Raw genomic sequence first — 55,455 nt, 5'->3', positions numbered from 1 at the left:
AGGACGCGCTGGCCGCCTGGTGCGCGGACCTCGTCAGGGACGGGGAGACCGTGCTGCTCGACATCGGCACCACGGCCCACCGGGTGGCCCGCCACCTGCACGGCCGGTCGCTGACCGTGATCACCAGCAACCTCGCCGTCTACGAGGAGCTCCAGGACGACAAGGACGTCCAGCTGATCCTGCTGGGCGGCGTGGTCCGGCGCGACTACCGCTCACTGGTCGGCTTCCTCACCGAGGACAACCTGCGGCAGGTCCACGCCGACCGGTTGTTCCTCGGCACCAGCGGGGTCCGCCCCGACGGCCAGGTGCTGGACACCACCGCCGTCGAGGTGCCCGTCAAGCGGGCGATGATCGCCGCCAGCGCCCAGGTGGTCCTGGTGGCGGACACCGGCAAGTTTCCCGGCACCGGAATGGCCCGGGTGTGCGGTCCTGAGGAACTCGACGTCGTGGTGACCAACGCCCCGGTGGACGAGAAGACCGGTAGCCGTCTGCGTGAGGCGGGAGTCGAGGTGGTCGAGGTATGAGACTGACGATCCTGGGGGGCGGCGGCTTCCGCGTCCCGCTGGTCTACCGGGCACTGCTCGGCGACCACGGCGACGGACGCGTCACCGACGTGACCCTGTACGACCTGGACGCCTCCCGGCTGACGACCATCGGCAAGGTCCTCGCCGACCAGGCGGCCGGGCACCCGGACGCACCCAGGGTCACCGTCACCACCGACCTGGACGAGGCGGTCACCGGAGCCGACTTCGTGTTCTCCGCCATCCGGGTCGGCGGGCTCGCCGGCCGCGCGGCGGACGAGCGGATCGCGCTGGAGGAAGGTGTGCTCGGCCAGGAGACCGTCGGCGCGGGCGGCATCTCCTACGGGCTGCGCACCATCCCGGTGGCTCTCGAGATCGCCCGGCGTATCGCCGCCCTGGCCCCCGATGCCTGGGTCATCAACTTCACCAACCCCGCCGGCATGGTCACCGAGGCCATGACCGCCCTCCTCGGCGACCGCGTGATCGGGATCTGCGACTCCCCGGTGGGTCTGGGCCGCCGCGTGGCGGGGGCGCTCGGCGTCGACCCGGCGCGCACCAGCCTGGACTACGTGGGTCTGAACCACCTGGGCTGGCTGTGCGGCCTGTACGCCGACGGCCGTGACCTGCTGCCGTCCCTGTTCGAGGACGAGGCCGCCCTGACCTCCTTCGAGGAGGGCAAGCTCTTCGGCGCAGACCTGCTGCGCACGCTCGGCGCACTGCCCAACGAGTACCTGCACTACTACTACTTCCACCGCGAGTCGGTCGGCACCACGCGGGCCGCCGAGCACACCCGGGGCGCCTTCCTCCACACGCAGCAGCAGCGCTTCTACGACTTGCTGGACACCGCGGGCGACGGCCCGACCGCACCCCGTGCCGCGTGGAACGCCTGGGACGCCACCCGGCTGGAGCGCGAGACCACGTACATGGCGGAGAACCGCGACGCCGTCGGCATGGGCGAACGGGACTCCTGCGACCTGGAATCCGGCGGGTACGAGCAGGTGGCCCTCGCTCTCATGCGGGCCATCGCCCGGGACGAGCGGACCACGCTCATCCTCAACGTCCGGGGCCGCGGCCGTATCCCCGCCCTGGACGACGACGCCGTCATCGAGGTCCCCTGCCATGTGGACGCCAACGGCGCCCGCCCCATCGCCGGCGCCCCGTTGCCCGACCACGGCCAGGGCCTGGTGTGCGCCGTCAAGGCGGTCGAACGCGCGGTGATCCACGCCGCCACGAGCGCGGAGCGGGCCCACGCGGTCAAGGCGCTGACCATCCACCCGCTGATCGACTCGTACACCGTCGCGAAGCGCCTGCTGGACGCGTACCAGCGGCACTTCCCCGAGCTCGCCTACCTGGGCCGCTAGGGCCCTTCTGATGGATCTCCGTGGGAGAAGGAGCGGCGTTCGGTGCGTGCGATCGCCGTGCGGCGTGGAGGGTCATGTGGCGGAGCCACCTGGCCCTTCGCGCCGTGCGGTGAGCGTGCGTGCCGGGCGTCGCGACGCCGCGGAGATCCATCAGAAGGGCCCTAGTCAGCGGATCCGGCCGGCGACGGTGTGCGCACACTCCAGGGACTCGGTGTGCGGGGTGCCGACCTCCAGGCCGTAGCTCACGTGGTCCGGTCCCGCGATGCCCCCGCGGCCGCGGGCCGCTGATGGACGCTGTCCGGCGCGAGCCGGCCATGTGGGTACAGCCGGCCGCGGGACAGCAGCGGGTCGTCCTTCGCGTTCAGGCGCCGGACGTCCCCGGTTCACGGCCCTCGAAGGTCTTGAGCGGCGGCACCGGACGCGGGCCGGTCCCCGGGACCCAGCCCGCGTCCAGCTTGCGCAGGCCCACGCCGTTCGGTGCCCAGATGTGGCAGCTGTTCAGCACGCCCGCCGTGGAACGCGGGTCGTGGGACTGCTCGCCGGCGTAACGCAGGCCCGCGTTCGCCGAGATGGCCGCCTGCACCACCGCGGGACCCAGGGCGCGGGCCAGCTCGTGGAGGTGCGAGCAGCCCAGCACCCCGCGGAACCGGTCCTGGATCGCCCGGTTGTACCCGGCGGCGACACTGAGGCCGACCAGGCCGTCGAAGACCGGCGTGATCAGCGGGCACTCGGCGTGCGGGAAGGTCCGCATGTCCGCGTCGGCGTGCACGACCACCATGTCGGCCAGACGTACCCGGACCGCGAGCACCATCCGGTGGACGACGTCGGCCGGCGGCTGGGCCCAGGGGCGCACGTCGCTCAGTTCCGCCTCGACCGAGATCCCGTCGCCGCCCTCCGCGTACGCGGTGACGGTGATCGTGCGGCGGTGCAGCGGAAGTTCGGAGCGCGTCATGATGAGGCCTCCTGCCCGAGCGCGGGGGCCACGGCCGGAGTCTCCCCCAGCCCCGCGAACCGCGGCGGCCGGCGCTCGATGAAGCTGAGCACGCCCTCCCGGTAGTCCGGGGCGCGTTTCGCGGTGGCCAGCAGCGCGGCCGCGTCGTCGCGGCTGTCGGTGAAGGACTTGGCCTGATCGTCGGCGAGCTGCCGTTTGATGAGGGACATCGCGTACGGGCTGGCGGAGCGGGCCAGTTCGGTCGCGTACGCGAGCGCCGCCGGGAGCAGCTCCGCCGGCTCCACCAGGCGGTTGACCAGCCCCATCGCCATCGCCTCGGTCCCGGTGATCCGGCGCGAGGACAGCAGCAGGTCGGCGGCGTTGCCGTAGCCGACCAGCCGGGGCAGGAGCCAGGACACGCCGTCCTCGGCCACCAGCCCGCGGGCGCTGAAGGCGGCGGCGAACTTGGCGTGCGGCACGGCGAACCGGACGTCGCACATCAGCGCCTGGTTGAACCCGATGCCCGCGCAGGCGCCGTTGACGGCCGCCACCACGGGCTTCGGGAAGGACATGGGGCGGGTGCGCGGGGGCAGCTGGTCCGTGGGCCACGGGCGGGCTCCGGACGACGCCGCGTCCAGCACGCTCATGTCCATACCCGGACAGAAGCTGCGGCCCGCCCCGGTGAGGACCACGGCCCGGACCCGCGGATCGGCCTCCGCGCGGTCGAACAGCTCGTTGTAGAGCAGCTCCATCTCCAGCGTCCACGCGTTGTGCCGCTCGGGCCGGTTCAGGGTGAGGAGCATGACCCCGTCGTCGGTGAGCTCGGTGAGGATCACCGGGGTCGGGTTCTCGGTCATCGAGGTCACTCCCACGGGCCCGTTGGCTGCGACAGCCACGTTTATAGCTAGATGAATCATCTATATACCAATGACGGCCCGGACACCAGATCAGGTTCCCCCGAAGGCAAGATCACCCACCCCTTGACCTGGTACCCTCGATGCACTAAGACGATTCATTTGGCTATATGAGGAGACCCCACCGTGGCCGAGGCAGCCCGCGCAGCAGAAACGGCGATCGTGCCCGCCCCCTCCCGCAATCGCGTCGGACGCCAGGTGCGGGTACCGAAGACCGCCGAGCTGGTCGCCGGGCACCTGCGCCGCCAGATCGTACGGGGTGAACTGAAGCCGGGCGACGCGCTGCCGCCGGAGTCGGGCCTGATGGAGCAGTTCGGCATCTCGCGCCCGACCCTGCGCGAGGCGTTCCGGGTCCTGGAGTCGGAGTCCCTGATCACGGTGCGCCGCGGCGCCCACGGCGGCGCCCGGGTGAGCGCGCCCGACGCCGATGTCGCCGCCCGCTTCGCCGGACTGATCCTCGAGTACCGCGGCGCCACCCTGGGCGACATCTACCGCGCGGCGGCCCTAATCGAGCCGCCCTGCGCCCGCCAGCTCGCCCTCAAGCACACGACGGACGACATCAAGCGGCTGCGTAACGCGGTGGCGGCCGAGAAGGCCGTCCTGGACGACCCGCTCTCCCTCGTCGACGCGCAGGACGCCTTCCACGCCCTGCTGGTCGAGCTCACCGGCAACCAGACGCTGATCCTGCTGTGCGGCATGCTGCGCAGCATCATCGACCGCGCCAACGCGTCGTACACCGCGGGCGCCACCGACGCCGAGACCCAGAAGGCGCAGGCCCTCAAGGGACACCGGGCGCACGTGCGGATGGTCGGCCTGATCGAGTCCGGCAAGGCGGAGGAGGCCGAGAAGCTGTGGCAGCGGCACATCTCCAGCGCCGACGACGTCGTGAACGCGGCCGGGCCCAAGACGGTACTCGAACTCCTCGACTGACCGGACTTCCCCGCGGCGGGCCACCTCCCCGCCGCGGCGGACCGCCCCCGCACCGCCACGAGCCGACCTCCACCCACCCCTTGCGCTCGATAAACAGTTAGATAATTATAGAAGGCGTACTGAATAGCTAGCTCCTGGGGTCCGGAGGCGACGGGCATGGCCGAACAGCGCAAGCGAATCTTCGACTGCGACCAGCACATGTACGAGGAGCGGGACTCCTTCACCCGCTACCTCCCGAAGGAGTTCCTCGGTGCGGCGGTCGCACCGGTGACCCTGCCGGACGGGCGGGAGGTGATCCTCGCCGGCGACCGGATCGTCGTATGTCTGGAGCCGGAGTTCGGGCAGGTCTACCGTCCCGGTTCACTGAAGGAGATGCTCAAGGCGATGGCCTCGGGCAATCCCGAGGAGACGTACCAGTTCGAGCCGATGCACGAGTCCTACCAGAACCGCGACGCCCGGCTGCGGGTCATGGACGAGCAGGGACTGGACCAGACGATCATCTACCCGGGCGGCTGGGCCCTGGTCGCCGAGGAGTACGTGAAGGGCGTCGAGCCGCTCTACGCCAACTATCACTCCTTCAACCGGTACATGAACGAGGTCTGGGGCTTCAACCACCAGAACCGCATCTACGCCCCCGCGCTGCTGTCGCTGCGCGACCTGCCCAGCGCGGTCAAGGAGCTGGAGTACGTCCTGGAGCAGGGCGCCCGCTTCATCCTGCTGCCCACCGGGCCGGTCTACGGCCGCTCGCCGGGCGACCCGTACTTCGACCCGTTCTGGAAACTGGTCAACGAAGCCAAGGCCAGCGTCTGCTACCACATCAGCGAGTTCTACTACAACTCGCAGGTGGCGCCCTCCTGGGGTTACGACCCCAACCCCATCCACTTCCGGATGTCGGCCTGGCAGTGGCAGAACACCTACGGCCAGCGCCCGATCGAGGAGACGCTGTCGGCGCTGATCTTCGACAACCTCTTCGGCCGGTTCCCCGACATCAATGTCCTGGTGTCCGAGTTCGGCTCCGAGTGGGTGCCGCACTTCGTGCGCCACATGGACAAGAGCCGGGGCATGGGCCGCAACGGCCCCTGGGTCGGCGGCCAGTTGGACGAGCGTCCCAGCCAGGTCTTCCGCAAGCACGTCCGCGTGGTGCCGTATCCCGAGGACGACATCGTGAACGTCGTCAAGCGGCTGGGCTACCACGAGTCCATCGTGATGGGCTCCGACTTCCCGCACGCGGAGGGCCTGGCCAACCCGGCCGACTTCCGCAAGCTCATCGCGGAGCTCGGCGAGTCCGCGCAGGACGACATCATGTACAACAACGCCCAGCAGCTGATCGTCCGCTGAGCGTCGCGGGACCGACGGGGCTGAGCCCGGTACCGGATTCCGGTACCGGGCTCAGGCCTGTCCGGCTCGTTCTAGTCCGTGAGGTCCGCGGCGAGGTTCGCGATGTTGGTCAGCAGGGCGGTGCCGCGCCGGGAGTGGTCGTAGCCGGCAAGGGGGTAGCCGTTGCTCAGGCAGACGAAGGAGAGGCCGGACTCCGGGTCCAGGAAGCCGAGTTGGTAGGCGGCTCCGGCGCTGCCGAAGAGGGCGGGTGAACCGGTGGACGGCAGGTTGCTGCCGGCGTCGGGTCCGGCCACGGTGACGAACAGGCCCATGCTGGTGCGGCGGTTGCCGCCGCCCCCGTAGATCTGCTCCCCGTACGGGTGCTCCGTCAGCCGGATCCGGGTCCCCTCCGCCACCGCCTCCGGCTTCCACAGGCCCGAGTGCTCCAGCGCCTGGAAGTACAGGGCGACGTCGGCGGCCGTGGCGACCAGCGCGTGGCTGGGCTCCCCGGCGGCGAGCACCCGCGGATCGGACAGGTACCAGGGGCCCCAGGGATCGGGCTCCTGCTCGTCGCTCGTGCGGTCGGTGGCGATCATCGGGGCGACGGTGCCGGGCTGCCGGTCCACCGGGACACCGAGTTCGAGCGAGGACAGGCCGAGCGGTCCGGCGATCCGCTCGCGCAGGTAGTCGGCGAAGGCCAGGCCGGTACGCCGTTCGACGATCTCGGCGACCAGCCAGGCGGCCGAGGTGAGGTGGAACTGGAAGCGGCTGCCCGGCGGGTAGTCGAGCCGCCAGCGGCCGAAGGCGGCGAGGCGCTGCTCGCGGTCGAGCATCTTCGGGTACCCGAGCGGTGCGAAGGGGAAGCCGGCGGTGTGTGTGAGCACCTGCTCGACCGTCACCTCCTCCTTCCCGTTGGGCGCGAACTCCGGGATGATCGCGGCGACTTGCTCGCCGACGTCCAGCAGGCCCTCGCCGATCAGCTTCCACACCGCGCCCGCGACGATCGACCGCCCGACGGACTGCAGGACGTATCGCGTGTCCGGTTCGGCCTCCCCCCAGGTCTCGAAGGCCACCAGTCGCCCGCCCCGCGCCACGGCGACCTGGGCGGACGGCAACGGTCCGTGCTCGACCTCCAGGCGGATCCTGCGCAGCAGTACGTCCAGGCGGTGCGGGTCGACGCCGGCGGTTTCCGGGGCGACGACCGAGTGGTCAAGCGTCACGTGTCTCTCCTTCGAACGCGGTGGGTTCCCGGAGAGTCCGGCGTACGACCTTGCCGTTGGCGTTGCGGGGCAGGTCGTCCACGAACCACCAGCGGACGGGGACCTTGAACCCGGACAGCCGGGCGCGGGTGTGGCTGTGGAGCGCCGCCGGCTGTGGCGGGGCGTCGGGATCGGCGGGGACGACGAAGGCGACGACGGTCTGTCCGAGCCGCTCGTCCGGAACGCCGGTGACCGCCACGTCCGCCACGCCGGGGTGCGCGGACAGGACCGTCTCCACCTCCAGCGGGTGGACGTTCTCGCCACCTCGGATGATCATGTCGGTGCTTCGGCCGAGCAGGTAGAGATAGCCGTCCCCGGCCACGCGGCCCAGGTCGCCGCTGTGCAGCCAGCCTTCGGCGTCGATCCGGAACAGGTGGTCGGCGCGGGCGTGGATCTCGCCGACGCCGTCCGGCCCGGGGGCGTGGACCCTGAGCTCGACGCCGGGGGCGGGCCGCCCCACCGAGCGCAGCAGTTCGCTCCGTCCGGCGACCGCCTCCCGGTGGTCCTCGGGGGTGAGCACGCTGATCGGCGAGCCCTCGGTCTGGCCGAACATGTTGAGCATGCGGACCCCGGGCATCGCCTCGTACGTTCTCCGCAGAGTGCCGGGACGGACGGGTGCGCCGCCGTACTGGAGGGTGCGCAGGGTCTCGTGACGGGCCTGGCCGGCCGCGAGCAGCGTCTCCAGCATCGCCGGGACCATGCTGGTGTGCGTGGTGCCGAGGTCCCGCAGCAGGGTCCAGCCCTCGACGGTGAAGCGGGGCAGGCCGGTGATCAGCGCGCCGGCGGCGAGGGCGACGGCGATGTTGCCGAGGCCCGCGATGTGGTGGAAGGGGGCGCTGCCGCCGTAGAAGCTGTCGGGGTCGAGTGCGCACAGGTGCCCGTTGACGCGGGCCCGGGCGGCCAGGCGTCGCTGGGTCATGGGGACGGGCTTGGGCCGGCCTGTGGTGCCGGAGGTGTGCAGGACGGCGGCGAGTTCGCCGGGGTCCGCTGTCAACTCCCTTGAGCTGGGGTGCAGTTCGGGCACGACGGCGATCCGCAGGCCGGAGAGCTCGGCGACCTGTCTGCCGAGGTCGGCGAACTCGGGCTGGGCCAGCAGGACGGGAGAGTCCGTGGCCCGCACCACGTCCGCGAGCTCGTACGCGGTCATACGCACGCCGAGCGGTGCCAGCGGGTGGCCGGAGCCGGCGCCGCCGATGACCAGGGCCAGGGCGTCGGCGGAGGTGGCGACCAGGGCGGGCACCGGCGTACCGGGCTCCGGGCCGAGCGTGTCCAGCCAGTCGGCCGCGCCGGCCGCCCGGTCGAGCAGTTCACGTCCGGACCAGGTCAGGTCGCCGAACCGGACGGCGGGGCGGGCGTGGTCGTAGGCGCGGCTCACCATGGAGGTCCAGGTGGCCGCCTGCACCCCTTCCTGCGCGGCGGCCATCGGCTCAGGGCTCCAGGCGGGCCGCCGCGGTACCGGTGACCACCTCGACGCCGTTCTGGTTGACCGTGCGCAGGGCGAAGTGGGCGACCGGGCCGGCCGGCGTGTCCTCGATCGACTCGACGGTGGCCGTGGCGGTCAGGGTGTCACCGGGCCAGACCTGGGCCTTGAAGCGCACGCCGTAGCGCAGCAGCGCCCCGGGGCCGACCCAGTCGGTGAGGACGCGGCCGGTCATGCCCATCGACAGCATGCCGTGGGCGAAGACACCGGGGTATCCGGCGGCCTCGACGGCGAACTTCTCGTCGGTGTGCAGGGGATTGAAGTCGCCGGAGGCGCCGGCGTACTGCACGATCCGGGTCCGCTTGAGGTCGTCGACGAGGATGCTCTCGCGCGTCTCGCCGACCTTGATGTCGTCCGGGCTCAGGCTCATCGGGCGTCCTTCGGGGTTGCCGGGCCCTCGGGGACGACGGCCACGGTCACGGCGCTGACGACCGGCTCGCCGTCGGCGTCCCGGTACTCGGTGATGCGTTCGCTGAACAGGAGCCGGCCGGTGCGGCCCTGCTTCTCCCAGCTGCGTCCGGTGCTGAGGTGCGCGTAGAGCGTCTCGCCGGCCCGCACCGGACGGTGGTACTCGAAGTGCTGCTCGGCGTGCAGCCCGCCGGCGCCCTCCGCCATGACTCCGGCGTCGCGGCCCGACCCGAACCACTCCTCGTCCGGCTTGGGACGCAGGTGGTAGTCGGGGTCGTAGTGGGCGCTCGCCATGGTGAAGGTGGGCGGCGCCAGCGCCGACTCACCCGCGTACGCCGGGTTCTCGTCGCCGATGGCGCGGGCGAACATCATGATGTGCCCGGCCTCGACGGGGAACGGCTGCCCTGTCATCGTCGTGCTCCTCGGTCGAAACAGCGGATCTGTACGGCAGATCGGTACAGCGGGTCAGTGCGGCAGATCGGTACAGCGGGTCAGTACGGCAGGAACGCGTCCCGGGTGGCCTCGTCCGGGTCGAAGTCCGGCGGGAGTCCCTCGAACTTGGGCTCCCGTTTCTCCACGAAGCTCGCCACGCCCTCGCGGAAGTCGGGTGAGCCCGCGAAGAACTCCATCGCGGAGTAGGAGCGGGCGAGGGCGTCGGTGAAGGGGCGGTCGAGGTCGCCGTACACCTGGTGGCGTACGACGGCCATGGCGCGCGGAGAGCAGTTGCGGGCGATGTCCCGGGCGTAGGCGCGCGCGGCGTCGAGGAGGTCCTCGGGTTCGACGACGCGGCTGACGAGGCCGAGGTCCTTGGCCTCGTCGGCGTCGAAGACGCGGCCGGACAGCAGCAGGTCGAGCGCGTTCTCCAGGCCGATGACGCGCGGCAGCACGTACGGGAGGTTGTACTCGCCGGCCAGGCCGCGGCGGGTGAAGGCGGTGGTGAAGCGGGCCCCGCGGGCGGCGAAGCGGACGTCGCAGATGAGGGCCTGGACCAGGCCGATGCCCGCGCACGCGCCGTTGACGGCGGCGATCATCGGCTTCGGCATGTTCCGCCTGCTGTACATGGGGACGCGCGCCTGGAGGTTGAGGGACTCGCCCGGCTGCGAGTTCTGCTCCAGCCGCTGCATGTCCATCCCGGGGCAGAAGGCCCGGCCCGCCCCGGTGACGACCACCACCCGGACGGCGGGGTCCTGCGCGGCCTCGTCGAGGAGCGCGAAGAAGCGGCGCTCCATGGGAATGCTCCACGCGTTCTTGCGCTCGGGCCGGTTCAGGGTGACGGTGGCCACGCCGTCCTCGTCGACCTCGTACAGCACCAGGTCCAGGTCCTCAGCGGACACCACGGGCTCCTCCGGCATCACGTCACTCCTCGTCCAGCGGTTCGATCGGGTCGCCGACGCCGGGCCGTTCCCCGGAGATGGTCACCACCACCTGACCGCGGGCGCAGATGCGTCCGTCGGCCATCACGTCGACGTCGGCGAAGTGCACCCGGCCGCCCCGCCGTACACAGCGCGCGTAGGCGATCGCTTCACGGCCGCGGGCGGGTGCGAGGTACTGCACCGACATGGACACGGTGCTGAGCCGGCTCCCCTTGGTGAAGTCGTGCCCGGCGATCACGGCTCCGGCGCCGGCGGTGTCGATGAGCGCGGAGATCACCCCGCCGTGGAAGACGTCCTCGTGGGCGGAGAGCGACTCGGCGTAGGGGAGCACGATCTCGACTCCGTCCGGGTCCCAGCGCGTCACCCGGATGCGGCAGCGGCGGTTGAAGGCGACTCCGCGCTCCCAGCGGGCGCGGAACCAGGTCCGGCGTTCACGCTGTTCCTGTTCGCTGAGGGTCCTCGCCGCGACGGTCATCAGCACGCCCTCCGGTTCCGGCCTGTCGGCCGATTCATATAGTTACATGAATTGGATAGTTCAGCAATCACGCGGGGCGTGATCCAGTCGCCTAGATGTATTATTTATATAACTGATTCGCTGTCCGTGAACAGAGGGAGACCACGATGCCGTCGACCGCACTGGCCGGGATCCGCGTCCTGGATCTGTCCCGCATCCTCGCCGCACCCCTGGCCACCCAGATGCTGGCCGACCTGGGCGCCGAGGTGATCAAGGTCGAGCGGCCCGGATCGGGGGACGACTCCCGGACGTACGGCCCGCCCTTCGCGCCCGGGCCCGAGGGCGACCGGACCGACACCGCCGCCTTCTACCTCTCCGCCAACCGCAACAAGCGGTCGGTCACCGTCAACCACGCCACCGCCGAGGGGCAGGAGCTGATTCGCGCCCTCGCCGCGCGCTCGGACGTACTGGTGGAGAACTTCCGGACGGGCACGCTGGCGAAGTACGGCCTCGACCACGAGAGCCTGCGACGGCTCAACCCGGGCCTGGTCTACCTCTCGGTCACCGGCTTCGGCCAGACGGGCCCGTATGCCGACCGCCCCGGCTACGACGGCATCTTCCAGGCCATGTCCGGGATGATGAGCGTCTCCGGGCACCCCCAGGAGCCGATGAAGGTCGGCGTCAGCATGATCGACATCCTCACGGGCCTGTACGCCTCCACCGCCGTGCTGGCGGCCCTGCGTCACCGGGACGCCACCGGAGAGGGCCAGTTCATCGACCTGTCCCTGCTGGACTGCGGGCTGGCCTCGCTGTCCCACTTCGCGATGAACTACCTGGTCTCCGGCGAGGTTCCGCAGCGCCGCGGCAACGGCGGGTACGGCGGGATCCCCTCGCAGGCCTTCCCGTGCCAGGACAAGCCGATCTTCCTGGTCGCGGGCAACGACAAGCAGTTCGCCGCGTTCTGCGCCGCGGCCGACCGCACCGACCTCCTCCAGGACGAACGGTTCGCGACGACCTCCGCCCGGATCACCCACCGCGAGGAGATCCTGCCGGTGCTGGAGTCCATCCTGCGCACCCGGACCCGGGACGAGTGGCTGGCCGTACTCGACGAACACGACGTCCCGGCGGGCCCGTTCAACGAGATGCCCGAGGTCTTCGCCGACCCGCAGATACAACACCGGGGGATGCTGGTCGAGGTCGAGGACCCGGTGTCGGGACGACTGCCCCTGCTCGCCAACCCGATCCGGTTCACGGCCACCCCGGTCGAGGGGTACGCCCCGCCGCCCGCCCTGGGTGAGCACACCGCCGACGTGCTCACCGTCCTCGCCGGGGTGACGGAGGATCAGCTGGCGGGGCTGCGGGCCCGGGGTGTCGTGTGACGGCTGCCGGTGGCCTGCGGCAGCGGGGTACGGGCCGGGCGGCAGCCCACCCCGTCACCCGATCAGGGTCCGGCCGCCCTCCAGCATCAGCGTCGCACCCGTCAGATACACCATGTCGTCGCTGACGAGCGCGGCCACCGCCCGGCCGATGTCGGCCTCCGGGTCGCCCAGCCGGCCCAACGGGATCTGACGCGCGAGTTCCTCCGCTTTCTGCGGGTGCGCGGCGAGATAGTCCTCCGCGGCCGGGCTGAGCGCGGCCGGACAGATGACGTTCACCCGGATCCCGTACGGTCCCCACTCCCGCGCGGCGACCCGGGTCAGGCCTCGGATCGCCTCCTTGGCCATCGCGTACGCCGCGAAGGTCGCCTCGCCCTGTACCGCGGCCGAGGAACCCAGGTTGACGACCGAGCCGTGGCTCTCCTTGAGGTGGGGCAGGGCGGCCTGCATCGCGTGGAACGCGGCCAACGGGCCGCTGCGGTACGTGAGTTCGACATCGTCGTACGACGTGTCCGCCAGCCTGCGCTGCACCGAGGACTGCGCGTTGTTGACGAGCACGTCGAGGCCGCCGAACTCCCGTACCGTCTCGGCCACCATGCGGTCGACGTCGTCCCGCTCCCCCACGTCCCCGACCACGGTGTGCGCCCGGCCGCCGCGTTCGATGATCTCCCCGGCCGTGTCCTTCAGCTTGCCTTCGGTGCGACCGGTGATCACCACGGCCGCCCCCTCGGCGGCCAGCGCGAGCGCGATGCCGCGGCCCACGCCCTGCCCTGCGCCGGTGACCAGAGCCGTTCTCCCGGCCAGCCGTGTGCCTCGTTCCATCACGTCGTCTCCTTCCAGAAGGCGGCCCAGGAGGGGAAAGCCTCGGGCAGCGCCGGCTCTCCGGCTCCCTCCCAGCCCTTGAAGCCCACAGCCTGCGGGCGCTCGGTGACATCGGCCGCGTACCAGTGCTGTTCACGGCGCCGGGAGAAGTACCAGTCACCGGCCACGCGCGCGTAGTCGTCCCAGTAGCAGATCGCCATCACGATCCACCGCTCCCCCACCTCGTGCTCGGCCCGGCAGTAGACCGCGCCGGTCGCCGTGTCGCGGCCGGTGAACTCGACCCGGTGACCGCAGATCTGGTGGACCGACCGATGGAAGCCGCGCACCTGGGGCTCGATGTGCTGCCGCAGGACGGCCCGCCCGCGGCCGTGGCGCCCCATGTCCACGTCGGGCCGGAAGCAGCCGACCCAGGCGTCGAGGTCGCGGCCGTCCACGGCGAGCGCGTAGCGGATGGGCAGTTGCTGGATGGCGAGTTGCGACTCGATGCGGTCGACGCGGTCCTCGAGCGACGTCACGGGCGTGGCTCCTTCGGGAGTCCCAGGACCTGTTCGCCGATGATGTTGCGCTGGATCTCGCTCGACCCGCCGTAGATCGTCTCCGCGAGGGAGAGCAGGAAGGAGCGCTGCCGGGTGTCCAGGCCGTAGTCCTCCCCTACGATCTGTCCGGCGGGGCCCGCCAACTCCGTGGCCAGCTGGCCGAGTTGCTGGTGCCTGGTCGACGCGTACAGCTTCGCGGTGGTGGCCTGGGCGCCCGGCGTGCGGCCGGCGGTCAGTTCGGCGATGGTGCGCAGGTTGGTGGTGCGCATGATGCGTACGGAGATCCAGGCGTCGACGATGCGGCGGCGCAGCATCGGATCGTCGAGCGCGCCCCGCTCCCGGGCCAGGTCGATCAGCGCCTCGGCCTCCCGCTCGAAGGCGAGCTGCTGGGGCAGGAGCGTGGTGCCGCGCTCGATGCCGAGCGTGGCCATCGCGGTGCGCCAGCCCTGGTCGACCTCGCCGACGACCATGTCGGCACCGGTGCGCGCGTCGGAGAGGAAGATCTCGGCGAACTCGTCCTGACCGGCGAGGTTGCGGATGGGGCGGATCTCCACGCCGGGCTGGTCCGTGGGCACCAGCAGCATGCTCAGGCCCTTGTGCCGCGCGGACCGCGGGTCGGTGCGGGTGAGGACGTAGAGCCAGTCGGCGTGGATGCCGAACGACGTCCACACCTTCTGTCCGCTGACCACCCACTGGTCGCCGTCCCGTTCCGCCCGCGTGCGCACGGACGCCAGGTCGGAGCCGGCGCCGGGCTCGCTGAAGCCCTGGCCCCACAGTTCCTCGACGCCGAGGATCGGCGGCAGGAAACGCTTCTTCTGCGCCTCGCTGCCCATCTTGAGAAGCATCGGGCCGAGCAGGTCGAGGGCGTTGACGGTGGCCCGGTACGGGGCGTTCACACGGGCGTACTCGTACTCGAAGACGATCTCCTCCAGCAGTCCGAGCCCGCGTCCGCCGTACTCCTGGGGCCAGCCGACGCCCAGCCAGCCGCCGGCGGACAACTCACGGTCCCAGGCGAGGCGGACCTCCCAGGCCGCGCCGTCGGTGGGACCGCCCACGCCCCGGTGCTCGGCGAACTCCCCCACGAGGTGGTCGGCCAGCCAGTCCCGCACCTCGTCGCGGAAGCCGCGCACCGCGGGCCCGAAGTCCAGCTCCATGTCTGCTTCTCCCTGAGTCTCAGATGCCGAGCCGGGCGGCGAGCAGTTCCCGGTGGTACGACGGTGTGCCGAGCAGAACCTCGGAACTCTTGGCCCGCTTGAAGTACAGGTGCGCGGGGTGTTCCCAGGTGAAGCCGATGCCGCCATGGACCTGGATGTTGTCCGCGGCGACCTTGGTGAACGCCTCCGAGCAGAAGGCCTGCGCGAGGGCGGCGGCGACCGCGATCTCCGTCTCGTCGCCCGCGTCCAGCGCCCACAGCCCGCCGTACGCGGCCGAGCGGGCGGACTCGATCTCCATGAGCATGTCGGCGCACTTGTGCTTGATCCCCTGGAACGAGCCGATGGGCCGGCCGTACTGCTCGCGGATCTTGGCGTACTCCACGGCGGCGTCCAGGGCGGCCGCGGCTCCCCCGACCTGTTCGACGGCCAGGAGTACGGCGGCGGTGGCGAGGGTGCGTTCGAGGGCGGGCCATGCCCCGCCCTCGGGGCCCAGGAGGCGGGCGGGGGTGTCCGTGAACTCGATCCGGGCCTGTTTGCGGGTCTGGTCGAGGGTGGGCAGGGGGGTGCGGGTGAGGCCCGGAGCGCCGGCGGTCTCGACAGCGAGGAGGCTGACACCCGAGGGCGTGCGGGCGACGACCAGGAGCAGGTCGGCGAGGTGCCCGTCGGGGACGTAGGTCTTCACGCCGGTCAGCCGCCAGCCGCCCCTTCCGTCAGGGGCGGCGGTCAGCCCGACGCCCTGCTCGTCCCATCGGCCGCCGTCCTCGGTGAGCGCCAGGGTGGCCACCGTCTCGCCGGACGCGATGCCCGGCAGGAGGTCGCCTCGCGCCTGCTCGTCGCCGCAGCGCAGCAGCGCCTCAGCGGCCAGGGCCACGGTCGCGAAGTACGGCCCGCACAGCAGCGCGCGGCCCGTCTCCTCGAAGACGATGCCGAGATCGACGTAGCCGAAGCCCGAGCCGCCGTACTCCTCCGGGACGGCGAGCCCCTGCAGGCCGAGTTCGCCGGCCATCCGCCGCCAGACGACGGGGTCGTGACCGCGAGGGTCGGCGGCCAGGCGGCGCACGGCCGCCTCGTCGGAGTGCTTGGCGAGGAACGAGCGGACGACCTTGCGCAGTTCGTCCTGTTCCTCGCTGAAGGTGAGATCCATGCCGAGCTTCCCGTCCTCCGTGCAACGTCACGTGCGGCCCGCTTGCCGCCCACCCTTCGATACAGTTAGATAATTATAGTATCCACACTGAATACACCAGGAGCGCGACGTGACCGATCCCTACGCCCCGTTCACGAGCCTGACGTTCGAGCGGCCCGCGCCCGGCGTGCTCCGTATCGTGCTCGACGCCCCGAACCTCAACGCCGTGGATCCGCGGATGCACGGTGAGCTCGCCGACATCTGGTCCGTCGTGGACCGGGACGAGGAGACCCGCGCGGTGGTCGTCCAGGGGGCGGGCCGGGCGTTCTCGGCGGGCGGGACCTTCGACTCCATCGAGGCCATGACCGAGGACTACGCGGTGCGCGCCCGGGTGATGCGGGAGGCGCGGGACATGGTCTACGGAGTGCTCAACTGCTCCAAGCCGGTGGTCTCCGCGATCCACGGCCCGGCGGTCGGGGCGGGGCTGGTCATCGGCATGCTGGCGGACATCTCCGTCGTCGCCCGCACCGCGAAGATCGTCGACGGGCACACCCGGCTCGGCGTCGCGGCCGGCGACCATGCCGCCATCTGCTGGCCGCTGCTGTGCGGCATGGCCAAGGCCAAGTACTACCTCCTGACCTGCGAGACGCTCACCGGCGAGGAGGCGGAGCGGATCGGCCTGGTGTCCAAGTGCGTGGACGACGCGGAGGTGCACACGGAGGCCCTGCGCGTGGCGACCGCGCTGGCCGCCGGGCCGGCCAGCGCCATCAGCTGGACCAAGCGGTCCCTCAACCACTGGTACCGCACCGCCCAGCCGATCTTCGAGGCCTCGCTCGGGCTGGAGTTCTTCGGGTTCGGCGGGCACGAGGTCGTCGAGGGACTCGCCGCCCACCGTGAGAAGCGGCCCGCGGACTTCGAGGGAGTCAGCGGCAAGCACCCGCTCGACCTGTGACCACCGACCGTACGAGAGGAACCGATCATGGCGCCGCAGCAGACCACCACCGAGGCCCCCCTGCTGGTCAAGGGGCTGACCTATGAGGAGATGCCGGTCGGGCAGGTCTTCCGGACCGCCCGCCGCACCGTCACGGAGACCGATCTGGTCAACTTCGTCACCTGGGGCGGCTTCACCGAGCCGCTCTTCTGGGACGCCTCGCACGCCGCGGACGGCGGCTACACCGGGCGACTGGTCCCGGGCGGGCTGACGTACTGCCTCGCCGAAGGGCTCGTCCTGCAGACGAACGTGCTGCACGGCACGGGCCTCGCCTTCCTCCACATGGAACTCGACGTGCTGGGTCCGGTGTACGTCGGCGACACCGTGTACGCCGTCGTGGAGACCACCGGGTCCCGGCCCTCCAGCAAGCCCGGCCGGGGCGTGGTGACCAGCCGGATCACCGTGCGCAACCAGCGGGACGAGGACGTCCTCGTCTACACGCCGGTACGACTGATCCGCGGCAGGGACTACGAGGCTCCGGCCTCCTGAGTCCGCGGCAGGGACTTCGCCAGGTTCCGGCGCCCCGCGTCCGGAGCGGGGACTACAAGGGAGTACGGGACTACGGGACTACGAGGCTCCCGCGCCCCGCTTCCGCGGCGCGGACGGCACCAGACTCAGACCCCTCGCGCGGCCCGCTTCGGGCACGGCGGCGCCGGCGAAGGCTCCGCTGCGCAGCCAGTCGGAGGGGATCGGGGGGCGCGGCGGGGCCTCGTGGTCCGGGACCGCCATCGAGTACAGGCGGGTGTAGCGGAACTTGGCCTCCAGGTTGTCGAGGACCGACCAGTACTCGTAGCCGCACACCTCCACCCCGGCCGCGGTGAGTCCGGCCAGCCAGGAGAGCCTGGCGCGCAGCAGGGCCCGGCGCCGGTCGTCGTCGCTGCGCCCGTTCTCGTCGACCAGGTCCAGATCGCCCATGCCGTTGTCGACGACGGACAGCGGCGGCAGCACCTCGCCGTACAGCTCGTACAGGTCGGCGACGGCGTCGGCGAGTCCTTCGGGGATGATCGGCCAGCCGTAGGCGGTGGTCTCCACGTCGTCGAACGGGACGATCGCGAAGCCGAGTCCCACGAGCAGGCGGTTCACCTCGTTGAGGGCGCTCTGACACGTTCTCGTCGGCAGCACGCGGGGCAGGTTCTCCGGTGCGGTGACCCGGAACGGGGTGTGCCAGGACAGGCCCAGCAGGTCCTGCTCGGTGGCGATGGTCTCCAGGTCGCCGGGGCGTACGCAGCCGGTGGCCTCGACCGGTGAGACGTCCTCCTCGGTCACCATGTGCTCGGCGAGCAGCAGGGGGTCGAGGAAGAGACGGTTGGTCCAGCTCTCCAGGCGCTCCAGGGCGAGCCGGTCGTAGGGGTCCTCGGTGGCCGGGTAGCCGCCGACGAGGGTGACCGTGGTCCCGATCCGGCCGCGTGCGCCGGTGGCCCTGAGGGCCTGGGTGGCGAGACCGTTGGCGAGCAGGATGTGGTGGACCGCGGGCAGCCCGGCCCGGCCCGCGCCCCGGCTCGGGGGATACATTCCGGCCACGTGGTCCGCGAGGGTGGGACCGGCGAGGTCGGTGGAGGTGATCCAGCGTTCCACCCGGTCGCCGAAACGGCGGCCCAGTTCGGCGGCGTAGGCGGCGAAGTGCTCGGCGGTGTCACGGGCGAGCCAGCCGCCGGCCGCGTCCAGCCACGGCGGCAGCGAGCGGTCGAGCAGGGTGAGACAGGGCCGGGTGCCCTGCGCGAGCAGGCCGTCGAGCGCCCGGTCACAGCGGTCCAGGGCATGCCGGTCCCAGTCGCCGGGGCCCTCGGGCTGGAGCAGCGGCCATCCGGCGACCATGCGGTGCGTGTCCGCGACGACGCCGGTCAGCTGCCGGAGGTCGTCGGTCCACTGCCGGAAGTGTCCGCCACGTTCCGGCAGGGGCGGCGGCGGTGCCGCGATGGTGTCCGCCGTGGCGACCCCCCAGTCGGCACAGCGAAGGGATTCATGCAGGAAACCATCGCTCATGGTTTACCGTCCAGGCGGTCAATGGTTTAGCGCATTCAACTGAATGTCCGCCGACCGGACGCTAACACTTCGAGCAAACCACGACAATGTTTCGGCCGGATCTCGGGTTGTGGATCAGCCGGCCTGGAGGATGAGATCCGCGGCGCGCCAGGCCATCGCCATGATCGGCGCGTTCAGATTGCCGGACACCATGGTCGGCATGACCGAGCAGTCCACGACCCGCAGGCCCTCGATCCCGCGCACGCGCAGCCGGCCGTCGACGACGTCGTCCTCGGCCGGGCCCATGGCACAGGTCCCGATGGCGTGGTAGCCGCAGCGGCCGTGCTCGAGACCGGCGTCGATGATCTCCTCATCCTCGCGGACCCCGGGGCCCGGCAGGGTTTCGGTGGTGATCCGGCGGGCGATCGGATCGGTCCCGAAGAGGTCCCGCATGCGCCGGAAGAGGGCGGTCCCCACCTCGCGGTCGTGGTCGGAGCCGTAGTAGTCCGGGGTGATCGTGAGCGGGGCGTCGGGATCGGCCGAGGTGATGTGCAGGCCGCCCTCGGCGGTGGGGCGCAGGATGTAGCCGAGGCCCATCACCCCGGGCTCGCGTTCCACGCCGGTCTCCTTGCCGGGGACGTCCGGCAGCAGGGACACCGGCGCGATGAGCAGCTGCGCGTCGGGGCGGGAGAGCTCGGGGCGGGTCTTGAAGAAGGCGATGACGTCGAAGGCGGGCGCGGCCAGCGGACCTCGGCGGGTGGCCAGGTACTTCGCCCCCGACAGGGCCTGCCGCAGCGGAGTGCTCAGTGCCTTGTTGTAGCCGAGGTCGTCCTTCAGCCGGTACTGGACGACGAAACAGCGGTGCTCGCGCATCCGGCCGCCCACGTGCGGGCTGTCGACCAGGACGTCGACGCCGGCGGATTTCAGCGTCTGCGCCGGGCCGATGCCGGACAGCTGGAGGATCTTGGGCGTGGCGATGCTCCCGGCGGAGAGGATCACCTCGCGCCGGGCCCGGACGTCGGCCTCCCGGCCCTGGCTGCGGGCGCGCACGCCGACGGCTCTGCCGTGCTCGGCGAGGACGCGCGTCACCAGGGTGTCCACCGACACGGTCAGGTTCGGCCGGTCCGCGACGGGGTGCAGGAAGGCGCGGGCGGCGCTGAACCGCTGTCCCTTCTTGATGGTGGCCATGGCGTAGCCGATGCGTTCGTCGTCGCTCGCGTTGAGGTCGTCGGTGCGGCGCCAGCCGAGGCCGGTTCCGGCGTCGATGGCCTCTTCGCAGAGCGGCTCCGGACCCGGCGCGGTGGAGATGTGCAGCGGGCCGCTGGCGCCCCGCGCCTCGGAGGCACCGAGCGCGTTGTCCTCGATCCGCCTGAAGACCGGCAGCATGGTGTCCCAGCCCCAGCCGGGGTTGCCGAGCCGCTCCAGTTCGTCGTAGTCGGCGCGGTCACCGCGGTTGTAGACCATGCCGTTGACCGAGCTGGACCCGCCGAGCGTCCGGCCCCGGACCCAGTGCTCGACCCGCCCGCTGGGACCCACCGGCTCGACCGGGTAGTGCCAGGCGAACCGGGGATCACCCAGCAGCTTGCCGAACCCTTTCGGCATCTTGATCAGCGGTGTGGTGTCCTTGCCGCCCGCCTCGATCAGCAGCACGGACGTCTTCGGGTCCTCGGAGAGACGGTTCGCGAGCACGCAGCCCGCGGAACCGGCGCCCACCACGATGTAGTCGAACGTCGTCATTCCTGGCCCTCCGGTGCCGGTGCCTGCTCGTCGAGGTCGAAGGGGCGGAACTCGTCCTCCTGCCACCAGGGGTACAGGGGTGGCATGTCCTTGCTGACCCGGCCCGGGAACTCGGGCGGCCGTTTGGCGAGGAACGACTGGACGCCCTCGACGGGGTCCGGGCCGCCGCCGATCTGGCTCATGATCCGTGAGTCGAGGCGGTGCGCGGTCATCGGATGGGGCTCGCCCAGCATCCGCCACATCATCTGGCGGGAGAGGGCGACCGAGATCGCGGAGGTGTTCTCGGCGATCTCCCGGGCGAGCGCGTACGCCGCGGGCAGCAGCTCCTCCGGAGGGTGCACGGAGCGGACCAGTCCGGCCGCGAGCGCCTCGTCGGGGCCGAAGACGCGGCCGGTCGCCACCCATTCCATGGCCCTCTGCATACCCACGGCCCGCGGCAGGAACCAGCTCGCCGCCGACTCCGGCACGATGCCCCGGCGCGCGAAGACGAACCCGAACTTCGCCGAGGTGGAAGCCAGTCGGATGTCCATGGGCAGGGTCATGCTGGCTCCGACGCCCGCCGCGGGACCGTTGATCGCCGCGATGACCGGCTTGGTGCTGGAGAAGATCCGCAGGGCGACCCGGCCGCCGGTGTCCCGGTGCCAGGCGCCCGCCTTGCGGTGGTCGAAGGAGGAGCCGCCGGAGCTGACGTCGGCGCCCGCGCAGAAGCCGCGCCCGGCTCCGGTCACCACGATCACGCGTATGTCGTCGTCGGCGTCGGCCGCGTCGAGGACGTCGAGCAGGTCGGTCATCATCTGGGGGTTGAAGGCGTTGAGTTTCTCGGGCCGGTTCAGCGTGACGGTGAGGATCCGGTCCGCCACCTCGGCCCGCACGGTCTCGTACTCCTGCTCCGGCATACGCGTCCTCCGTCACTCCAGCGAGCCGTTTCCAGAAAGCTTAATTAGTTATAGCATTCAACTCTACTGACTCGTTCGATGATGACTGATGGCGGTGGAGATGACGGACCTCTTGGTGACGGCCGTCGGGCCGGTCCGGCTGATCGAGCTGAACCGGCCGGACCAGCTCAACGCGACGAGCGAGGAGCTGCACGCGGGTCTCGCGTCGGTGTGGGACTCGCTCGCCGACGACCCGGAGGCCAGAGTCGTCGTGCTCACCGGGCGCGGCCGGGCGTTCAGCGCCGGGGGCAACTTCGACATCATGACCCGGGTCCAGCGCGACCGCGCCTTCCGGGAGCGGAACGTCGACGAGGCCCGGCGGATCATCACCGGCATGGTGCGCTGTCCGCTGCCGGTGATCGCGGCGGTCAACGGGCCCGCGGTGGGGCTGGGATGCAGCCTGGCGTTGCTGAGTGACCTGGTCCTGATGGCCGACGACGCCTATGTGGCGGACCCCCACGTCCAGGTCGGTCTCGTCGCGGGCGACGGCGGTGCGCTCGTCCTCCCCTTGCTCGTCGGTCTGACCCGCGCGAAGGAACTGCTGTTCCTCGGCGAGCGGGTGAGCGCCGAGGACGCGGTCCGGCTGGGCATCGCCAACCGTGCCGTGCCGAAGGACAAGCTTCTGGACGAGGCCATGGACCTGGCCGGGCGACTGGCCGCCCTGCCCGCGCAGGCGCTGCGCGAGACCAAGCGCGCGGTCAACCTGCACCTGGAGCAGGCACTCGCCACCGTCATGGAACCCGCCCTGCTCGCCGAGCAGGAGACCATGCACTCGCCGGACCACATCGCCGTCGTCCAGAAGATCATCGCGTCGCGCGAGCGCCGCCGGGCCGACGAGTCCCGTGATGGCCGCCCGGCGGGCGGGGAGGGCTGAGGCATGGACTTCGCGTTCAGCGAGGAGCAGGAAGAACTGGGGCGCACGGTGCGGGCGTTCCTCGCGCGCACCTCGCCCGAGACCGAGGTGCGGCGCCTGATGGAGACGCCGGAGGGCTTCGACCGGGCGGTGTGGCGCCGGATGGGTTCGGAGCTCGGGCTGCAGGGGCTGGCCGTACCGGAGGAGTACGGCGGTGCCGGGTGCGGGCCGGTCGAAGTGGGCGTGGTCATGGAGGAGATGGGCCGTGCCCTGCTGTGCGCACCGTTCCTGTCCTCGGCCGTGCTGGCGACGACCACGCTGCTGCGCTGCGCCGACGAGGACGCCCGCAAACGCCTGCTGCCGGGCCTGGCTTCCGGCGAACTCGTCGGGACCCTGGCCCTGACCGAGGACTCGGCACGGTGGGACGCGGCGGGTGTCCGGCTCACCGCCCGTGAGAGCAACGGGAGTTGGCTGCTGGACGGGCACAAGATGTTCGTCCTCGACGGCGCCACCGCCGATGTCGTTCTCACCGTCGCCCGCACCGAAGACGGCACCGACGGCACCGACGGCGGCATCGGGGTCTTCTGGGTGGACGGCGACGCGGCCGGCCTGACCCGTGAACCGCTGCCCACGATGGACCCGACCCGCCGCCAGGCCCGCCTCGACTACCACGACGTACCGGCGACCCGGCTGCGTACGCACGGCGACGGCTGGGACCTGGTGGCTGAGGTGCTCGACCGGGCCGCGGTGGCGCTGGCCGCCGAGCAGGTCGGGGTGGCCTCCCGCGCGCTCGACATGGCGGTGGAGTACGCCAAGGTGCGGCACCAGTTCGGGCGGCCCATCGGCTCCTTCCAGGCGGTCAAGCACCTGCTGGCCGACGTCCTGCTGGAGGTGGAGTCGGCGCGGGCCGCCGCGCACTACGCCCTGCTCGCCGCCGAGAGCGACGAGAAACCCGAGCACACCGACAACACCGACAACACCGGGAACACCGGGAACCTGGAGAACGCCGACCCGCGACTGCCCGCCGTGGCGAGTCTGGCGAAGGCGTTCTGCTCCGACGCCTGTCTGCAGGCGACGGAGCAGAACATCCAGGTCCACGGCGGCATCGGCTTCACCTGGGAGCACCCGGCCCACCTGTACCTGAAGCGGGCCAAGACGGCACAGCTGCTGTTCGGCGATCCGGCGTACCACCGGGAGCTGCTCGCACAACGCATCGGCATGGAAACGGACAAGGGAGCGGCATGAAGGTCGACGGCAAGCTCAACGTGTGGAGCACCACGGAGGTCGTGGAGGAGGCCCGGCACCACGAGAAGGCCGGCTACGACGGCCTGTGGGTGTCGGAGTCCAAGCACGACCCCTTCCTGCCGCTGGTGCTGGCGGCCGAGCACACCGACCGGCTGGAGGTCGGCACGGCCATCGCGGTCGCCTTCGCCCGCTCCCCCATGCAGCTCGCGTACACCGCGCACGACCTGCAGACCTACGCCGGCGGGCGGTTCTCGCTCGGCCTCGGCAGCCAGATCAAGCCGCACATCGAGCGGCGCTTCGGCATGCCGTGGAGCCGGCCCGCGGCCCGCATGCGGGAGTACGTGAGCGCGCTGCGCGCCATCTGGGCCACCTGGAACGAGGGAGAGAAGCTCGACTTCCGCGGCGACTTCTACTCGCACACGCTGATGTCGCCCTTCTTCTCTCCCCCGCCCGCCCCCGGCGGCGCGCCCGACGTGTTCGTGGCCGCGGTCGGCGAGGCGATGACCCGGGTGGCGGGTGAGGTCGCCGACGGACTCCTGGCGCACGGCTTCACCACCGAGCGGTATCTGCGGGAGGTGACGCTGCCGACCGTGGAGGCGGGACTCGCCGCGTCCGGCCGTACCCGGGACGACTTCTCCGTCTCCCACCTGCTGCTGACCGCGACCGGCCGGACCGAGGAGGAGATGACCCGCGCCATCGACGGCACCCGTGGCCAGATCGCCTTCTACGGCAGCACGCCCGCCTATCGCGGGGTGCTGGAACTGCACGGCTGGGGCGAACTCGGCGACGAACTGCACGCGTTGTCGACGTCCCGGCGCGAGGACAAGTGGGTGGCGATGAGCGGGCTCGTCGACGACGAGGTGCTGCACACCTTCGCGGTCGTGGCGGAGCCGGAGCGGGTGGCGGGCGAGATCCGGCGCCGGTACGGGGCGCTGGTCGACCGGGTGTCCTTCTACACCGCGTACGAGATCGACGCCGAGGTGTGGGAGCCCATCGTGCAGGAGCTGCGCACATCCGAGTGACCGTCAGCGGGGCAGGTCCGGGAGGTCAGCCGAGCAGGTCCAGGACGGTGGTCATGGACCTGTTCTGCAGCAGGTAGTCCTCGGCCTCCTGGAGGTGGAGGCGCCACAGCTCCTCGGCGGCCTCGGTCCGGCGCGCGGCGACCAGTTCGACGAGCGCGCCATGGGCGCGGAAGCCCCGGCGGTTGGCCCGTACGTTCTCGGGGGTGCCCGCGTCCAGGTCGACGTGGGACCAGTTCGCCTGGTCGATGATGTGCCGGACCATGCCGTTGAGGACGCTCAGCGTCTCGTTGCCGGCCAGTTCGACGACCAGGGCGTGGAACTCCATGTGAGCGCGGATGAAGGCCGAGGGGTCGTCCATGAGCCGCTCGGCCTCGGCGACGGCGGCCCGCAGCCGCTCCAGGTCACCGTCCGTGCGCCGCTCGGCCAGCAGACCGGCGCACGGCGCCTCGATCACCGTACGGGCGTCGTAGACGTCCTTGAGGGTGGTGCCCCGGTATTCCAGGACCACCCCGGCGTACCGGGCCGCGACCGTGCCTTCCGGGGTCTGCACCCGCGCCCCGCCCCGGGCGCCCCGGCGCACGCTGATGAGCGACTCCGACTCCAGCACCCGGAACGCCTCGCGCAGCGTCGGCCGGGACACGGCGAACTCCGCCATCAACGCCGTCTCGGCCGGCAGCGCCTCTCCCTCCGTCAGCTCCCCGCGCACGATCTTGCGGCGCAGCTGTGCCGCCACCAGCTCGGCCATCTTGGGGACGCGGACCTTGACACCGTTCACGCCCCCACCGCCACCGCCCTGTCGCCCCGCACTCGTCACCGGGCCCACCTCCGTCCGACCCACTGGTGCGGGACACAGCCCGAGCACCGGGTAGACGGCCAACTCTACTAGATAACTGATTGAACTAGGTTACCGAGTTCGCGGCAATGAGATGTTCGGCCAGTGCGACGAGCAGATCGCGGCCGACCGCCCGCTGCCGCATGTCCCCCATCACCATGGGGACATCCGGGCCGAGGTCGAGCGCTTCTCGGATCTCCCACTCGTCGCGTTCCATGCGGCCGTGGAAGCAGTTGACGCCGATGACGAAGGGAATGCGACGGCTCTCGAAGAAGTCGATGGACGCGAAACTGGACTCCAGCCGGCGGGTGTCGGCGATGACCACCGCGCCGAGCGCACCGTGCACCAGGTCGTTCCACATGAACCAGAAGCGCTCCTGGCCGGGCGTCCCGAACAGGTAGACCACCAGCTGTGGGTTGATCATGATGCGGCCGAAGTCCATGGCCACCGTGGTGGTGGACTTCCGCTCGACGCCCTCGACGTCGTCGACGCCCACGCTCGCGACGGTCAGATACTCCTCGGTGCGCAGCGGCGCCACCTCGCTCACCGCCCCGACCAGGGTCGTCTTGCCCACACCGAAACCGCCGGCCACCAGGATCTTGACTGCCGCAGGTGCCGAGCCGTCGTAGGCCCGGCCCGCGGGGTCAGAGTCTGCGAAGGCCATCCCTCACCGCCCGAAGAAGTGTCATGTCCATTGTATTTCCTACCGCTACAGCGATCGGTGGGCGGGTTGTGGCCCGGCCCAGAGCGACCAGGTCGTCGATCAGGATCTTCGTCACCGCCACCGGCAGGTCCAGTTCCGCGGCGATCTCGGCCACCGCGGCGGGTGTCCGGCACTGCTGGAGGATCGAGCGGTGTTCGGGTTGCAGGCCTCGCAGACCGGCCCGGCCGGCCGCCGGTTCGACGGTCGTCACGAGGGTGATCAGAGTGAGGTCGTCGCGTGCGGGTGCCGTCCGGCCCTGGGTGATCGTGTAAGGCCTGACCGACAGCTCGTCAGCGTCCCCGTCTTCCAGGCCGTCCATCCAGTGGTTCACTCACGTACACCGCCCTCGCCGGCGGGCGCCCCGAAGCGCGCCTCGGTGCTCATGCGCTGGCCCACCTGCTGCATCAGGGTGTGCATGGCCACGGCCATCAACTCGGCGTCCACTTCCTGGGATGCCACGACGGCCAGATGCGTGCCGCGGCCCGCGGCGGAGATGAACAGCCACAGGTCGGTCAACTCCACGATCACCTGGTGCACCGAACCGCCGCCGAACAGCTGCCCGACCCCGCGGGCCAGACTCTGCTGGCCGGTGGCGATGGCGGCGAGGCGCTCGGCGTCGCCGCGGGCGATGGTGCGGGACTGGCTGACCACCAGCCCGTCGTCGGACAGCACGATGGCGTGGTGCGTACCGGGAACCTGTTCGACCAGGCCGTCCAGCAACCAGTCGAGGTCCGGGTGGGTGGCGGTCGTTCGCATTGTCATGGTCAGTCTTCCGTCGGGATGCGTCTACGCTGCGGCAGCACGTCGGTGGGTTCGTGGTCGGTCGGGGGAACATCACGCCGGACCATCCGGGACTGGCGCTGGAAAGCACCGATCGTCGCGCCGGAGCGGGTGGGCGCGGACCGCCGGGGTGCCTGTTCGTCGGCCGCCTGCGCCCCCAGGCCGGCGTTCGGGTCCCGCAGTTCGTCGGCGAGACTGGCCAGGCGCACCCGCTTGGGCAGCGGTTGCACGTCCGGCGCGACATCCACGCGCACTGTCCCGTTTCCCCGCGGTGCGCCGGCCATCTGCGGCACCGGGTGGGGACGCGGCGGCCGGGTCCACACATCACTGGCGGGGGCCGGGGCTTCGGGCGGTCCACCGCGGCCGGTCATCAGCGTGTCCGCGTCCGGGGCCGTCCCGTGCTCCATACCGGGCACCTCCGCCACGGCCGCCTCGGGGGGCGGCGGCCAAGCGGCTTCGGCCGCCGCGGACCTGAGCCCATTGCCTCCGGGAGCCTCGACGACGAGTTCGTCGGGGATGAGGACGACCACCCGGGTGCCGCCGAACGAGGAGGGCCGCAGTTCCACCTGGATGTCGAGGGCACGCGCCAGCCGGGCCACCACATAGAGGCCGAGCCTGACGTCGTCCGCCCGGGACATGACGTCCAGGCGGGGCGGCTCGGTCATCAGCCGGTTGGCTTCGTCGTACTGCTCGGGGTCCATGCCCACGCCGCGGTCCTCGATCTCCACCGCGAGACCGCGTCCCACCCGGGCGGCGTACACCTCCACGGGCGTCGGCGGCTTCGAGAAGCCCACCGCGTTCTCCATCAGTTCGGCCAGCACGTGGATCACCAGGCCGACCGCGCGCTCGGCCAGCCACACGCGCTCCTCGACGTCGATCTGGATCCGCCGGTAGTCCTGCACCTCGCTCTGCGCGGAGCGGAGCACGTCCAGCAGCAGGACGGGCTTGCGCCAGCGTCGCTGCGGCTGGCCGCCGCCGAGGATCACCAGGTTCTCCTCGTAGCGCCGCAGCCTGGCGGTCAGGTGGTCGAGGTCGAACAGGCCCTCCAGGACCTCGGGATCCTCGTGCCGCCGCTCCAGCTCACTGAGCTTCTTCATCTGGAGTCCGATGAGCAGCTGGGTGCGCCGGGCGATGCGCTGGAGCAGCTTCTCGAACCCGCGGAACTGCGAGACCTGAGCCATCGTCGTGTCCAGCGCGCTGTGCCGCGCGAGGTTCAGCGCCTGGCCCAGCTGGCCCAGTTCGTCATCGCCGTGCTGGATCGCGGGGAGTTCGGCGTCCAGGTCCACGAAGTCTCCGCTGCGCAGGCGTTCGACCACGTCCGGCATGCGGGTCTGCAGGTCCAGGGCGGCGACGCGCAGCGCGGTGATCCGGCGGCGCAGTGTCCGGGTGAGCATCGCGCTGACCAGGACGACCAGAAGCACCGCCACGGCGCCCACCACGCTGGTGACGACCAGTCGCTGCACCATCGCGTCCAGTTCCTTCTCGGTGGCCGCCGTCAGGGTCACGGAGTAGGCGTTGTTGAGCTGTTGGAGCTGGGTGGCGATGGTCCCGACGCTGTCGCTCCAGGTCTTGCCGAGCCCCTTGGAGAACTTGTCCGCGTCGGTCCCGGAGCCGGCGCCGGCGCCGGCCAGCACGTTCTGCTCGACCGCCGTCTTCTGCTTCCAGGCGATGCCCGCCATCAGCTTGTGATAGAGCGCGACCTGGTCGTCCGGGACGAGGGGCACGACCTTGTTGTCGTAGAGGAACTGCTGCGAACCGATCCATCCGGCCAGCTGCCCGCGTTCGGTGTCGGAGAGCCGTCCGGTGACCGAGCCGCGGGTGAAGAGGGCGTTCTCCCGCGAGATCATCTCCATGCCCCAGACCGAGTCGATGGCCGGCCGGGCGAGGTAGTCGATGTTGGGCAGACCGACATGGCTCAGTACGGTGAACAGGTTCAACTGGCTGGAGATGAGGCTCGTGTAGCGGTCGAACGTCTGCTGCTGCGAGGCGGTCCGCTGGTCCACCCCCGCCCGGTAGTCGGCCAGCTTCCGCAGGTTCCTGCCGACCTGGACGACGTCGTCGCGGATGTCGGCCGGGGCGTTCCATCCGCTCTCGGGCAGTTCCTGGACGCTGGTCACGTCGGCGTCGGTACGGGCGCGCTGCTCGCGCAGCGCCTTCTGATAGCCCGCGGGGGAGGCGAGCTCCGCGCCGCTGAGCCGCCGTTCCTCCTGGAGGTCGAAGAACGCGGCCATGATCGGACGTGCCGCCGCGTTGGACGCCGCGTTGCGGTCCTTCTGCGTCTTCCAGTCGCTGTAGAGCTGCGTGGAAGTCGTCAGCCACAGGCCCACGAGGGTCACGCTGGGCACCAGCGCCAGGATGAGCAGGACGGTGCGGAGCGACGGTTGTCGCCGGGTTCCGCTGCCCGTCGGGCCTTGTCTCTTCGATGCACGCGCGTGCACTGCCACTGCGGTCCCCAGCGATGCTCCAAGTGACAGGCCGCTCCGTTGGGCCCGCACGATGACGCGCCGATGCTATCTCTGGATACCGCTATCTAAATACACTTAGGGCACTAAATTTACACAAGATCCTGGGCGAAACAGGTGTGATCAGAGTGACGGCACGAAATACGGCAGCGTGATCTCGTCCGTGAGGGGCCTGAAGTCGACGCGTACGGGCATGCCGATGACGACGGCATCCGGGTCGCCGGCGTCGACGTGGGAGAGCAGGGTGCCGCCGTCGTCCAGGTCGATCACGGCGAGCGCGAAGGGCGTGTCGAAGCCGGGGCCGGGCGCGCGGTGCACCACGGTCACCGAGTAGACGGTCCCCCGGCCCGAGCTGGGCACGTACCACCATTCCGGCCCCATGCACCCGGGACAGGCGGGCTCGGGAACGAAGAAGCGAAGGTCGCAGGCCGGGCAGTACGGGACGACCAGGTCGCCGCGCCTGGCCGCTTCCCAGAACGGTTCGGACAGTTCGGTGGGAACGGGTACGGGCCGGCTCATCGCATCCTCCCCAGCACGCTCATCTCGTAGTGCTGCGCGCCGGAGCCGGCGTTGCCAACGACAGCCAGTTCCGCGCCTTCGACCTGGTGCACGGCGGTGCCGCGCACCTGCCGTACGGCTTCGACGACTTTGAGCGTCATCTGCTGGGTTCCGTTCCAGGCGTACGAGAGACAGCCGCCGTCGGGATTGACGGGATGCTTGCCGCCCACGGCGATGGCGCCGCTGGCGGCCAGTGGTCCGCCCTCGCCCTCACCGCAGAGGCCGAGTGCCTCCAACTGGCGGATGATCTCGAAGGAGTTGGGGTCGTACAGGGAGAAGACGTCCACGTCGTGCGGGCTGACGCCGGCCATCGCGAACGCGCGGGTGGCGGCGTCCCGGCCGAGCCCGCCGACCTCCCGGTGCAGGGCCGGGTTGGCGTACGCGGCCTGGTGGTACTCCATGCCACCGCCGAGCACGGCCACGGGCGGGTGCGGCAGGTCGCGGGCCCGTTCGGCGGTGGTCACCACGAGCGCGGCGCCGCCTTCACCGACGATGCAGCAGTCCAGCAGGTGGAAGGGCGTGGCCACCATGCGCGAGGCAAGCACGTCGTCGGCGGTGTACGGGCCGCGGCCGTACATCATCGCCTCCGGGTTGGTGGTGCCGTTGTTGCGGATGGTGGCGGCGACCTCCGCGAGCTGGCGGGAGGTCGTGCCGTACTCGTGCATGTGCCGTGCCGCCACCAGCGCGAACTGGGCGACGACATAGCTGCCCCACACGTCGGCGAACTCCAGCGGCACACCCGCCCCGACGGGACCGGCCCCCCGCGAGACCAGCTTGCAGCCGCCGACGACGACGGTGTCCGCGAAACCGGCCCGCACCGCTGCCGCCGCCTTCAGCAGGCCCCGTGAGCCGGCGTTGTCGAGCATCGAGTCGCTGGTCCAGCGCAGGTCCCGGCCGAGCATGCGGGCCCAGGAGCTGCCCTCGCCGGGTACGCCGCCCGGGCCGGGCCAGTCGACCTGGGCGCCGTCGACGTCGGCCGGGGTGAGCCCGGCGTCCGCGATCGCGCCGCGCACCGCTTCGAGGGCGAGGTCCATGGCGCCGCGGTCAGGGAGAGTCAGCGCCTGTTCGGTGGCGTGCACGCCGACGATGACGGGTTGGCGGCCGTTCACCGGGTCACCGTCCCGCGCCGAGCTGGTCGCCGCCGGGGTAACCGCCCCCGCCGAAGCGCTCGTCGAGCGCCTGGTAGTCCTTGGCGTAGTCCTTGGTGCGCGGCAGTGCGTCGACGAACTCCACCGTCTTCGGCTTCTTGTACGAGGCTATCCGCGCCCGGCAGTGCTCGATGACGTCCTGAGCCGTGACCGGCTCGGCGCCCGGCTGGAGCACGACCACGGCCTTGACGTCCTGCGCCCAGCGCTCGTTGGGCACGCCGATCACGGCGGCCTCCTTCACCGCCGGGTGCGCCTCGATGCAGTTCTCCACCTCGGCCGGGAAGATGTTCTCGGCCGCCGACTTGAGCATGCGGGTCGTGGTACCGAGGAAGCTGATCGTGCCGTCCGGCTCGCGCCGGCCGAGGTCGGTGGTGTGCCACCAGCCGAAGCGGAAGCGTTCCTCGTTGATCTCGGGCCGGTTCCAGTAGCCGAGGTGCACGAGATCACCGCGGACGCAGATCTCGCCGGCCTCGCCGGCCGCGCACTCCGTACCGGTGCCGTCCAGGACGCGTACGGCGGTGAAGGGGCCGGGGCGGCCCGCGTTGCCGGTGCCGGTGCCGCCGTAGGCGCCGGTCACGGCGAAGCCGGTCACCTCGGTCTGCCCGTAACCGCGGCCCATGCCGCCGCCGTTGCGGGTGAAGCGGCTCTCATCGGTGGGGACGGTGCCCTGCCACAGCTGTGCGGCGACGCTCGCGCGCAGGTGGGACAGGTCGTGGCCGGCCTCGCGGTTCAGCGCGACGAGCTGCGCGATGGTCGGGGGCATCAGGTAGGCGTGCGTGCACTTCTCGCCCGCCAGCAGCAAAAGCAGTTCCTCGGCGACCACGCGGCGGACGATCACGTTCTTGCCGCCGTGGACGAAGGCCGGGACGCCCCAGAACTGGTAGTTGCCGATGTGGAACATGGGTCCGGCGCCGAGGAAGGCGGTCTCCGTGCCGATGTCCCCCATCCAGGCGGCGCTCGCGCCCATGGCGAGAAGGTTGCGGTGCGAGAGCATCGAGCCGGACTGCCGGCCGGAGATCGCCGCGGTGTAGATGACCAGGAGCGCGGAGTCGGGGTCGACGTCGGCGATGGGGTCCTCGGATGAGCCGGCCGCCAGGAAGGACTCGTACGAGCCGGGTCCTTCAGCGTCATGTCGCAGCCACAACGCCCGGTCGTCGCCGCCGAGTTCGGCCCGTGCCTTGGCGACCGTGTCGCCGATCTCCTCGTCCTGCCAGACGACCACCTTGGGGTCGAAGTCCTCCACGGCGAAGGCCATCTCGGGGGCGGCCCAGCGCCAGTAGCCGGGACAGACCATGGCGCCGACCTTCGCGGCGGCGCCGAGGAGCTCCCAGATCCGGTAGGAGTTCTGGCCGAGCCACAGAACGCGGTCGCCGGGGCCGACGCCCGCGTCCGCGAGGGCGTGGGCGAGCCGGTTGGTGCGCTCGTCCAGCTGGGGCCAGGTCAGCCGGACGTCGCCGTCGACGAGGGCGACGCCTTCGGGGAAGGACCTTCGGTGCTCACGGATGATGTCGCCGAACGTCAGGCGGCGGGCGGAATGCATGCTGATGGCTCCAAAAGCTTCGAAGGCTTCGAAAGGTCGAGGGGTCGTCAGACGCGACCGATGCCGACACCCTTGACGTTGATGAACTCGTCCAGACCGGCCTTGCCGCCTTCTCGTCCGAACCCGCTGATGCCGACACCGCCGAAGGGCGTCGCGGGTGAGGTGATCGGGTTCGGGCCGGGGTTGACGTAGACCGTCCCGGCCTTCAGGCGCGGCACCAGGCGGTTGACCCGGGTGATGTCACGGGACTGGATGTAGGCGGACAGGCCGTACTCGGTGTCGTTGGCCAGGGCGACGGCCTGGTCCTCGGTGTCGAACGGGGTGATGGCCAGGACCGGGCCGAAGACCTCCTGCTGGGCGAGGTCGCTGCGGTTGTCGACGTCCGCGAAGACGGTCGGGGTCACGAAGTAGCCGTCGGAGTCGATGCGTTCGCCGCCGTACACGAGCCGGCCGGCACCGTCCTCGATCGCCTTGTCGACCATACCCTGGACGCGGTCGCGGGCGGCTTCGTTGATCAGGGGTCCGATGTACGTCGTCGGGTCGAGCGGGTCGCCGACCGGCAGGTGGGCGATCACCCCGGTGACCCGCGCGATGACCTCGTCGTAGATGGAGCGCTCGACCAGCAGCCGGGTGGGCAGTGCGCAGCCCTGTCCGGTGTTGCTCATGGCGAAGGCGGCGCAGTACGGGACGACGGTGTCCAGGTCGGTGTCGGCGAAGAGCAGGTTGGCGGACTTGCCGCCGAGCTCGAACACGACCGGCTTGAGGCTCAGTGCCGCGTCCGCCATGACGCGGCGCGCGGTGGCGGGGCCGCCGGTGAAGGAGATCTTGTCGACACCGGGGTGGGTGACCAGGGCCGATCCCGCGTCACCGAGCCCGGTGACGACGTTGATGACGCCCTCGGGGATGCCGGCCTCGCGAGCCAGGTCGGCGAAGAGCAGCGCGGAGAACGGTGTGGACTCGGCCGGTTTGATGACCACGGTGTTGCCGGCGGCGAGCGACGGCGGGACCTTCATGGCCAGCGACAGCGCGGGCGAGTTCCAGGTGATGATGTGGCCGATGACGCCGTACGGCTCGGCGACGGTGTACTCGACGTTCTCGTGCGGGCTGTAGGCCGCGCCGACCATGCCCTCGATCTTGTCGGCCCAGCCGGCGTAGTACTCGGTCCACTCGGCGACGTGCGGTCCGACGTTGTCCGCCCAGCCACCGATGCACACCCCGTTCTCCAGCGGGCAGATCGCCGCGAAGTCGGGGATGTGGTCGCGCAGCAGCCCGGCGAAGCGGGTGAGCAGCCGGCGGCGCTCGGCGGGGCGCATGGTGCCCCACACCTCGAAGGCCTGGCGTGCGGCCGCGACGGCCTGGTCCACCTCGGTCGGCCCGGCGAGCGGGATGTGCGCCTGGATCAGACCGGTCGCGGGGTTGCGGTGCTCGTAGAGGCCACCGCTGGTGTCGGTGACGTCCTTGCCGCCGATGACCAGCCGCGGCCGCGGCAGGTCGTGCTCGGCTCTGTCCTGGTGCAGCTTCACATCGACCGTGACCACGGGGTGCCTCCTCGAGACCGCGCAACACTGCGCACATCAGGCTAAATAGCTAACCTATTTATCCAAGGTAGTCAATAAGTGCGGGACGCCCCGGATCGTGAACTCACAGGCCCAGCGACCGCCCGATGATCTCCAGCATGATCTCCGAGGTCCCGCCGAAGACCCGCTGCACCCGGCTGTCCCGCCAGATGCGGGCGATCTCGTACTCGTTGACGTAGCCGTAGCCGCCGAAGAGCTGCATGCACCGGTCGATGACCTCCCAGCCGGTCTCGGAGGTCCAGTACTTGGCGGCCGCGGCCTCGTCGGCCGTCAGCTCACCCTCGAACAGGGCCATGATGCAGCCGTCCACGTAGACCCGGGCGACGTTCAGCTTCGCCCTGATGTCGGCGAGCGCGAACCTGTTGGCCTGGAACTCCCCGATCGGCTGCCCGAAGGCGGTACGGGTCTTGGCGTACTCCAGCGCCAGCGCGTAGGCGCGCTCGGCCGCCGCGAGCGAGGACACGGCGATGGCGAGCCGCTCGGTCGGGAGGTTGCCCATCATGTGGTAGAAACCGCGCCCCTCCTGTCCGATGAGGTTCTCGGCGGGGACCCGGACCTCGTGGAAGAAGAGCTCGGCGGTGTCCTGGGCCTTCATGCCGACCTTGTCGAGCTTGCGTCCGCGCTCGAAGCCCTCGGCCCCGCGCTCGACGACGATCAGGCTGATGCCCTTGTGGCCGGCCTCCGGGTCGGTCTTGCAGGCGACGATGACCAGGTCGGCCAGGATGCCGTTGGTGATGAAGGTCTTGGAACCGTCGATCACCCACTCGTCGCCGTCGCGGCGGGCGGTGGTGCGGATGCCCTTGAGGTCGGACCCGGCGGACGGCTCCGACAGCGCGAGCGCGCAGATCGTCTCGCCGCTGATGACACCGGGCAGCCAGCGGGCCTTCTGCTCCGGTGTGGTGAGGTTCATCAGATAGGGCGGGATGACGTCGTTCTGCAGCCCGAGTCCGATGCCGACCGTGCTGGTGGCCGCCATTTCCTCCGCCATGATGGCGTTGTAGCGGAAGTCCCGGATGTCCTGGCCGCCGTACTCCTCCGGGAACTGCCAGCCGATGAGTCCGGCCTTGCCCGCCGCCGCCCACGCGGCCCGGCTCACCTGGCCGTCACGCTCCCACTGCTCGGCGTACGGAGCGCATTCCCGCAGGTAGAACGTGCGGGCGGTGTCGCGGAACAGCTCGTGTTCCTCGGTGAAGATCGTTCGGCGCATGCTCGACTCCACTCATGCATCTCGCTTATTTAGCTGAAGTAGTTATACGATAGCGCTGTATCGGGACCTGGGCGAGGGAGGACGCGTGAGCGTACGGGACAAGGTGGCATTCGTCACCGGAGCGGGACGCGGCATCGGCGAGGCCATCGCCGACCGGCTCGCCGCCCACGGGGCCGCGGTCGCCGTCTGCGACCTGGACCCGGAGGCCGCCGCGAAGGTCGCGGGCCGGCTCGTGGAGCGGCACGGGGTGCGGGCGACGGGGGTCGGCGCGGACATCTCCGACAGCGCGGCCGTCCACGCGGCCGTGGAACGGGTGAGCGTCGAGCTCGGCCCGGTGGACGTGCTGGTCAACAACGCGGCCGTCGATGTGATCGGCCGCTTCGTCGACAGTACCGAGGACACCTGGGACCGGATCATCGCCGTCAACCTGCGCGGCACCATCACGATGACCCGGGCGGTGCTCGACTCGATGACCGAACGCGGCGGCGGCCGGATCATCCACATCGCCTCCGACGCCGGCCGGGTCGGCTCGTCCGGCGAGGTGGTGTACTCCGCGACGAAGGGCGGGGTCATCGCCTTCGGCAAGGCGCTGGCCCGCGAGGTCGCCCGGTACGGCATCACCGTGAACAGCGTCTGCCCGGGGCCGACCGACACGGCCCTGCTCGGGCAGGTCGCCGAGTACAGCCAGAAGATGTACGACGCCACCGTGCGGGCCATCCCGCTGCGCCGCGTCGCCCAGCCGGGCGAGATCGCCGGTGTGGTCGCCTTCCTCGCGTCCGACGACGCCGCCTACATGACCGGGCAGACGCTCTCGGTCAGCGGCGGCCTCACGATGGTCTGAGGTGAGCTGCGTGCTGCGTGTCGAACTCCGGGACCGGATCGCCGTGCTGACCCTCGACCGGCCGGGGCAGCTCAACGCCATCGGCTCCGGGACCGTGGAACAACTGACACACGCGCTCGGCGACCTCCGCCACGACGACGACGTACGTGCCCTGGTCGTGACGGGCGCGGGGCGGGCCTTCTCGGCCGGTGCCGACCTCGGTGAGATCGAGTCGTTCACGGCACCCGGGCAGTTCCGAGCCTTCGTGGGACGCCTGACCGAGGCGTTCGCGCTCCTGGAGGACTTCCCCAAGCCCTCGGTCGCGGCCGTCCACGGGTTCGCCTTCGGCGGCGGACTTGAGCTGGCCCTCGCCTGCGACCTGCGGGTCGCGGAGCGCGGCGCGCGGCTCGGCCTGCCCGAGATGAAGCTCGGTGTGCTGCCGGGCGCGGGCGGCACCCAGCGGCTGCCGCGCCTGGTACCGGCGGCGATCGCGAAGCAGATGATCCTCACCGGCGAGCCGATCGGTGCGGAGCGCGCCCACGCGCTCGGGCTGGTCAACGAACTGGCCGAGCCCGGCGGCGCGCTCAAGGCCGCGGAGGAGTTGGCGGCGCGGCTTGCCGCCGGGGCTCCGCTGGCGCTCGCGGCGGGCAAGCGACTGATCGACTACGGGCTCGGCATGGACCTGGAGGCGGCCATCGCGTACGAGCGCGAGACCGTCTCGGTGCTGTTCTCCACCGAGGACCGGGCCGAAGGGCTCAAGGCCTTCCGGGAACGCCGACCGGGCGACTTCCGCGGCGTGTAGCAGGCGGTTCAGCAGGCGTACGGCAGGCGTGCAGCTGGCGTCCCGACAGATCTGGAGGTGGGCCGTGCGGCCACTTGAGGGCTATTCCGTGGTCGAGCTGGGCATGTGGGTGGCGGCACCGGCCGCGGCCACCATGCTCGCCGACTGGGGCGCGGACGTGGTGAAGGTGGAGGCGCCGACCGGCGACCCCAACCGCTACACGCTCAAGCACGTCGGTCAGGACATCGACAGTGCTCCCCCGTTCGAGACCGACAACCGCGGCAAGCGCGGGATCGTCCTCGACCTGCGCTCGGACGACGGCAAGGACGTACTGGAGCGGCTGCTGGAGCGGGCCGACGTGTTCGTCACCAACCTGCGCCCGGGCGCCCTGGAGCGGCTGGGCCTGTCGCCCGACGAGCTCCGCGCCCGCCATCCCCGCCTGGTCGTCGGCACGTTGACGGGCTACGGCTGGACGGGCGCCGAGCGCGACCGCGCCGGGTACGACGTCTCGGCGTTCTGGGCCCGGCCCGGCATCGCCGCCATGCTCAACCCGGCCGGGGAGCCGCCGCCCGGTATCCGGCCCGGCCTCGGTGACCGTACGGCCGCCGCCAACCTGGTCGCCGGGGTACTGGCGGCGCTGCTGCGCCGCGAACGCACCGGCGAGGGCGGGGTGGTGGACGTGTCGCTGCTGCGGTCCGGCACGTACGCCAACGGAAACGACCTCGCCCTGCAGAACTTCTTCGGCAAGCGGGGCCGTACCCGCCACCGCACCGAGCACGAGTCGCCGCTCTACAACTCCTACCGGGCCGCCGACGACCGCTGGTTCTGGCTGGTCGGCCTGGAGGGCAACCGGCACTGGCCCGGGGTCGTCAAGGCGCTCGGCCGCGAGGACCTGGCGACGGACGAGCGCTTCGCGACCGGCAAGGCCCGGCGCGGGCACGTACGCGAGCTGATCGGCGAGTTCGACGAGGAGTTCGCGAAGCGGCCGCTGGCGGAGTGGGCCGAGCGCTTCGACGCCGAGGGCGTGTGGTGGGCGCCCGTGCAGACCCTGGCGGAGGTGGCGGCCGATCCGCAGGCGGAGGCGGTCGGGGCGTTCGTCGAACAGCCCGGTATGGGTGACGCGCCGCCGCTGCGGACGGTGGCGACTCCCGTCGCCTTCTGGGGCGTCGACGAGAAGCCGCGCGGCGGCGCTCCGACGCTCGGCGAGCACACCGACGAAGTGCTCCGCGAACTCAACTGAACTCATCTATCTGGAGGTACGGCGTGGGCATCCTCGACGACAAGGTCGCCATCGTCACCGGCGGCGGCAGAGGCCTCGGCCGGGCGCACTGTCTGGCGCTCGCCGAGGCCGGCGCGACCGTGGTGGTGAACGACCTCGGCTCGGGCATACACGGCGAGCAGACCGGTGACTCCCCCGCCGACGAGGTCGTCGCCGAGATCACCAAGCTCGGCGGCCGGGCGATCGCCAACCACTCCTCGGTGACGGACTGGGCGGCCACCGAGACCATGGTCGCGGACACCGTGGCCGAGTTCGGCCGTCTCGACATCGTCGTGAACAACGCGGGCATCGTGCGCGACCGCATGCTGTTCTCGATGACGGAGGCCGAGTTCGACACCGTCATCGCGGTGCACCTGAAGGGCACCTTCGCGCTCACCCGGCACGCGTGCGCGTACTGGCGTGAGGCGTCGAAGCGGGGCGAGCGGGTCGCCGGCCGCGTGATCAACACGACGTCCGGCACTGGCCTGTTCGGCAACCAGGGCCAGTCCAACTACGGGGCCGCGAAGGCCGGGATCGCCGGGCTCACCGTCCTGACCGCCCTGGAGATGCGCCGGTACGGTGTCACCGCGAACGCCATCTCGCCGATCGCGGCGACGCGCATGACGGACGGGCTGGCCGTCGGCGAGTCCCTCCAGGCCGTCGAGGGCTTCGACCCGCGCGATCCCGCCAACGCCTCCGGTGTCGTCGTCTACCTGGCCTCCGACAGCGCGGCCTGGCTGACCGGCCAGGTCCTTCGCATCGAGGGCAACCGGCTGAACCGGCTGCAGGGCTGGACCGTCGCAGCCGTCCACCCGAGCCAGTCGGGGCAGGCCCTCACCTACGACGAACTCGTCGACGCCGTACCACAGTTGTACGGCGCTGTCCCGGCCGGCCGGGCGACGGGAGCCGGCCAGTGAAGGGCCACGACGCCGCCGCCCTCGTCCTGCGCGCGACCCTCGGTCCGATGCTCTTCGCGCACGGCTGGAACAAGGTCGCCGGACCGGGCGGGCTCAAGGGCACCACGGGCTGGTTCGAGGCGCTCGGTCTCCAGCCGGCCGAGGTGCACGCCCGTATGGCGGCCGGCACCGAGATGGCGGCCGGGGTGGGCATCACGCTCGGCGCGGCCAACCCGCTGCCCGCGGCGGCGGCCGTCGGCCTGATGACCGTGGCCGCACGCACCGACCACCGCGGCAAGGGCTTCTTCGTCTTCAAGGGCGGCTGGGAGTACGCCGGTGTCGTGGGCGGCGCGGCCGTCGCACTGGCGGCCCTGGGCAACGGCCGCTACTCGCTCGACGGCCTGCTGCGACGCCAACGCGCGGGCACCCGGCACGCGTTGCTGGCGGCCGGAGTCGGCACGGCGAGCGCGGCGGCACTGCTGGCACTGTGCTATCGGCCGCAGCAGAAGCCGGACGAGACCGAAACAGATCACTGAGTACAACGAGAACTATCAGGGAGTCGACATGGACGCGGCTGACTTCAGCGCGGTGCTGTCCGAGGTCCGGCGTTTCGTCCGGGAGCGCGTCGTGCCGCTCGAGGCGGAGATCGACGAGAAGGACGAGATGCCCGCGGACATCCGCGAAGCGGCCAAGAAGATGGGCCTGTTCGGCTTCGCGCTGCCCGAGGAGTACGGCGGACTGGGTCTGTCGATGTTCGAGGAGGCCCAGTTGATGTTCGAGCTGGGCTACACGACGCCGTCGCTGCGTTCGATGTTCGGCACCAACAACGGCATCGCCGGTCATGTCCTCATGGTCGGCGGTACGGAGGAACAGAAGGCTCATTGGCTGCCGAGGATCGCCTCGGGTGACGTTCTGGCGTCGTTCGCGCTCACCGAACCGGAAGCGGGTTCCGATCCCTCGACGCTCACCACGAAGGCACACCTCGACGGCGACCACTGGGTGATCAACGGTGCCAAGCGGTACATCACCAACGCCCCGCTCGCCGACGTCTTCATGGTGTTCGCCCGCACCGACCCCGACGCCCCGCGCACCCGCGGCATCTCCACCTTCCTGGTCCCGGCCGGTACGCCGGGCCTCACCGTGGCTCCCAAGGACCACAAGATGGGCCAGTTCGGCGCCTGGACCGCGGATGTGTTCTTCGACGACGTACGCGTGCCGGCCTCCGCCCTCGTCGGCGGTGACGACGGTCTGAACCGGGGCTTCCCCACGGCGATGGGCTGCATCGCCCACGGGCGGGTGCACATCTCCGCCCTGATGGTCGGCATGGCCGAGCGCCTGGTCGACGAGTCGGTCGCCTACGCGAGCACCCGCAAGCAGTCCGGGAAGCTCATCGGCTCATTCCAGCTCGTCCAGGGCCTGATCGCCGACTCGCAGACCGACTACTACGCCGGACGCGCCACCGTCCTGGAGGCCGCTCGCGGCTTCGACGCCGGCACGGACACCAAGATCGGACCGTCCTGCACGAAGTACTTCGCCAGCGAGATGGTGTGGCGGGTCGCGGACCGCGCCGTCCAGATCCACGGCGGCGCGGGTTATATGCGTGGCGTCGCCGTCGAGCGCTTCTACCGCGACGCCCGGCTGTTCCGCATCTACGAGGGCACCAGCCAGATCCAGCAGGTCATCATCGCGAAGGCGCTGCTGGGCGAGGCGGCGCGCGGTTGACCGGCACAAAGGTGGGTGAAAAAGGGTGAAGGCTCCGGGAGACCGGGGCCTTCACCCTTCTTTCGTGTTCCTTCGCGTCTGTCAGATCCCGAGCCGGTCCAGCAGCCGCTCGTGGTACACCGCCGGGCCGCCGAAGAGCAGCTGGGAGGACTTGGCCCGTCGGAAGTACAGGTGGGCCGGGTGTTCCCAGGTGAAGCCGACGCCGCCGTGGACCTGGATGTTCTCCATGGCGGCGGTCATGTACGCCTTGGAGCAGCAGGCGTGTGCCACCGCGGCGGCGACCGGGAACTCGTCCGAGCCCTCGTCGGCGAGCAGCGCGGCCTCCCGGCTCGCCGCCTCCGCCAACTCCACCTGGACGAGCATGTCGGCGCACTTGTGCTTGACCGCCTGGAAGGAGCCGATCGGCCGGCCGAACTGATGACGGACGCGGGCGTATTCCGCGCTCGCCTCCAGGCACCGGCGCGCCCCTCCCGCCTGTTCGGCGGCCAGCCCCACCGAGGCGATGTCCAGGACCTTGGCCATGATGCGGCCGCCGGCCCCCTCCGCCCCGACGACGGTCGCGGGCACGGCGTCGAAGGTCAGCCGGGCCATGGCCCGGGTGGCGTCCAGCGTCTGCATCGGTTCCGCCGCGAGTCCCGGGGCGTCCCGCTCCACGGCGAACAGAGTGGGACCGGCGACGGTACGGGCGACGACGAGGATCAGGTCGGCCGTCGTACCGTCGATGACGAAGCACTTGCGGCCGCGTACCGTCCAGCCGCCGTCGCCGTCCGGCACGGCGCGCGCCGAGACCATGGCGGGGTCCCAGGAGCCGTGGTCCTCGGCTACGGCGAGGGTGGCCGTGGTCCGTCCGGCCGCGATGCCGGGGAGGAGACGCGCACAGGCCTCCTTGTCCCCCGAGGCCAGCAGGGCCTGGGCAGCCAGGAGGACGGTGGCGAAGAAGGGGGCGCAGAACAACGCACGGCCCATCTCCTCCAGGACGACGCCGAGTTCGACGAGGCCGAAGCCGTCACCGCCGTACTCCTCGGGGATCGCCAGGCCCGGCAGGCGCAGTTGGTCGGCCGCCTGGGACCACACCGCCGGGTCGAAGCGGGGCTCGCTCTCCATGAGCTTGCGTACCGCTTCCTCAGGCGACTTGGCCTCCAGGAACTCCCGTACGGACGACCGCAGTTCCCGCAGTTCGCTCTCGTCGGCGGTCACGGCCGCACCTCCTTGGCAGCGGCGGTCACCGGTTCCTTGGGCAGGCCGAGGACGCGTTCCGCGAGGATGTTCTTCATGATCTCCTCGGTGCCGCCGAGGATGCGCAACGCCGGCGTGGCCAGGAGCAGTTCGGTCCAGGCGTAGGTGCCCCACTGGCCGGTGTCGGCGATGATGCGGGGGCCGAGCACGTCGGACACGAAGTGCGCCGCCCGGGTCAGGTTCTGGCCGTACATCAGCTTCGAGACGGACATCTCGGGGCCCGGCGCGACGCCGCCGCGCAGCTTGCGCAGGGCGCGGGCGTTGAGGTGCTCGGTGGCCAGGACGTCGACCAGGAGTTCCGCGAGGCGGGCGCGCAGGGCGCGGTCGTCCCAGGTCCAGGTGGCCCGCATGAGCGCCGAGAGGTGGTCCGGGGACAGGGCGGCGGCCACCGGGCCGACTCCCTCGCTGCCGACCGTCGCGCGCTCGTTCATCAGGGTGGTCAGGGCGACCGTCCAGCCGCCGTCGACCTCGCCGAGCCGGTGGTCGTCGGGGATGCGGACGTCGGTGAGGAAGACCTCGTTGAAGTCGGCGCCGCCGGTCATCTGCCGCAGCGGCCGTACCTCGACGCCGGGGGTGTCCATGGGGACCAGGAACGCCGTGATGCCACGGTGCTTGCGCGCGTCGGGGTCGGTACGGGTGAGGGCGAGGCCGATCTGGCTGTGCTGGGCGACCGAGGTCCACACCTTCTGCCCGTTGAGCACCCAGTCCTCGCCCTCCCGGACCGCCCGCGTGGCCACGCTCGCCAGGTCGGACCCGGCGCCGGGTTCGCTGAACAGCTGGCAGGCGATGGCGTCACCGCGGTACATCGCCGGCAGCCAGCGGTCCTTGATGTGGGACTGGGCGTGGGCCAGGATCGTCGGCCCGATCATGCCCAGGCCGATCACACTGAGCACACCGGTGTCGGCGACGTCGTACTCCGACTCGATGACGTCGTAGAGCAGGTCGTGGACGGGGGTCAGGCCCCGGCCGCCGTACTCCACCGGTCCGGTGATCCAGCCGAAGCCGTTCTCGTAGCGGATCCGCTGCCACTCCCGGGCCCGCTGCACGAACTCCCGCTCCTCGTCGGGCGGGAGGCTGCTGAAGTACGCCATCGAGTCGTCGCCCTCGCCCCAGGCGACGGCGGTGCGGTCGGAGGCCTTGGCCACGTGCGCGTCGAGGAAGCGGCGCGCCTCGGCGGCGAAGTCCTGCATGTCCTGTTCCATCGCGGGTCCCTGCTGCTCTCAGGTCGATCTCAGGTCGAGAGGATCGTCACCGCCGACGCGCCGGGCGCGCCGTACAGGTGGGTGTAGCCGACGCGCGGTGTGCCGGGGATCTGGCGCGTGCCCGCCGTACCGCGCAGTTGGAGCACGATCTCGTGGATCTGGCGCAGCCCCGACGCGCCGATCGGTTCCCCGTTGCCGAGCAGTCCGCCGTCGGTGTTGACCGGGAGCCGCCCGCCGATCTCGGTGGCGCCCTCGGCGATGAGGCGTTCCTGCTCACCGTCCTTGCAGAGGCCGTTCTCCGCCATGTGGATGATCTCCGACCCGGCGTCGGTGTCCTGGAGCTGGGCGACGTCGACGTCCTCGGGGCCGATGCCCGCGCTTTCGTACGCCGCCCGGGAGGCGTCCACGCTCGGGCTGTCCACCGGCTCCCCGACCGGGAAGGACGGGCTCTGCACCTCGAACGCGCCGAGCCTGCGGCTGCGCAGGGCGGTGGCGCGGACCCGTACGGGGCTGGACGTGTACTTGTGGGCCTGGTCGGCCCGGCACATCACGATCGCCGCGGCGCCCTCGTTCGGGCCGCAGTACATGAACTGGCGCAGGGGGTAGTTGAGGACCGGGGAGGCGAGGACCTCCTCGGGCGTGAGGGGCGTCCGGCGCCAGGCCTTCTCGTTCCCGGCCGCGTTGCGGAAGTTCTTCGACGCCACACGGGCGAGCGTCTCGTGGGAGATGCCGTGCTCGTGCATATAGCGGTTGATCTTCATGCCGAAGAAGTGGGTGGTGAGGAAGAGCCCGGTCTGCCCGTACCAGGAGGGGATGCCGGCCACGGACGGGTCGGCGGCGAACGCGCCGCGCGGGTGCTTGTCCAGGCCGATGGCGATGGTCAGGTCGTGCTCGCCGGTCTCGATCGCGCGGGCGGCCAGCGCCACCGCCGTACCGGCCGTCGCGCAGCCGTTGAAGACTCCGCGCAGGGGTACGCCGGTCAGGCCGAGCCGGCCGACGATCGCGTCCGGGTTGGCGACCTCGTAGCTGCCGATGTAACCGCCCTGGATCTGCGGCCAGGTGACGCCCGCGTCGGCGAGCGCCAGTCGTACCGCGTCCGCGCCCATGTCCAGCGCGGGCTTGCCGGGGAACCGGCCGAAGGGGTGGAGGCCCACCCCGATGATGACGGCCTCGGTCACGGTGTCTCCTCCTCGGCCGGGGCGAACGCGAACGTCATGACCTCGGTGCCGTCGTCCTGAACGGTGTAGGGCACCAGCGTGAGTCGCATGTCCTGCCCGATCTTCAGCTTCTGTGGGTCGGGTTCGGTGAGCCGGGCCTCGACCAGCAGCTCGCCGGGGAGTTCGATATACCCGACGGCGTAGGGCTCGAAGGCCTCCGGGCCGTCGTACGGCGGGGACGGCGGGCGGAAGTCCTGGGTCGTGTACGTCCACAGCGTCCCGCGGTCCGCCAGGAGCCGTTCGTTCGACTCGTCGCTCGCGCACCGCACGCAGGTCGCGGCGGCCGGGAAGCTCACCAGGTCGCACTCCGCGCACTGGGAGCCGATCAGGCGAAGGGGCGCGGCGGCGGGCGGCCAGGTGAACAGGCCGTCGGCGACCGGGCGTTGGGTCGTCGTCATCTCAGGCCCCGTTCCGGTTGCCCAGGGCGTCGGCGTTCGGAGCCGCCTTGGCCACCAGGTTGGGGACGACGGAGGACAGCTCCTCAGGGGTCCAGCGGGTGTCGGCGCTCGCGCCGGGCCCGTTGACCCAGCCCTCCAGGACGGTGATCCGGTTGCCGACGACTCCGAAGACCCGGCCGGTGACCTCGCGCGAGGCGGCCGAGCCCAGCCACACCACGAGCGGTGAGATGGCCTCGGGGGTCAGGTCCTGGCTCTCGGCGGCCTGCTTCATCATCTCGATGTCCTCGGTGAGCCGGGTGAGCGCGGTGGGCGCGATGGCGTTCACCGTCACGCCGTAGCGGGCGAGTTCGGCGGCCGCGATGATCGTGAGGCTCCCGATGCCGGCCTTGGCGGAGCCGTAGTTGGACTGGCCGGGGTTGCCGAAGATGCCGGACGGCGAGGTCGTGTTGATCACCCGCGCGTCGTTGACCTGGCCGGACTTGGCGCGTTCGCGCCAGTACGCGGCCGCATGGTGCAGGGTGGCGAAGCTGCCCTTGAGGTGGACGGCGATCACACTGTCCCAGTCCTGCTCGGTCATCGACACGATCATCCGGTCGCGCAGGATGCCGGCGTTGTTGACCAGCACGTCCAGGCCGCCGTAGGTGTCCACGGCCTGCTGGACGAGGCGTGCGGAGCCCTCCCAGGTCGAGATGTCGTCCGTGTTGGCCACCGCCTCGCCGCCGGCCGCGACGATCTCGTCGACCACGGTCTGCGCCGGCCCGGCCGAGGCGCCCGCTCCGTCGCGCCCGCCGCCGAGGTCGTTGACCACGACCTTCGCCCCGTGCGCGGCGAACGCCAGGGCGTGTGCCCGGCCGATCCCGTTGCCGGCGCCGGTGACGACCACGACCCGGCCGTCGACCACTCCTTCGGTCATGCTCAACTCCTCTGTCGGATCCATCGGATCCATCGGTCTGTCCGGGTCCATGGGGGGCCATCTAGGTCCATCGGGTCTGTCAGGAAGGCCGGTCGGCCTCGGCGAGCAGCACCCGCGGGTCCTCGCTGCCGCAGGCGCACCGGCCCGTGAGGACGCGGCCGGCGATGCCGAGCGGCGTCTCGTCGAGCGTCGACGCCCGCCCTTCCCCCGCCGCCACGGTCAGCTGTCCGTCCCGCTCGCCGACCCGCCATTCGGCGGCGTTGACGTGCGCGCCGGTCCGCTCGGGGCACTCCAGGGCGAGGGCCGGGCCCACGACCGAGATCACGGAGGCCGTCACCCCCACCCCGCGGAGCACCGGTACGGCGGAGGGCCGGGCCAGCACCACCGACGTGGAGCGGAACATCTCACCGATGTCCGCCGTGCCGGCGAGTCCCTCCAGGGTCTGCGCCGACAGGCCGATCACCGCGTGCGGGCTCAGCTCGCGGTGGAAGACCGCGGTGCGTCGGTGGTCCCAGCCCATCGCCTCGGCGATGCCGTACGGCACCTTCAGCGTGCGCAGGGCCCCGATCACCGTGTGGCCCCAGAAGCCCTCGAAACCGGAGGCGGTCAGCAGGGCCCGTTGCCCGGCGGCGAGGCCGTGGTCCCGCAGCCGTGCGGTGGCCCACTCGGTGTCGCGGGCGAGTTCCGCCCAGGTCAGGTCCAGGTCCCGGATGCCGTCGGCGGTGCGGATGCGCACGAGGTAGGCGAGTTCCGGGCGGTCCAGTGTCCTGGCCCGGGCAAGCGTGTCGGCGCGGGCCATCAGCTCTTCACCACCCGGGGGAACTTGGCGACGCTGGTCATGGTCTTCAACAGGTCCTCCTCGGTGCGCATGTCGAGCACCGGCTTGACGCCCGTCCGCTCGCGCACGGCCTCGCTCAGCCGGCCGGCCAGGGCGTCGACGTCGCCGGTGAGCGCGGGGTCGTAGCCGACGCGCAGACGCAGTTCGTCGACCTCGCGGTGGTCGCGGACGATCTGGAAGACCCCCGCGACGGTCTCCGGCTGGTCCTCGACCGCCTGCCAGACGTCCCGCAGGACCACGGAGCGCCCCTGGACCACCGTCTCGTCGCCGCGTCGTCCGGCCACCCACATCCGGGCGTGGGTGCGGCCGCAGCCGCAGGTGTCGCGGGAGAGGCGGACCAGGTCCTCGCTGCGGTACCGGATCAGCGGCGCGGCCCGGTTGTCGAGGTCGGTGGCGACCAGTTCGCCGAGGTCGCTCTCGGCGACGTCGTGCCAGCCGTGCTCGTCGACCTCGACGCACTCGGCGAAGACGGTGTCCTCCCACAGGTGGAAGCCGTCGTGCTCGCGGCACTCCCAGGCGGTGCCGGTGTCGGCCGCGCTGGTGTACTCGTAGACGTCGATGCCCCAGTCCTCGCGGATCCGCTCGCGCATCTTCCGGCTGAGGGGCTGGCCGGCGCACGAGGCGCCCTTGAGGGAGGAGAAGGCTTCCTTCAGGTCGGTCTTCTCGGCCAGGTGCTCCAGCTCGACCATCTGCGGATACATCATCTGCAGGTAGGCGGGGCGGTAGGTGCGCAGGGCCTCGACGACCCCGGGCATGTTCCCCATCCAGGTGTCCACCTCGATGACCACCGCGCCCAGCGCCTGGAAGCCGGCGTCCATGAAGTTGCGGAAGGTTCCGGGCGGGCTCAGCACCCGGTCCCCCGGCCTGAGGCCCAGCTCCCACAGGTCACGCACCTGCGCGGTCACCAGGGGCGGCGCGTCCTGCCAGATCTCGGCGAAGAACTCCGGGTCGCCGGTGGTGCCCGAACTGGAGGAGACCGAGGTCAGCTCCTCGACCGGGACGCAGAGCAGACCGCCGAAGGGGTCGCCGGCGCGGGTCCGGTAGGCGCGGATCATGTCCTTGGTGATGAACGGAATCCGTGCCCGGAAGTCCTCCAGGGAGCGGATGTCACGCGGGTGGACCCCGTGCTCGTCCCACAGCTCGCGGTAGAAGGCCGAGTTGGCGTAGGCGTACTCGACGAGCTCCAGGACCTGTTCCTCCTGCCGCGCGCGCAGCTGCTCGCGGGGCATGGTCTCCACCTGGGGCTCGAAGTACCTGTCAGCGGTGTCCCTGTCACCGACCATGGCGCCTCCTCGCGGCTCAGTGCCCAGATCTTCCAGCTATCAGCGCAATCAGTCAACCAATTCGACGGATTGACTGCGAGACTCGCGCTGGACCGATCTATATAGTTAACTATTAACACTCATTGAACCACAGGAGGGCGCCGTGAAGATCGTTGTCTGCGTGAAGCACGTCCCCGACGCCACGGCGGACCGCACCTTCACCGAGGGCGGCACCACCGACCGGGCGTCGGTCGACTCACTGCTGTCCGAACTCGACGAGTACGCCGTCGAGCAGGCCCTGCGCCTCGCCGAATCGGACGCCGAGGTCGAGGTCAGCTACCTCACCGTCGGCCCCGACGACGCCCGCGACGCGCTGCGCAAGGCGCTGGCCATGGGCGGCGACGGGGCGATCCATGTCAGCGACGACGACATCGAGGGCAGCGACGCCTTCGGTACGTCGCTCGTGCTGGCCAAGGCGATCGAGCGGCACGGCTTCGACCTCGTGCTGTGCGGGATGGCGTCGACCGACGGAACCATGGGCGTCGTACCGGCACTGCTGGCCGAGCGCCTCGGCGTCCCGGCCGTCACCCACCTCGAGGACCTGGCGGTCGAGGACGGAACGGTGAGCGGCCGCCGCGAGGGCGACGGCGCGACCGTACGGATCCAGGGTGCCCTGCCGGCCGTCGTCTCGGTGACCGACCGTTCCGGGGACGCCCGCTACCCCTCCTTCAAGGGGATCATGGCCGCGAAGAAGAAGCCGCTGGAAACCCTCGACCTCGCCGACCTCGGGATCGAGACCGGCGAGGTCGGCCCGGCCGGCGCCCGTTCGGCCGTGGACACGACGACCCGGCGTCCGCCGCGCACCAAGGGCGAGATCGTCGCCGACGAGGGGACGGGCGGCACCTCACTGGCCGCGTTCCTCACCACCAAGAAGTTCATCTGACCGCGTCCCGCCCCGAAGACCTGAAGGAGTTGCATCACCGTGGCCGAGATCCTCGTCCTCGTCGACCACGTCGACGGTGCCGTACGCAAGCCGACCCTCGAACTGCTCACCCTCGCCCGCCGGTTGGGCGAGCCCTCCGCTGTCTTCCTGGGACCGGGCGCGGACGCCGCGACCGACGTCCTCGGCCGGTACGGCGCACAGAAGGTCTACGTCGTTCACGCCCCGGAGATCGACGAGTACCTCGTCACCCCGGCCGTCGACGCCCTCACCCAGATCGCCGAGCGCACCGGCCCGGCGGCGATCCTGCTGCCGTCCGGCCCGGACGGCCAGGAGACCGCCGCACGGGTCGCGCTCCGGCTCGGCTCCGGGCTCATCACCGACGCCGTCGACGTCACCGCCGGGCCGGACGGACCGGTCACCGAGCAGTCGGTGTTCGCCGCGACCTACCAGGTCACCGCGCACGTCACCCAGGGCGTGCCGGTGATCACGGTCAAGCCGAACGCCGTCGCCCCAGAACCCGCTGCCGCCGATCCCGTCGTCGAGAAGCAGGACATCACCTTCGGTCCGGCCACCGCGGCCGTCCGGATCCTGTCCCGCACGCCTCGCGAGCGCGGCGACCGGCCGGAGCTGACCGAGGCCGACATCGTGGTCTCCGGCGGCCGTGGCGTGAACGGGGCCGAGAACTTCGCTCTCATCGAGCGGGTCGCCGACGCGCTGGGCGCGGCGGTCGGGGCGTCCCGGGCCGCCGTGGACGCGGGCTGGTACCCGCACAGCAACCAGGTCGGCCAGACCGGCACCCAGGTCTCCCCGCAGCTCTACCTGGCCGCCGGCATCTCCGGGGCGATCCAGCACCGCGCGGGCATGCAGACCTCGAAGACCATCGTGGCCGTCAATAAGGACGCGGACGCACCGATCTTCGAGCTGGCCGACCACGGCGTGGTCGGCGACCTCTTCCAGGTGCTGCCGCAACTGGTGGAAGAGATCGAGCGGCGCCGGAGCTGATCTCTGCCGCATCCGGCCTTCCATTCGGCCACCTATACAACTAAAATCGCTAACTGATTGCATCCATTCATGCGAAGGGGCGTCATGACGAAGATCTGGGTCAACTCCGGGGACTCCCACGTGATGGAACCCGCCGACGTGTGGACCGAGAGGCTGCCGGCACGACTCGGCGCCCGCGCCCCGCGCAGCGAGCGCGGCGAGAAGTACGAGATGCTCTACATCGACGGCGAGCGCATCGACCGCCAGCTCGGCGACTTCATGGACGCCATGCGTCCGCCGGGCGCCTGGGACCTGAAGGTCCGCCTCAAGGACCTCGACCAGGAGGGCGTGTGGTCCCAGCTGGCCTTCCCCTCCATGGGGTTCTGGCTGGTGTCGATCACCGACCGGGAGCTCGCCCGCGAGACGGTCCGGGCCTGGAACGACTGGGCGCACGAGGAGATCCTCAGCAAGAACAAGCGGGTCATCACCACCGCCTGCGTCTCGACGGCCGACATCGACGACGCGGTCGCCGAGGTGGAGCGGGTGGCGGAGCTGGGCTTCAAGGCGATCTTCCTGCCGTGTTCCACCCGGGCCGGCGAGGAGTACGCCCTCGACCGCTGGGAGCCGCTGTGGACGGCGGTCGAGCGGGCCGGTCTGGTGCTCGGCTTCCACATCGGCACGGGCGGTGAGAACGTCGTCTTCCGCGGGCCCGGCGGCGCGGTCGTCAACTACATGGAGACGACCTACCCGGGCATGCGGGTGGTGTCCCACATGGTCGCGGGCGGCGCCCTGGACCGTCACCCGGACCTGAAGATCCTCATCGCGGAAGGCGGCGCGGGCTGGATGCCGGCCATCGGCGACCGGATGGACGAGGCCTACCGCCAGCACGGCATGTTCGTCCGGCCGAAGCTGAGCCGGCTGCCCAGCGAGATCATCCGGCAGCAGGTGTACGCCTCCTTCCAGCACGACAAGAGCTCGGTGGAGATCGTCGAGTCGACGGGCTACCGCAACGTGATGTGGGGCGACGACTACCCCCACCTGGAAGGCACCTACGGCCACACCCAGTCCACACTGCACGACCTGTTCGACGGCGTCTCCGACGACATCCGCGACCGCGTCACACGCGGCACCTTCAACGAGCTGTTCGGCCTGCCGGAGCAGACTCCGCAGGAGGCGGCCGTCTGAGCGGCGCCGACGGCGAAGCCGCCGCGGTGACCACTCCTCCGTATCCCGAGGACCTGGAACGGCCCGGGCTCGTCAGGACCGGCCGGTCGACCTTCGTGAGGCCCGTCCGGCCGGAGGACGCCGACCGTCTGGTCGCGTTCGTCGGCGGCCTGTCCCGGGCCACCCTGGCCTACCGTTCCCTCGGTCCGGTGGTCCGCGCCCGTGACGACGTCATCCGGCGCGGCGTCCACGTGGACTACCTCAACGAGTTGGCGCTCGTCGCCCTGGCCGGGGACGAGATCGCCGGTCTGGTGCGGTACGTCCGCGACCCGGAGGAGCCTGAGCACGCCGAGGTCACCTTCACCATCCGGGACGACCACCAGAGCGAGGGCTTCGGCCGGCTGCTGCTTGAGCACATCGCCGCCGCGGCCCGCGCCCGGGGCATCCGGGTGCTGGAGGCCGACGTCCTCGCCGACAACACCCGGATGATCAACGTGTTCCTCGGTTCCGGCTACCGGATCGAGAGCGGGCCGCCCGGCCAGATCATCCACTTCGAGATCGCCATCGACCCGCAGGCTCAGGCCGTGGCCCGGGCCGAACGCCGCGAGCACACCGCCGTACGGCGCTCGCTCAGGCCCTTGCTCGAACCGCGCTCGGTCGCCGTGATCGGGGCCAACCGCGACCCGCTGACAATCGGCCACGAGATCGTGGCCAACCTGCTGCGGGGCGACTTCGGCGGCAGCGTGTTCCCGGTGAACCCGCGGGCCGAACGGATCGCCGGCGTGCGGGCGTACGCGAGTCTCCGGGACCTGCCCGAGCCGCCGGACCTGGCTCTGGTGGCTGTCCGGGCCGCGGCGGTCCCCGACGTCGTACGCGAGTGCGCGGAGGCCGGCGTCAAGGCGGTGGTGGTCGTCTCCACCGGCTTCGGGGAGACCGGAGCCGAAGGCCGGGCCACCGAGCTGGAGCTGGCCCGGTTCGCCCGGGCTTCCGGGATGCGGCTGGTCGGCCCGAACTGCATGGGCGTGGTCAACACGACCCCCGCGGCACGGCTGGCCGCGACCTTCTCGCCGGCCCTGCCGACGCCCGGCCGGGTGGCGATGTCCAGCCAGTCCGGGCCGCTGGGGCTCGCGGTGCTGGACTTCGCCCGGCGGCTCAGGCTCGGCTTCTCCGGATTCGTGTCGGTGGGACACGCCGTGGACGTCTCCACCAACGACCTGCTCCAGTGGTGGGAGGAGGACCCGGGGACCTCGGTGATCCTGCTGCACGTGGAGACCTTCGGCAATCCGCGCCGGTTCGCCCGCGTCGCCCGCCGGATCGCCCCGCGCAAGCCGATCGTCGCGGTGCACCCGGGTCACGCCGACTCCGCGGTGAGCTCGCTGTTCGCCCAGTCCGGCGTGATCCGCACCCGCAGCCTCCAGGAACTCTTCGACGTGGCCCTGCTGCTCGCCCACCAGCCTCCTCCGCCCGGCGACCGGGTGGCCGTCATCACCAACGCGGGCGGTCCGGCGGCACTGACGGTCGGGGCGTGCGCGGCGAGCGGACTGCGCGTGCCCGCGCTCGGTGAGCGCACCCGGCAGACGCTGCGCACGGCCCTGGCGCCGCGTGCGGAGGTCGCCAACCCGGTCGACCTGACCCCGATGGCCTCCGCCGCGCACTACCGGCAGGCCCTGGACGCCGTCCTGGCCGACGACGACATCGACGCGGCCGTCGTGCTGTTCATGCCGCCGCTGGCGGACAAGCCCGACGAGGTCGCGTCGGCGATCCTCGACGCGGCGGCGGCCCGGCGCGACAAGCCGGTGCTGGCCAGTTTCCTGGGCGGCGGGGGCGTCGCCGACCTCCTGCACCGGGGCGACCTGGTGGTGCCGACGTACACGTTCCCCGAAGCGGCGGCCGTCTCGCTCGGCCACGCTGCGGCCTACCAGACCTGGCGCAGCACTCCCGCGGGCGTCATCCCGGACCTCGCGGGAGTCGACGCCGAGCACGCCCGAACGGTCATCGCCGACCAGGCCCCCGGCCAGGTCCCCGCAGCGGTCGCCGCGGAGTTGCTCGCCTCGTACGGAATCGCCGTGCACGACAGCGGACCGGGTCCCGGCCCGGACGCGTTCCTCTCCGTCCGCGCCGACCCGGTCTTCGGCCCCGTGGTCGCCTTCGGGCTCACCGGGGATTACGCCGACCTCATGGCGGACGTCGCCCACCGCGTCACCCCGCTCAGCGACCGCGACGCCCGGGAGATGGTCCGCTCGCTGCGGGCGGCCCCGCTGCTGGACGGCCGGGTGGGCGGCCCGGGCGTGGATCTGGCGGCGCTGGAGGAAACCGTCCTGCGGATCTCGGCGATGGTCGAGGATCTGCCCGAGATCGAGGCGCTGGAACTGCGCCCGGTACGGCTGCTGCCACCCGGGGACGGGGTGGCCGTCGCCCACGCGACGATCCGACTGGCCGACAACAGCAAGAAAGGCGGCCGCTCATGAGAGTCGGCATCTACTTCGACCTGCGCAATCCCCCGCCGTGGCAACAGAGTTGGTCCCGGGTCTACGGGTTCGCCCTGGAGATGTGCGAGGAGGCGGACCGCCTCGGCCTCGACTCGGTCTGGTTCTCCGAACACCACGGCTTCGAGGACGGCTATCTCCCCCAGCCGCTCACCATGGCCGCCGCTGCCGCCGCCCGCACCCGCCGGGTGCGCCTCGGCACCGCCGTCATCCCGGCACCGCTGCACGCGGCCCCCGAGATCGCCGAACAGGCCGCGCTCGTCGACATCATCAGCGACGGCCGGCTGGACCTCGGACTCGGCACCGGCTACCGGGTGCCCGAGTACCGGCTCTACGGAGCCGATCTCGCCAAGCGCTACACCACGACCGACCAGCGGGTACGGGAGATCCGCGGCCTGTGGGCCGAGTCCCTGGTCACCCCCGGACCGGTCCAGGACCCACTGCCGATCTGGCTCGGCTACCAGGGCCCGCAGGGCGCCCGCCGGGCCGGCCGACTCGGCACCGGGCTGCTGTCGCTCAACCCGGCGCTGCTGGCGCCGTACCGGGAAGGGCTCGCGGAGAGCGGGTACGACCTGTCGGCGGGCCGGATGCAGGGCTCGTTCACCACGTTCGTCACCGAGGACCCGGAGGCCGACTGGCCGCTGGTCCGCAAGCACCTGTCGTACCAGTGGGACAGCTACCGCCGCTACATGGTCGAGGGCACCGACCAGCCCGCCCCCCGCCCCATCGACCCCGAGAAGTGGCGGGAGACCGGTCTGAGCGCGACGGGCGTCGGCCAGTTCCTCTACGGCACCCCGCAGGACGTCGCCGACGCCATCAAGGCGTACGTGGCAGGGTTGCCGGTGGAAGGGGTGTTCCTGTGGGCCTCGCTGGCCGGTATGCCCGAGGAGACGGTGGCCCGCCAGGTCCAGCTCATCGCCGGGAAGCTGCGCCCGCTGCTTGCCGACGTCTGACACTCCGATGCCCGACAAGAGGAGCCACACCATGTCCACTGCGTCACCGACGGGTCCCTGGGCCGGGGCGGACTTCCAGGAGCCGCCCCGCACCCCCGGTGGGGTGGCCCTGTGCGGGGCGTGCCGCGCCGCCGGTTCCTGCCGGCTGGGAGTGGAGCACGAACGGCTCGACGAGGACGGGTCGGCGCTGTTCGAGCTGTCCTGCCCGCGGGACCAGGAGGGCGGGCCCGATGTCGCGCACGGCGGCTGGACCGCGGCCGTCCTGGACGACTGCCTCGGCCATCTTCCGCTGCTGCACCGCGTGTTGAGCGTCACGGCGGAACTGACCGTGAGCTTCGTGAAACCGGTGCCGGTGGAACGGCCGCTGGAGGTCCGGGCCTGGGTGGAGAAGCGGGAGGGCCGGCGCTGGTACATCGCCGGCGAGATGGTGCTGCTGCCGACCCGGGCCGTGCTGGCCCGGGTCTCCGGGATCTGGGTGACCCGGGACCAGAGCCACTTCACCCGGCACAAGGAGTGGCTGGCCGAACAGGACACGGGCGGGGCTCAGTAGGACCTGGGTCCGGCCGGACTCACCTGGAGCCGGGCGGACTCCAGGGGACCTGGGACCAGCCGGACTCCGGGCGACCTGGGTCCGGCCGGATTCCGCAGGACCTTGAGTCAGGCGGGGGTCAGGAGCACACGAGCCCGGCGGGGGTCAGGAGCACACGAGCCCGGCGGGGCTCAGTAGGACCTGAGCCCCATGCTGCGGGCGATGCCGTTGCGCTGGATCTGACTCGTGCCGCCGGAGATCGTGGCCACGATCGACTCCCGGTAGCGGAAACTCATCACGCTCTCGGTGGAGAACCCGTGCCCGGCACAGACCTGCATCCCGAGC

55 protein-coding genes (2 of these 55 cut by a window edge) are annotated in these 55,455 nt (G+C 71.2%); 22 read left to right on the top strand and 33 right to left on the bottom strand.

Annotated features, from left to right (window positions below; translation table 11 throughout):
* Window positions 1-524, top strand: partial view of a DeoR/GlpR family DNA-binding transcription regulator gene (locus ACIBK3_RS20935; protein WP_399367404.1) — the 3' portion only. It extends 229 nt beyond the left edge of the window; 524 of the gene's 753 nt are visible here — the last part of the coding sequence; its start codon lies off the left edge, out of view; the stop codon is at window positions 522-524.
* Complete coding sequence (locus ACIBK3_RS20930; RefSeq protein WP_399367402.1) at window positions 521-1,882, top strand: 6-phospho-beta-glucosidase; 1,362 nt, start codon at window positions 521-523, stop codon at window positions 1,880-1,882. The genes ACIBK3_RS20935 and ACIBK3_RS20930 overlap by 4 nt, the downstream gene beginning before the upstream one ends.
* Before the next feature lie 361 nt (window positions 1,883-2,243).
* Here the strand turns inward: ACIBK3_RS20930 and ACIBK3_RS20925 are convergent, their stop codons facing one another.
* Window positions 2,244-2,834 carry a DUF2889 domain-containing protein gene (locus ACIBK3_RS20925; protein ID WP_399367400.1) on the bottom strand — a complete coding sequence of 197 codons (591 nt, stop codon included), beginning with the start codon at window positions 2,832-2,834 and terminating at the stop codon, window positions 2,244-2,246.
* On the bottom strand, window positions 2,831-3,670 hold the full coding sequence (locus ACIBK3_RS20920; protein WP_399367398.1) for an enoyl-CoA hydratase-related protein: 840 nt from the start codon (window positions 3,668-3,670) through the stop codon (window positions 2,831-2,833). The genes ACIBK3_RS20925 and ACIBK3_RS20920 overlap by 4 nt, the downstream gene beginning before the upstream one ends.
* Before the next feature lie 183 nt (window positions 3,671-3,853).
* Here ACIBK3_RS20920 and ACIBK3_RS20915 point away from each other — a divergent pair, with 183 nt between their 5' ends.
* Together ACIBK3_RS20915 and ACIBK3_RS20910 are read left to right on the top strand one after the other, a co-directional pair.
* The gene (locus tag ACIBK3_RS20915) at window positions 3,854-4,657 is read left to right on the top strand and encodes a FadR/GntR family transcriptional regulator (protein ID WP_399367396.1); all 804 of its coding nucleotides are present in this window, start codon (window positions 3,854-3,856) and stop codon (window positions 4,655-4,657) included.
* Between the two features lie 156 nt (window positions 4,658-4,813).
* Complete coding sequence (locus tag ACIBK3_RS20910) at window positions 4,814-5,995, top strand: amidohydrolase family protein (RefSeq protein WP_399367395.1); 1,182 nt, start codon at window positions 4,814-4,816, stop codon at window positions 5,993-5,995.
* Window positions 5,996-6,066: 71 nt separating this feature from the next.
* Here ACIBK3_RS20910 and ACIBK3_RS20905 read toward each other — a convergent pair whose 3' ends face one another.
* The 6 genes from ACIBK3_RS20905 to ACIBK3_RS20880 all read right to left on the bottom strand — a co-directional run bounded on the left by ACIBK3_RS20905 (window position 6,067) and on the right by ACIBK3_RS20880 (window position 10,969).
* Window positions 6,067-7,194, bottom strand: coding sequence for a serine hydrolase domain-containing protein (locus tag ACIBK3_RS20905; RefSeq protein WP_399367393.1), 1,128 nt, complete (start codon window positions 7,192-7,194; stop codon window positions 6,067-6,069).
* A complete protein-coding gene (locus tag ACIBK3_RS20900) occupies window positions 7,184-8,656 on the bottom strand; it encodes a class I adenylate-forming enzyme family protein (protein ID WP_399367391.1) in 1,473 nt (490 codons plus the stop codon). Before ACIBK3_RS20900 ends, ACIBK3_RS20905 begins: the two co-directional genes overlap by 11 nt.
* A 4-nt stretch (window positions 8,657-8,660) precedes the next feature.
* On the bottom strand, window positions 8,661-9,083 hold the full coding sequence (locus ACIBK3_RS20895) for a MaoC/PaaZ C-terminal domain-containing protein (RefSeq protein ID WP_399367389.1): 423 nt from the start codon (window positions 9,081-9,083) through the stop codon (window positions 8,661-8,663).
* Window positions 9,080-9,532: a MaoC family dehydratase N-terminal domain-containing protein gene (locus ACIBK3_RS20890; RefSeq protein ID WP_399367387.1), complete on the bottom strand. Its 453-nt coding sequence runs from the start codon at window positions 9,530-9,532 to the stop codon at window positions 9,080-9,082. Before ACIBK3_RS20890 ends, ACIBK3_RS20895 begins: the two co-directional genes overlap by 4 nt.
* Before the next feature lie 80 nt (window positions 9,533-9,612).
* A complete protein-coding gene (locus tag ACIBK3_RS20885; protein WP_399367385.1) occupies window positions 9,613-10,473 on the bottom strand; it encodes an enoyl-CoA hydratase-related protein in 861 nt (286 codons plus the stop codon).
* A gap of 4 nt (window positions 10,474-10,477) precedes the next feature.
* Window positions 10,478-10,969: a PaaI family thioesterase gene (locus tag ACIBK3_RS20880; protein ID WP_399367383.1), complete on the bottom strand. Its 492-nt coding sequence runs from the start codon at window positions 10,967-10,969 to the stop codon at window positions 10,478-10,480.
* 146 nt (window positions 10,970-11,115) lie between these two features.
* On the opposite strand from ACIBK3_RS20880, the gene ACIBK3_RS20875 reads away from it, so the two are divergent.
* Window positions 11,116-12,327: a CaiB/BaiF CoA transferase family protein gene (locus tag ACIBK3_RS20875; RefSeq protein ID WP_399367381.1), complete on the top strand. Its 1,212-nt coding sequence runs from the start codon at window positions 11,116-11,118 to the stop codon at window positions 12,325-12,327.
* Between the two features lie 54 nt (window positions 12,328-12,381).
* On the opposite strand, the gene ACIBK3_RS20870 is transcribed toward ACIBK3_RS20875, so the two are convergent.
* From ACIBK3_RS20870 to ACIBK3_RS20855, 4 genes are read right to left on the bottom strand one after another with little or no spacing between them, the layout of a single operon-like run.
* Entirely contained in the window at window positions 12,382-13,146 is a 765-nt protein-coding gene (locus ACIBK3_RS20870; RefSeq protein WP_399367380.1) for an SDR family NAD(P)-dependent oxidoreductase, read from the bottom strand.
* Complete coding sequence (locus ACIBK3_RS20865) at window positions 13,146-13,661, bottom strand: nuclear transport factor 2 family protein (RefSeq protein ID WP_399367377.1); 516 nt, start codon at window positions 13,659-13,661, stop codon at window positions 13,146-13,148. The genes ACIBK3_RS20870 and ACIBK3_RS20865 overlap by 1 nt, the downstream gene beginning before the upstream one ends.
* On the bottom strand, window positions 13,658-14,836 hold the full coding sequence (locus tag ACIBK3_RS20860) for an acyl-CoA dehydrogenase family protein (RefSeq protein ID WP_399367375.1): 1,179 nt from the start codon (window positions 14,834-14,836) through the stop codon (window positions 13,658-13,660). Before ACIBK3_RS20860 ends, ACIBK3_RS20865 begins: the two co-directional genes overlap by 4 nt.
* A 19-nt stretch (window positions 14,837-14,855) precedes the next feature.
* Entirely contained in the window at window positions 14,856-15,980 is a 1,125-nt protein-coding gene (locus tag ACIBK3_RS20855) for an acyl-CoA dehydrogenase family protein (protein ID WP_399367374.1), read from the bottom strand.
* A 109-nt stretch (window positions 15,981-16,089) separates the two neighbouring features.
* On the opposite strand from ACIBK3_RS20855, the gene ACIBK3_RS20850 reads away from it, so the two are divergent.
* Window positions 16,090-16,911 carry an enoyl-CoA hydratase/isomerase family protein gene (locus tag ACIBK3_RS20850; RefSeq protein WP_399367372.1) on the top strand — a complete coding sequence of 274 codons (822 nt, stop codon included), beginning with the start codon at window positions 16,090-16,092 and terminating at the stop codon, window positions 16,909-16,911.
* A gap of 27 nt (window positions 16,912-16,938) precedes the next feature.
* Window positions 16,939-17,439, top strand: coding sequence for a MaoC family dehydratase (locus tag ACIBK3_RS20845; protein ID WP_399367370.1), 501 nt, complete (start codon window positions 16,939-16,941; stop codon window positions 17,437-17,439).
* Window positions 17,440-17,517: 78 nt separating this feature from the next.
* Here the strand turns inward: ACIBK3_RS20845 and ACIBK3_RS20840 are convergent, their stop codons facing one another.
* The 3 genes from ACIBK3_RS20840 to ACIBK3_RS20830 all read right to left on the bottom strand — a co-directional run bounded on the left by ACIBK3_RS20840 (window position 17,518) and on the right by ACIBK3_RS20830 (window position 21,545).
* Window positions 17,518-18,933: a family 1 glycosylhydrolase gene (locus tag ACIBK3_RS20840; RefSeq protein WP_399367368.1), complete on the bottom strand. Its 1,416-nt coding sequence runs from the start codon at window positions 18,931-18,933 to the stop codon at window positions 17,518-17,520.
* 114 nt (window positions 18,934-19,047) lie between these two features.
* Window positions 19,048-20,649 carry a GMC family oxidoreductase gene (locus ACIBK3_RS20835; RefSeq protein ID WP_399367366.1) on the bottom strand — a complete coding sequence of 534 codons (1,602 nt, stop codon included), beginning with the start codon at window positions 20,647-20,649 and terminating at the stop codon, window positions 19,048-19,050.
* Entirely contained in the window at window positions 20,646-21,545 is a 900-nt protein-coding gene (locus ACIBK3_RS20830; protein WP_399367364.1) for a crotonase/enoyl-CoA hydratase family protein, read from the bottom strand. Before ACIBK3_RS20830 ends, ACIBK3_RS20835 begins: the two co-directional genes overlap by 4 nt.
* 100 nt (window positions 21,546-21,645) lie before the next feature.
* Between ACIBK3_RS20830 and ACIBK3_RS20825 the strand changes: the two genes are divergently transcribed.
* From ACIBK3_RS20825 to ACIBK3_RS20815, 3 genes are read left to right on the top strand one after another with little or no spacing between them, the layout of a single operon-like run.
* A complete protein-coding gene (locus tag ACIBK3_RS20825) occupies window positions 21,646-22,458 on the top strand; it encodes an enoyl-CoA hydratase/isomerase family protein (protein ID WP_399367362.1) in 813 nt (270 codons plus the stop codon).
* 3 nt (window positions 22,459-22,461) lie between these two features.
* Window positions 22,462-23,682 (top strand): acyl-CoA dehydrogenase family protein, encoded by a 1,221-nt coding sequence (locus ACIBK3_RS20820; RefSeq protein WP_399367360.1) that lies wholly within the window; start codon window positions 22,462-22,464, stop codon window positions 23,680-23,682.
* The gene (locus ACIBK3_RS20815) at window positions 23,679-24,704 is read left to right on the top strand and encodes a TIGR03617 family F420-dependent LLM class oxidoreductase (RefSeq protein WP_399367359.1); all 1,026 of its coding nucleotides are present in this window, start codon (window positions 23,679-23,681) and stop codon (window positions 24,702-24,704) included. The genes ACIBK3_RS20820 and ACIBK3_RS20815 overlap by 4 nt, the downstream gene beginning before the upstream one ends.
* A gap of 25 nt (window positions 24,705-24,729) precedes the next feature.
* On the opposite strand, the gene ACIBK3_RS20810 is transcribed toward ACIBK3_RS20815, so the two are convergent.
* The 10 genes from ACIBK3_RS20810 to ACIBK3_RS20765 all read right to left on the bottom strand — a co-directional run bounded on the left by ACIBK3_RS20810 (window position 24,730) and on the right by ACIBK3_RS20765 (window position 35,511).
* The gene (locus tag ACIBK3_RS20810; protein ID WP_399367357.1) at window positions 24,730-25,479 is read right to left on the bottom strand and encodes a FadR/GntR family transcriptional regulator; all 750 of its coding nucleotides are present in this window, start codon (window positions 25,477-25,479) and stop codon (window positions 24,730-24,732) included.
* A 124-nt stretch (window positions 25,480-25,603) separates the two neighbouring features.
* Window positions 25,604-26,200 (bottom strand): GTP-binding protein, encoded by a 597-nt coding sequence (locus tag ACIBK3_RS20805; protein WP_399367355.1) that lies wholly within the window; start codon window positions 26,198-26,200, stop codon window positions 25,604-25,606.
* The gene (locus ACIBK3_RS20800) at window positions 26,181-26,549 is read right to left on the bottom strand and encodes a DUF742 domain-containing protein (protein WP_399367815.1); all 369 of its coding nucleotides are present in this window, start codon (window positions 26,547-26,549) and stop codon (window positions 26,181-26,183) included. Before ACIBK3_RS20800 ends, ACIBK3_RS20805 begins: the two co-directional genes overlap by 20 nt.
* Before the next feature lie 17 nt (window positions 26,550-26,566).
* Window positions 26,567-26,995 (bottom strand): roadblock/LC7 domain-containing protein, encoded by a 429-nt coding sequence (locus ACIBK3_RS20795; RefSeq protein ID WP_399367813.1) that lies wholly within the window; start codon window positions 26,993-26,995, stop codon window positions 26,567-26,569.
* 8 nt (window positions 26,996-27,003) lie between these two features.
* Window positions 27,004-29,364 (bottom strand): nitrate- and nitrite sensing domain-containing protein, encoded by a 2,361-nt coding sequence (locus tag ACIBK3_RS20790; RefSeq protein WP_399367353.1) that lies wholly within the window; start codon window positions 29,362-29,364, stop codon window positions 27,004-27,006.
* 240 nt (window positions 29,365-29,604) lie between these two features.
* Window positions 29,605-30,000 carry a Zn-ribbon domain-containing OB-fold protein gene (locus ACIBK3_RS20785; RefSeq protein WP_399367351.1) on the bottom strand — a complete coding sequence of 132 codons (396 nt, stop codon included), beginning with the start codon at window positions 29,998-30,000 and terminating at the stop codon, window positions 29,605-29,607.
* Window positions 29,997-31,148, bottom strand: a complete 1,152-nt coding sequence (locus tag ACIBK3_RS20780; protein WP_399367349.1) for a thiolase family protein — start codon at window positions 31,146-31,148, stop codon at window positions 29,997-29,999. Before ACIBK3_RS20780 ends, ACIBK3_RS20785 begins: the two co-directional genes overlap by 4 nt.
* A gap of 4 nt (window positions 31,149-31,152) precedes the next feature.
* Entirely contained in the window at window positions 31,153-32,727 is a 1,575-nt protein-coding gene (locus ACIBK3_RS20775) for an AMP-binding protein (RefSeq protein WP_399367347.1), read from the bottom strand.
* A 47-nt stretch (window positions 32,728-32,774) separates the two neighbouring features.
* Window positions 32,775-34,265 carry an aldehyde dehydrogenase family protein gene (locus ACIBK3_RS20770; RefSeq protein WP_399367345.1) on the bottom strand — a complete coding sequence of 497 codons (1,491 nt, stop codon included), beginning with the start codon at window positions 34,263-34,265 and terminating at the stop codon, window positions 32,775-32,777.
* A gap of 103 nt (window positions 34,266-34,368) precedes the next feature.
* Entirely contained in the window at window positions 34,369-35,511 is a 1,143-nt protein-coding gene (locus ACIBK3_RS20765) for an acyl-CoA dehydrogenase family protein (protein WP_399367343.1), read from the bottom strand.
* Between the two features lie 85 nt (window positions 35,512-35,596).
* Here ACIBK3_RS20765 and ACIBK3_RS20760 point away from each other — a divergent pair, with 85 nt between their 5' ends.
* The 6 genes from ACIBK3_RS20760 to ACIBK3_RS20735 all read left to right on the top strand — a co-directional run bounded on the left by ACIBK3_RS20760 (window position 35,597) and on the right by ACIBK3_RS20735 (window position 40,988).
* On the top strand, window positions 35,597-36,352 hold the full coding sequence (locus ACIBK3_RS20760; RefSeq protein ID WP_399367341.1) for an SDR family NAD(P)-dependent oxidoreductase: 756 nt from the start codon (window positions 35,597-35,599) through the stop codon (window positions 36,350-36,352).
* A 10-nt stretch (window positions 36,353-36,362) separates the two neighbouring features.
* The gene (locus ACIBK3_RS20755) at window positions 36,363-37,133 is read left to right on the top strand and encodes an enoyl-CoA hydratase/isomerase family protein (protein WP_399367339.1); all 771 of its coding nucleotides are present in this window, start codon (window positions 36,363-36,365) and stop codon (window positions 37,131-37,133) included.
* Between the two features lie 64 nt (window positions 37,134-37,197).
* Window positions 37,198-38,352, top strand: coding sequence for a CaiB/BaiF CoA transferase family protein (locus ACIBK3_RS20750; RefSeq protein WP_399367337.1), 1,155 nt, complete (start codon window positions 37,198-37,200; stop codon window positions 38,350-38,352).
* Window positions 38,353-38,375: 23 nt separating this feature from the next.
* The gene (locus ACIBK3_RS20745) at window positions 38,376-39,287 is read left to right on the top strand and encodes an SDR family NAD(P)-dependent oxidoreductase (RefSeq protein ID WP_398654671.1); all 912 of its coding nucleotides are present in this window, start codon (window positions 38,376-38,378) and stop codon (window positions 39,285-39,287) included.
* Window positions 39,284-39,802 carry a DoxX family protein gene (locus ACIBK3_RS20740; protein WP_399367335.1) on the top strand — a complete coding sequence of 173 codons (519 nt, stop codon included), beginning with the start codon at window positions 39,284-39,286 and terminating at the stop codon, window positions 39,800-39,802. Before ACIBK3_RS20745 ends, ACIBK3_RS20740 begins: the two co-directional genes overlap by 4 nt.
* A gap of 28 nt (window positions 39,803-39,830) precedes the next feature.
* Window positions 39,831-40,988 (top strand): acyl-CoA dehydrogenase family protein, encoded by a 1,158-nt coding sequence (locus tag ACIBK3_RS20735; protein ID WP_399367334.1) that lies wholly within the window; start codon window positions 39,831-39,833, stop codon window positions 40,986-40,988.
* Between the two features lie 81 nt (window positions 40,989-41,069).
* Here the strand turns inward: ACIBK3_RS20735 and ACIBK3_RS20730 are convergent, their stop codons facing one another.
* From ACIBK3_RS20730 to ACIBK3_RS20700, 7 genes are all read right to left on the bottom strand, one after another.
* Window positions 41,070-42,185 carry an acyl-CoA dehydrogenase family protein gene (locus tag ACIBK3_RS20730; RefSeq protein ID WP_399367332.1) on the bottom strand — a complete coding sequence of 372 codons (1,116 nt, stop codon included), beginning with the start codon at window positions 42,183-42,185 and terminating at the stop codon, window positions 41,070-41,072.
* A complete protein-coding gene (locus tag ACIBK3_RS20725; RefSeq protein WP_399367330.1) occupies window positions 42,182-43,426 on the bottom strand; it encodes an acyl-CoA dehydrogenase family protein in 1,245 nt (414 codons plus the stop codon). The genes ACIBK3_RS20730 and ACIBK3_RS20725 overlap by 4 nt, the downstream gene beginning before the upstream one ends.
* Before the next feature lie 29 nt (window positions 43,427-43,455).
* Window positions 43,456-44,604, bottom strand: a complete 1,149-nt coding sequence (locus ACIBK3_RS20720; protein ID WP_399367328.1) for a thiolase family protein — start codon at window positions 44,602-44,604, stop codon at window positions 43,456-43,458.
* Window positions 44,601-45,041, bottom strand: coding sequence for a Zn-ribbon domain-containing OB-fold protein (locus tag ACIBK3_RS20715; protein ID WP_399367326.1), 441 nt, complete (start codon window positions 45,039-45,041; stop codon window positions 44,601-44,603). The genes ACIBK3_RS20720 and ACIBK3_RS20715 overlap by 4 nt, the downstream gene beginning before the upstream one ends.
* Before the next feature lies 1 nt (window position 45,042).
* Window positions 45,043-45,954 (bottom strand): SDR family oxidoreductase, encoded by a 912-nt coding sequence (locus ACIBK3_RS20710; protein ID WP_399367324.1) that lies wholly within the window; start codon window positions 45,952-45,954, stop codon window positions 45,043-45,045.
* Window positions 45,955-46,033: 79 nt separating this feature from the next.
* A complete protein-coding gene (locus ACIBK3_RS20705; RefSeq protein ID WP_399367322.1) occupies window positions 46,034-46,753 on the bottom strand; it encodes a hypothetical protein in 720 nt (239 codons plus the stop codon).
* A complete protein-coding gene (locus ACIBK3_RS20700; RefSeq protein ID WP_399367320.1) occupies window positions 46,753-48,075 on the bottom strand; it encodes a phenylacetate--CoA ligase family protein in 1,323 nt (440 codons plus the stop codon). The genes ACIBK3_RS20705 and ACIBK3_RS20700 overlap by 1 nt, the downstream gene beginning before the upstream one ends.
* A 142-nt stretch (window positions 48,076-48,217) precedes the next feature.
* On the opposite strand from ACIBK3_RS20700, the gene ACIBK3_RS20695 reads away from it, so the two are divergent.
* The 6 genes from ACIBK3_RS20695 (at window position 48,218) to ACIBK3_RS20670 (ending at window position 55,131) form a co-directional block, all read left to right on the top strand.
* Complete coding sequence (locus tag ACIBK3_RS20695; RefSeq protein WP_399367318.1) at window positions 48,218-48,997, top strand: electron transfer flavoprotein subunit beta/FixA family protein; 780 nt, start codon at window positions 48,218-48,220, stop codon at window positions 48,995-48,997.
* A 39-nt stretch (window positions 48,998-49,036) separates the two neighbouring features.
* Window positions 49,037-49,999 (top strand): electron transfer flavoprotein subunit alpha/FixB family protein, encoded by a 963-nt coding sequence (locus ACIBK3_RS20690; RefSeq protein ID WP_399367316.1) that lies wholly within the window; start codon window positions 49,037-49,039, stop codon window positions 49,997-49,999.
* An 84-nt stretch (window positions 50,000-50,083) separates the two neighbouring features.
* Window positions 50,084-51,163, top strand: a complete 1,080-nt coding sequence (locus ACIBK3_RS20685; RefSeq protein WP_399367314.1) for an amidohydrolase family protein — start codon at window positions 50,084-50,086, stop codon at window positions 51,161-51,163.
* A 26-nt stretch (window positions 51,164-51,189) separates the two neighbouring features.
* Window positions 51,190-53,610 carry a GNAT family N-acetyltransferase gene (locus ACIBK3_RS20680; RefSeq protein WP_399367312.1) on the top strand — a complete coding sequence of 807 codons (2,421 nt, stop codon included), beginning with the start codon at window positions 51,190-51,192 and terminating at the stop codon, window positions 53,608-53,610.
* The gene (locus ACIBK3_RS20675; RefSeq protein WP_399367310.1) at window positions 53,607-54,581 is read left to right on the top strand and encodes an LLM class flavin-dependent oxidoreductase; all 975 of its coding nucleotides are present in this window, start codon (window positions 53,607-53,609) and stop codon (window positions 54,579-54,581) included. Before ACIBK3_RS20680 ends, ACIBK3_RS20675 begins: the two co-directional genes overlap by 4 nt.
* A 31-nt stretch (window positions 54,582-54,612) precedes the next feature.
* Complete coding sequence (locus tag ACIBK3_RS20670; protein WP_399367308.1) at window positions 54,613-55,131, top strand: PaaI family thioesterase; 519 nt, start codon at window positions 54,613-54,615, stop codon at window positions 55,129-55,131.
* Between the two features lie 170 nt (window positions 55,132-55,301).
* Here ACIBK3_RS20670 and ACIBK3_RS20665 read toward each other — a convergent pair whose 3' ends face one another.
* On the bottom strand, window positions 55,302-55,455 hold the 3' portion of the coding sequence (locus ACIBK3_RS20665; protein WP_399367307.1) for an acyl-CoA dehydrogenase family protein. 998 nt of this gene lie beyond the right edge of the window; only the last 154 of its 1,152 coding nucleotides appear in the window; its start codon lies beyond the right edge, outside the window — the gene reads right to left on this strand; the stop codon is at window positions 55,302-55,304.

This window comes from Streptomyces sp. NPDC050287, from assembly GCF_044459385.1.
GTDB lineage: Bacteria > Actinomycetota > Actinomycetes > Streptomycetales > Streptomycetaceae > Streptomyces.
This window is presented reverse-complemented; position numbering and strand designations above follow the sequence as displayed.

Bases quoted from the DNA above. Each gene is read 5' to 3' on its own strand.
- ACIBK3_RS20835 (WP_399367366.1), bottom strand. From the start codon at position 20,649: ATGACGACGTTCGACTACATCGTGGTGGGCGCCGGTTCCGCGGGCTGC.
- ACIBK3_RS20725 (WP_399367330.1), bottom strand. From the start codon at position 43,426: ATGGAACAGGACATGCAGGACTTCGCCGCCGAGGCGCGCCGCTTCCTC.
- ACIBK3_RS20715 (WP_399367326.1), bottom strand. From the start codon at position 45,041: ATGACGACGACCCAACGCCCGGTCGCCGACGGCCTGTTCACCTGGCCG.
- ACIBK3_RS20815 (WP_399367359.1), top strand. From the start codon at position 23,679: ATGAAGGTCGACGGCAAGCTCAACGTGTGGAGCACCACGGAGGTCGTG.
- ACIBK3_RS20930 (WP_399367402.1), top strand. From the start codon at position 521: ATGAGACTGACGATCCTGGGGGGCGGCGGCTTCCGCGTCCCGCTGGTC.
- ACIBK3_RS20895 (WP_399367389.1), bottom strand. From the start codon at position 9,083: ATGAGCCTGAGCCCGGACGACATCAAGGTCGGCGAGACGCGCGAGAGC.
- ACIBK3_RS20875 (WP_399367381.1), top strand. From the start codon at position 11,116: ATGCCGTCGACCGCACTGGCCGGGATCCGCGTCCTGGATCTGTCCCGC.
- ACIBK3_RS20900 (WP_399367391.1), bottom strand. From the start codon at position 8,656: ATGGCCGCCGCGCAGGAAGGGGTGCAGGCGGCCACCTGGACCTCCATG.
- ACIBK3_RS20855 (WP_399367374.1), bottom strand. From the start codon at position 15,980: ATGGATCTCACCTTCAGCGAGGAACAGGACGAACTGCGCAAGGTCGTC.
- ACIBK3_RS20685 (WP_399367314.1), top strand. From the start codon at position 50,084: ATGACGAAGATCTGGGTCAACTCCGGGGACTCCCACGTGATGGAACCC.
- ACIBK3_RS20825 (WP_399367362.1), top strand. From the start codon at position 21,646: ATGACGGACCTCTTGGTGACGGCCGTCGGGCCGGTCCGGCTGATCGAG.
- ACIBK3_RS20910 (WP_399367395.1), top strand. From the start codon at position 4,814: ATGGCCGAACAGCGCAAGCGAATCTTCGACTGCGACCAGCACATGTAC.
- ACIBK3_RS20700 (WP_399367320.1), bottom strand. From the start codon at position 48,075: ATGGTCGGTGACAGGGACACCGCTGACAGGTACTTCGAGCCCCAGGTG.
- ACIBK3_RS20775 (WP_399367347.1), bottom strand. From the start codon at position 32,727: ATGCATTCCGCCCGCCGCCTGACGTTCGGCGACATCATCCGTGAGCAC.
- ACIBK3_RS20735 (WP_399367334.1), top strand. From the start codon at position 39,831: ATGGACGCGGCTGACTTCAGCGCGGTGCTGTCCGAGGTCCGGCGTTTC.
- ACIBK3_RS20880 (WP_399367383.1), bottom strand. From the start codon at position 10,969: ATGACCGTCGCGGCGAGGACCCTCAGCGAACAGGAACAGCGTGAACGC.
- ACIBK3_RS20885 (WP_399367385.1), bottom strand. From the start codon at position 10,473: ATGCCGGAGGAGCCCGTGGTGTCCGCTGAGGACCTGGACCTGGTGCTG.
- ACIBK3_RS20920 (WP_399367398.1), bottom strand. From the start codon at position 3,670: ATGACCGAGAACCCGACCCCGGTGATCCTCACCGAGCTCACCGACGAC.
- ACIBK3_RS20890 (WP_399367387.1), bottom strand. From the start codon at position 9,532: ATGACAGGGCAGCCGTTCCCCGTCGAGGCCGGGCACATCATGATGTTC.
- ACIBK3_RS20795 (WP_399367813.1), bottom strand. From the start codon at position 26,995: ATGCGAACGACCGCCACCCACCCGGACCTCGACTGGTTGCTGGACGGC.
- ACIBK3_RS20805 (WP_399367355.1), bottom strand. From the start codon at position 26,200: ATGGCCTTCGCAGACTCTGACCCCGCGGGCCGGGCCTACGACGGCTCG.
- ACIBK3_RS20785 (WP_399367351.1), bottom strand. From the start codon at position 30,000: ATGAGCCGGCCCGTACCCGTTCCCACCGAACTGTCCGAACCGTTCTGG.
- ACIBK3_RS20710 (WP_399367324.1), bottom strand. From the start codon at position 45,954: ATGACCGAAGGAGTGGTCGACGGCCGGGTCGTGGTCGTCACCGGCGCC.
- ACIBK3_RS20830 (WP_399367364.1), bottom strand. From the start codon at position 21,545: ATGCCGGAGCAGGAGTACGAGACCGTGCGGGCCGAGGTGGCGGACCGG.
- ACIBK3_RS20840 (WP_399367368.1), bottom strand. From the start codon at position 18,933: ATGAGCGATGGTTTCCTGCATGAATCCCTTCGCTGTGCCGACTGGGGG.
- ACIBK3_RS20765 (WP_399367343.1), bottom strand. From the start codon at position 35,511: ATGCGCCGAACGATCTTCACCGAGGAACACGAGCTGTTCCGCGACACC.
- ACIBK3_RS20670 (WP_399367308.1), top strand. From the start codon at position 54,613: ATGTCCACTGCGTCACCGACGGGTCCCTGGGCCGGGGCGGACTTCCAG.
- ACIBK3_RS20705 (WP_399367322.1), bottom strand. From the start codon at position 46,753: ATGGCCCGCGCCGACACGCTTGCCCGGGCCAGGACACTGGACCGCCCG.
- ACIBK3_RS20870 (WP_399367380.1), bottom strand. From the start codon at position 13,146: ATGGAACGAGGCACACGGCTGGCCGGGAGAACGGCTCTGGTCACCGGC.
- ACIBK3_RS20675 (WP_399367310.1), top strand. From the start codon at position 53,607: ATGAGAGTCGGCATCTACTTCGACCTGCGCAATCCCCCGCCGTGGCAA.
- ACIBK3_RS20820 (WP_399367360.1), top strand. From the start codon at position 22,462: ATGGACTTCGCGTTCAGCGAGGAGCAGGAAGAACTGGGGCGCACGGTG.
- ACIBK3_RS20845 (WP_399367370.1), top strand. From the start codon at position 16,939: ATGGCGCCGCAGCAGACCACCACCGAGGCCCCCCTGCTGGTCAAGGGG.
- ACIBK3_RS20925 (WP_399367400.1), bottom strand. From the start codon at position 2,834: ATGACGCGCTCCGAACTTCCGCTGCACCGCCGCACGATCACCGTCACC.
- ACIBK3_RS20860 (WP_399367375.1), bottom strand. From the start codon at position 14,836: ATGGAGCTGGACTTCGGGCCCGCGGTGCGCGGCTTCCGCGACGAGGTG.